Here is a 43,720-nt window from a genome sequence, read left to right as displayed (position 1 = left end):
CGTGCGGCGGGCGGCCTGCTGCTCACGGCGACGGCTGGCTGTCTGCGGCGGGCGGCCTGCTGCTCACGGCGACGGCTGGCTGTCTGTGACGGGCGGCCTGCTGCTCACGGCGACGGCTGGCTGTCTGCGGCGGGCGGCCTGCTGCTCACGGCGACGGCTGGCTGTCTGCGGCGGGCGGCCTGCTGCTCACGGCGACGGCTGGCTGTCTGTGACGGGCGGCCGACCGGTCACGGCGGCGGCCGATTCGACTGCTTGCGACGGGCGGCGGACTGGCTTCAGCGGAGCCCGACTGTCTATGACGGGCGGCCCGCTGCTCACGACCGAGCCTGGCTGCCTGCGACGGGCGGGCGACCGGTCACGGCGGCGGCCGACCGCCTGCTACGGGCGGTCGGCCGCCGATGGTGCTCAGCCCCCGCGGGAGACGTTCACTCTCCAGCCGGCTGGAAACGGGTGGTGCGTGGGTGGGAGGGCTATGCCTTGCGCAAGCGGAACGTCAGCGAGAGACCTTCGTCGGTGAAAGCGGAGCCGTACGTGTCGTCCGCCTCCCCCTGCACGAAGTCCGCCGCCAACACCTCGTCCGCGATCAACTCCGCGTTCTCGCTCAGCGCCGCGATCACCGCCGGGTCCGTCGAGACCCACCGCAAAGCGATCCGGTCGGCCACATCGAGCCCACTGTTCTTCCGCGCCTCCTGGATCAACCGGATCGCGTCACGGGCCAGCCCCGCCTGCCGCAGCTCCTCCGTGATCTCCAGATCGAGCGCGACCGTCGCACCGGAGTCGGACGCCACCGACCACCCCTCGCGCGGCGTCTCCGTGATGATCACCTCGTCCGGAGCGAGCGCGACCGTCTCACCGTCGACCTCCACCGACGCCGTACCCTCACGCAGCGCCAGCGACAGCGCCGCCGCGTCCGCGTTCGCGATGGCCTTGGCCACGTCCTGGACTCGCTTGCCGAACCGCTTGCCCAGGGCGCGGAAGTTGGCCTTCGCGGTGGTGTCCACCAGCGACCCGCCGACCTCCGACAGTGAGGCCAGGGAGCTCACGTTCAGCTCCTCGGTGATCTGCGCGTGCAGCTCGGGGTGCAGCGCGTCGAACCCGGAGATCGCCACCAGCGCACGGGACAGCGGCTGCCGCGTCTTGACGCCCGACTCCGCGCGCGTGGCCCGGCCCAGCTCCACGAGGCGCCGTACGAGAACCATCTGCTGCGACAGCTCGGGGTCGATCGCCGACAGGTCCGCCTCCGGCCAGGACGCCAGGTGCACCGACTCGGGGGCGCCCGGGGTCACCGGCACGACCAGGTCCTGCCAGACCCGCTCGGTGATGAACGGGGTCAGTGGCGCCATCAGCTTGGTCACCGTCTCGACGACCTCGTGCAGCGTGCGCAAGGCGGCCTTGTCGCCCTGCCAGAAGCGGCGCCGGGAGCGGCGGACGTACCAGTTCGACAGGTCGTCGACGAACGCCGACAGGAGCTTGCCGGCGCCCTGGGTGTCGTACGCCTCCAGGGCCTCGGTCACCTGGCCGGTCAGCGCGTGCAGTTCGGACAGTAGCCAGCGGTCCAGGACCGGGCGGTCGGCCGGGGCCGGATCGGCCTCGCTCGGCGCCCAGTTCGACGTGCGGGCGTACAGCGCCTGGAAGGCGACCGTGTTCCAGTACGTCAGCAACGTCTTGCGGACGACCTCCTGGATCGTGCCGTGGCCCACGCGGCGGGCCGCCCACGGGGAACCGCCCGCGGCCATGAACCAGCGCACCGCGTCCGCGCCGTGCTGGTCCATCAGCGGGATCGGCTGCAGGATGTTGCCCAGGTGCTTGGACATCTTGCGGCCGTCCTCGGCGAGGATGTGGCCGAGGCAGACCACGTTCTCGTACGACGACTTGTCGAAGACCAGCGTGCCGACCGCCATCAGCGTGTAGAACCAGCCGCGGGTCTGGTCGATCGCCTCGGAGATGAACTGCGCCGGGTACCGGCTCTCGAACAGCTCCTTGTTCTTGTACGGGTAGCCCCACTGCGCGAACGGCATCGAGCCCGAGTCGTACCAGGCGTCGATGACCTCCGGCACGCGCGTGGCCGTCTTCGCGCACTGCGGGCAGTCGAAGGTGACCGCGTCGATGAACGGGCGGTGCGGGTCGAGCTCGGACTGGTCGGTGCCGGTCAGCTCGGTGAGCTCCGCGCGGGATCCGACCACGGTGAGGTGGTCGTCCTCGCAGCGCCAGATCGGCAGCGGAGTGCCCCAGTAGCGGTTGCGGGACAGCGCCCAGTCGATGTTGTTGTTCAGCCAGTCGCCGTACCGGCCGTGCTTGACCGTGTCCGGGAACCAGTTGGTCTTCTCGTTCTCCTCGAGCAGCCGGTCCTTGATCGCCGTGGTGCGGATGTACCAGGACGGCTGCGCGTAGTAGAGCAGCGCGGTGTGGCAGCGCCAGCAGTGCGGGTAGCTGTGCTCGTACGGCACGTGCCGGAAGAGCAGGCCGCGGTCCTTGAGGTCCTCGGTGAGCTTTTCGTCGGCCTTCTTGAAGAAGACGCCGCCGACAAGGGGGACGTCCACCTCGAAGGTGCCGTCCGGGCGGACGGGGTTCACGACGGGCAGGCCGTACGCGCGGCAGACCTTGAGGTCGTCCTCACCGAAGGCGGGGGACTGGTGGACCAGACCGGTGCCGTCCTCGGTCGTCACGTACTCGGCGTTCACCACGTAGTGGGTGCCGCCCGGGGTCTCCGGGAACTCCACCAGCTCGAACGGACGTTGATACGTCCAGCGCTCCATCTCGGCGCCGGTGAAGGTCTGGCCGGTGGTCTCCCAGCCCTCGCCGAGCGCCTTGGCGACGAGCGGCTCGGCGACGACGAGCTTCTCCTCGCCGTTGGTCGCGACGACGTAGGTGACCTCGGGGTGCGCGGCGACCGCCGTGTTGGAGACCAGGGTCCAGGGGGTCGTCGTCCACACCAGGAGCGCGGCCTGGCCGGCGAGCGGACCGGAGGTGAGCGGGAAACGGACGTACACGGACGGGTCGACGACCGTCTCGTAGCCCTGCGCCAGCTCGTGGTCGGACAGGCCGGTGCCGCAGCGCGGGCACCAGGGGGCGACGCGGTGGTCCTGGACCAGCAGGCCCTTGTCGAAGATCTCCTTCAGCGACCACCAGACCGACTCGATGTACTCGGGGGCCATCGTGACGTAGGCGTCGTCGAGGTCGACCCAGTAGCCCATGCGGGTCGTCAGCTCGGAGAAGGCGTCCGTGTGGCGCAGCACGGACTCGCGGCACTTGGCGTTGAACTCCGCGATGCCGTACGCCTCGATGTCCTGCTTGCCGCTGAAGCCCAGCTCCTTCTCGACCGCCAGCTCCACCGGGAGCCCGTGGCAGTCCCAGCCCGCCTTGCGGCCCACGTGGTAGCCGCGCATGGTGCGGAAGCGGGGGAAGACGTCCTTGAAGACGCGGGCCTCGATGTGGTGGGCACCGGGCATGCCGTTGGCGGTGGGCGGGCCCTCGTAGAACACCCATTCGGGGCGGCCCTCGGACTGCTCCAGGCTCTTGGCGAAGATCTTCTGCTCGCGCCAGAAGTCGAGCACCGTGTGCTCGAGCGCGGGGAGGTCGACCTGGGCGGGTACCGAGCGGTACGTCGGCTCTGTCATCTGCGAGCTTCCTCCAACGGACGTGCTGCCTTCCGTCGGAGGGACGAGAGCCGTATGTGCTACGTACGCCGTGCGGCGCGCTCCCGCGGTACCACCCTCCTTGGCCCCCGGGCGCCGTGTGCGCCGGTGAGCCCCCTCATTGGGTCGCGATGCCGGGTCTACTCGCCCTGCGAGGCCCGTGGGCGGAGCCCACTGACCAGGACTTTCTGCCGACGGCTCCGGGGTGATCTTCACGTCGCGCTCGCCCCCGGGCTTTCACCGTCCCCGGGTCGCTCTGGGCTGCGTACGCCGCTACTCGTCCCCATCCATGCCTTTCGCTCCGCCCAGTGTACGGCGCCGCGGGGACAGCGGCCGACCGGATTTCGGCGACGGCGGCCGGGTGCCGGGCCGGGGTCCGGTACGGCGGCGAGATGACCCGAATGGCGACGTACGGGCGTTCGCATCCTGGGATGTCCGGCTCGGCGGATTACCTGGCGGGGAGCTGGGCACAACGCATGCAGGCTTGTGCCGCGACATGCGCGAGCCGGGCGAATCGGGCGGTGAGTCCCGTTGCCGCGGGACTCAAGTCGATTTATCGTCCCAGCACGATTCGCGAGCAAGATCACAATATGTGAAGGGGCCGCGGCCATGATGGCGAAGAAGATCGCCGTACAGCAGTCGGCGTCCAGCAGCTCCGGGGGCGCGGCCGCGGGTACCTCCGGCCGCCCGGCCAAGGATGTAGGAGGCAAGAAGAGCACCCAGGGCGGCGTGGCGGCGAATGCGACGGCGAAGACGGCGGACAAGCCGGTGAAGACGGTCCGGGCCGACGCCGCGGGGGCGACAGACGCCGCCGGAACGGCAGTGAAGAAGGCGCCGGCGTCGAAAACGGCGGCTTCTTCGAAGAAGGCGGCCGACGCGATGGGCGCCGAAAAGAAGGCGGCGGATGCGAAGGGCGCCGCGAAGAAGAGCGCGGGCGGGAAGGCGGCCGCGAAGAAGTCGGCGACGAAGAAGCCGGCGGTGAAGACGCCGGCCGCCAAGGGCGCCGAGGAAGCCGCGGTCACGAAGCGCTCCACGACGAAGGCTTCCTCGAAGAAGCCCTCAGCTGCTGAAGCCTCCCCTACGAAGGCTTCCGCCAAGAAGACCTCCGCCAAGAAGACCTCCGCGAAGAAGTCGGTCGCCGGAGAGGTTGGCTCGGGGAGCGGTGCGGGCACGAAGAGCACGGCCAAGAAAGCGGGCGCGGCGCGGGCCGCGAAGCAGACGGGAGCCACGACGGTGGTTGCTAAGAAGACTCCTGGTACGGCCACGGCGGCGCAGACCGCTGTTCCCCTGGCGCGGGTCGCCGCGGCGGTGGAACCCGGCGAGCTCGCGGTGCGCCCGGGCGAGGACCCGTGGACGCCGGAGGAGGTCGAGGAGGCGCGCGCCGAGCTGCTGTCCGAGGTGACGCGGCTGCGGACCGAGATCACGTCGTCCGAGGAGTCCATCGTGGGCCTGATGCGGGACTCCGGGGACGGCGCCGGTGACGATCAGGCAGACACCGGTACCAAGAACATCACGCGCGAGCACGAGATGGCGCTGGCCGCCAACGCGCGCGAGATGCTCGTCCAGACCGAACGGGCCCTGGAGAGGCTGGACGCGGGCACGTACGGCCTGTGCGAGAACTGCGGGAACCCCATCGGGAAGGCCCGGATGCAGGCCTTCTCGAGGGCCACCCTGTGCGTGGAGTGCAAGCAGAAACAGGAACGCCGCTACTGAGCACTTGGGTCGTCCTGGGCGTGCATTAGTCTCGTCCTCAGTCAGGCACCTAGGTTGAGGGACTCACGTGACAGAGGCGGAGCGCATCATCGGTACGCCGGACACTCCGGACGACGGCGGCGAGCAGGCGGCATCGGCCCAGGAGCCGGGCCTGTCGGGTGCGGCGGGGGCGGACGAGCGGGACGGTGCGGCCGAGCGGCCCGCGCGCGGGCGCCGGATCGCGGTGCTGTTCGCGGTGGCCGTCTTCGCGTACGCCCTCGACCTGATCAGCAAGCTGGTCGTGGTCGCGAAGCTGGAGCACCACGCCCCGATCAAGCTCGTCGGGGACTGGCTGGAGTTCAACGCCATCCGCAACCCGGGCGCGGCCTTCGGCGTCGGGCAGGCCTTCACGATCATCTTCACGGTGATCGCGGCGGCCGTGATCGTGGTGATCATCCGCCTTGCCCGCAAGCTCTACAGCCTGCCCTGGGCGGTCGCCCTCGGCCTGCTCCTCGGCGGCGCCCTCGGCAACCTCACCGACCGGATCTTCCGCTCGCCGGGGGTCTTCCAGGGCGAGGTCGTCGACTTCATCGCGCCCAAGGGCTTCGCGGTGTTCAACCTGGCGGACTCGGCGATCGTGTGCGGCGGCATCCTGATCGTGCTGCTGTCCTTCCGCGGCCTGGACCCGGACGGGACCGTCCACAAGGACTGAGACGGACCGAGGCGGTCCGAGGGCGCTGGTACGGGGCTGTCGTAGCCGTCCGGCATACTCGACGGGTGAGCACGATTCCCGAGATCCGTACCCTGCCCGTGCCGGACGGCCTGGAGGGCGAGCGCGTCGACGCCGCCATCTCCCGCATGTTCGGTTTCTCCCGCACCAAGGCGGCGGAGCTGGCCGCCGCGGGCAAGGTCCAGGTCGACGGCTCGGTGGTCGGCAAGTCAGAGCGCGTGCGCGGCGGGGCCTGGCTGGAGGTCGAGATGCCGCAGGCGCCCGCGCCGGTGCAGATCGTCGCCGAGCCGGTCGAGGGCATGGAGATCATTCACGACGACGACGACGTGGTCGTGATCGTCAAGCCGGTCGGCGTGGCCGCGCATCCGTCGCCCGGCTGGTCGGGACCGACCGTGATCGGCGGGCTCGCCGCCGCCGGGTACCGGATCTCGACCTCGGGCGCCGCCGAGCGCCAGGGCATCGTGCACCGCCTCGACGTGGGCACGTCCGGCCTGATGGTGGTCGCCAAGTCGGAGCACGCGTACACGTCGCTCAAGCGCCAGTTCAAGGAGCGCACGGTCGACAAGCGATACCACACGCTCGTCCAGGGCCACCCGGACCCGACCAGCGGCACGATCGACGCGCCCATCGGCCGCCATCCGAACCACGACTACAAGTGGGCGGTCACGGCCGACGGCAAGCCCTCCGTGACGCACTACGACCTCATCGAGGCGTTCCGCGCAGCCTCCCTGCTCGACGTGAAGCTGGAGACCGGCCGCACCCACCAGATCCGCGTCCACATGGCCGCCCACCGCCACCCGTGCGTCGGCGACCTGACCTACGGCGCCGACCCCACGCTCGCCAAGCGGCTGAGCCTGACCCGTCAGTGGCTGCACGCCGTACGGCTCGGTTTCGAGCACCCCGGGGACGGCCGCTGGGCCGAGTTCGAGAGCGAGTACCCGGAGGACCTCCGGGAGGCCCTGGACCAGGTCCGTGAGGAGACGTACGCATGACCACGCCGTACGAGGTGCGTGTCGCCGAGGACCCCGCCGACCGCGAGGCGTGCTTCGCGGTGCGCAAGGAGGTCTTCGTCGTCGAGCAGGGCGTCCCGCAGGACCTCGAGTACGACGCGTACGACGCCACGGCCGCGCACGTGCTGGCGATCCGCGCGGACGGCGTGCCGCTCGGCACCGGCCGACTGCTGTACGGCGCGGAGGCGGCCGCCGAGAAGACCGGCGGCGACCTGTCGGTGGGCTCGCTGGGGCGGCTCGCCGTGGCGCGCGAGGCACGCGGGCTCGGCGTCGGCGTCGCGCTGGTGCGGGCCATCGAGGAGGCCGCACGCGCGCGTGGGCTCGCGGCGGTCGACCTGCACGCCCAGACGCACGCCCTGGGCTTCTATGAGCGGCTTGGCTACGAGGCGTACGGCCCGGAATACCTCGAGGCGGGCATCCCGCACCAGGCGATGCGGCGCGCTCTGTAGCCGGAGGCGCTACACGGCCGGTGAGCAGGGCGGCATGGCAGGCTTGAGCCCCGCCGTGTGATCGTCGACTCCCGGAGCGCCGGCCGTGGATCAGTTGGCTCTGTTGTTCGTGTTGCTGCTCGGGGCCCTGGTGAGCGTCCCGGTCGGGGACCGGTTCGGGCTTCCGGCGCCGGTCCTGATGACCCTGCTCGGGATCGTGCTCGCGGTGCTCGACTTCGTGCCGAACGTGAACATCCCGCCCGAGCTCATCCTGCCCGCCCTGCTGCCACCGCTGCTCTACGCGGCGGTCCGGCGCACGTCCTGGCGGCAGTTCGCGGCCAACAGACGGCCCATCTTCCTGCTGGCCGTGGCCCTGGTCTTCGTCACCACCGTCACCGTGGCCTACGTCGCCGGCACGATCGTTCCCGGGCTGCCGATCGCCGCCGCCGTGGCGCTGGGTGCGCTCATCGCCCCGCCCGACCCGGTCGCCGCCACCGCCGTCGCCGGGCGGCTCGGACTGCCGCGCCGACTGGTGTCGATCCTGTCGGGCGAGGGGCTGTTCAACGACGTCACGGCGATCGTGCTGTACCACGTCGCGATCGCCGCGGTCGTCAGCGGGACATTCTCTCCCTGGCGGGCCGGGCTGGACCTCGTGCTGTCCGCGGTCGTCGCGGTCGTCGTGGGGCTCATCCTCGGCTGGGGCGCGAACAAACTGATGGACGTGCTCGGCGACGCGACGCTGCAGATCGGCCTCACGCTGCTGGTGCCGTACGCCTCGTACGTCCTCGCCGAGGAACTGCACGGCTCCGGCGTGCTCGCCGTGCTCACCACGGCGCTGTTCCTCACCGAGTACGCCACCGGCGCCGACGACGTGATGACCCGGCTCGTCGGGCACACCTTCTGGGACATCGTCGACACGCTCGTCACCGGCGTCGCGTTCGGGCTGATCGGGCTCGAACTGCACAACGCGATCCGTACGGCGGCGGGGCGGTGGGGCGAGATGCTCGGCTGGGCGGCCACGATCACGGGCGTGGTGGTGTTCGTACGCCTGCTGTGGCTGCTGCCCGCCACCTGGGTCACCAAGCGGATGCACGCCAAGCGCGGCCACGACGAGGACATCCCCATGGGCTGGCGGGAGACCGTCGTCATGTGGTGGTCCGGGATGCGCGGGGTTGCCTCGGTCGCGCTGGCGCTGGCCGTGCCGCTGCACACCGACGACGGGTCCGCGTTTCCCGACCGGGACGAGATCGTGTTCATCGCGTTCGGGGTGATCATCACGACGCTGGTGCTCCAGGGGCTGACCCTGCCATGGCTGGTGAAACTGCTGGGAGTGCGGGCCGACACCGAGCGGGAGAAGGAGTTCGAGAAGCAACTGGCGGTGCGGGCGGCGAAGGCCGCGAAGCGGCGGCTGCGGGAGATCGAGGAGGTCGAGGAGCTGCCGGAGGAGCTGTCCGAGCAGATGTTGCGGCGGGCCTTCGAGATCGGGGTGCGGATCAGTCCGGACGTCGGGGGGAAGGAGCGGCGGGAGGCGCAGCACCAGCGGTTGCGGCGGTTGCGGCGCGTGCGGCGGATTGAGGGGGAGCTGCTCAGCGCTGCGCGGCACGAGGTGCTGGCGGCGCGGAGTGAACCCGGGGCGGATCCGGAGATCGTGGACCGGGTGCTTCGGCATCTTGACGTGCGTAGTCTTCGATGATTTCCCACCCGCGCACCGCCCGTTTCTGGTTGGCCGGCAGGTGGGCGTTTCCCGTGGGGCAGCGGCGCCGTCGGCGGCTCTCCCTTGCGGGCTGCCGGATTCCGTGAGCGTTCGCGCCTTGCGCGGCACCAGTGCGGTGGCGGTCATATAAGCATGTGGCCGCTGTGGATATCCGGAGGCCCCATCGTCTTGGCGCTCGTACTCTCGGATCATGGCTCGCAACATTGTGATCAGTGGTGGCGGTACGGGGATCGGGCTTGCGGCTGCGCAGGTCTTCGCGGAGGACGGGGACCGGGTGCTGTTGCTCGGGCGACGGGCGGAGGTGCTGGAGAAAGCAGGGGTGAGCGGGGCGCTCACCTATGCCGCCGATCTCAGTGATCCGGCGGCTGTGAGAGGGGTGGCCCGGTTCGTCGCCGAGGAGTTCGGGACCGTGGACGTGCTGGTGCACGGTGCCGGGGGCAACGGGATCCTCGAGGCTCCGGCCGAGAGCGACGATCCGCTCGATGCCGTCGCGCACCAGTGGACCGTCAACTTCAGGATCAACACCCTGACCGCGGCCCTGCTCACAGAGGCACTGAAGCGGCGGCTGGCCGAACCGGGTGGGCGGGTGCTGTTCATCAGCTCCATCGCCGCCTACCGGGGCTCGGGCAGCGGGGCGTACGGCGCCGCCAAGGCCGCCCTGCATCCCTACGCCCATGATCTGGCCCGGGAGTTGGGGCCGCATGGGATCACCGTGAACGTGGTCGCGCCGGGGTACGTCGAGGACACGGAGTTCTTCGGCGACGCCATGGACGAGGCGAGGCGGGAACGGCTCATAGCCGAGACTCCGACCGGTCGTGCCGGCCGGCCCGGGGACGTCGCGGCCACCCTGCACTGGCTGGCGTCGCCGGGCGCCGGGCACATCACCTCGCAGGTCGTCCAGGTCAACGGAGGTGCGGAGCACGGCCGTTGAGGGAAGGCGAGGTCAGCCGCCGAGCGGTGGGCGGACGGCGTCCGCCGTGTTGACGCGGGGCAGGGCGTAAGGGTGCTCCTCGATCAGCCAGCGGATCATCCGCTCGCGGACGGCGACCCGGACCGTCCACACGTCGTCTGCGTCTTTCGCGGTCATCATGGCCCGTACCTGCATGGTGGTGGGGGTCGAGTCGGTGACGACCAGGCCCTGTTCGCGGCCGTCCCACGCCGGGCACTCGCGCAGGATCTCCCGCAGTTTCTCGCGCATCGCCTCGACGGGCGCGGTGTGGTCGACGTGCCAGTAGACGACACCGGTCATCTGAGCGGTGCCGCGGGACCAGTTCTCGAAGGGTTTGGAGGTGAAGTACGACACGGGCATCGTGATCCGGCGCTCGTCCCAGGTCCGTACGGTCAGGAACGTCAGGGTGATCTCCTCGACGGTGCCCCACTCGCCGTCCACCACCACCGTGTCGCCCAGTCGCACCATGTCACCGAAGGCTATCTGCAGTCCGGCGAACAGGTTGGCCAGCGTGGACTGGGCGGCGACACCGGCGACGATGCCCAGGATGCCTGCCGAGGCCAGCAGGGAGGCGCCGGCCGCGCGCATCGCCGGGAACGTCAGCAGCATCGCGGCCACGGCCACCACACCGACGACCGCGGCCACCACGCGCATGATCAGCGACACCTGTGTGCGGACGCGACGAACCCGGGCGGCGTCGCGGTGGGCGCGGGCGTAACGGGTGTACGACGTCTCGACGACCGCCGCCGCGATCTGGATCACCAGCCAGGCCACGGAGCCGATCAGCACCAGGGTCAGGATCCGGCCGACACCGACCCGGTGCTGCTCCAGCAGCGCCGCCTGGTCGTAGGAGCCTCTGAGCAGTGCCGCGCACAGCACCAGCTGGTAGGGGATCCGGGCGCGGCGCAACAGGCCCCACAGGGGAGTCTCGCGGTGGCGTCCGTCGGCCTTGCGCAGCAGCAAGTCCGTGACCCAGCCGATCAGCAGGGTGAGGACGACGGCGCCGCCGACGACGATCAACGGGCGGAGTACGTTCTCCATGCCTGAGAACGTAACGGGCACGGGGCGGCTGGCACCATGGCCTCATGAACATCATGCTCTTTCACTCGACCTATGGCCTCAGGCCCGCAGTACGGGACGCCGCGGACCGGTTGCGCGGCGCCGGGCACGAGGTGTGGACGCCGGACCTCTTCGAGGGGCGCACGTTCGAGACGGTCGAGGAGGGCATGGCCCTCAAGGAGGAGATCGGCAAGGACGAGTTGCTGAAGCGGGCTGTCCTGGCGGCGACGCCCTACTCGGAACGGGGGCTGGTGTACTCGGGGTTCTCGCTGGGCGCCTCCGTCGCGCAGACCCTGGCCCTGGGCGACGACAAGGCGCGCGGGCTGCTGCTCCTGCACGGCACGTCGGACATCGCACCGAACGTCTCCGTGGACGAGTTGCCGGTCCAGCTGCACGTGGCCGAGCCGGACCCGTTCGAGACGGACGACTGGCTGAGCGCCTGGTATCTGCAGATGGGCAGGGCGGGGGCCGACGTGGAGGTGTACCGGTACGCCGGGGCCGGCCACCTCTACACCGACCCCGGCCTGCCGGACTACGACGAGGAAGCCGCCGAGGCCACCTGGCGGGTGGCGCTCGGCTTCCTGGAGACCCTCTAGGTCGCCGGTCTCCGTTCCGGCGCCCGGAGGTTACACCGGGTCGTACGTCCGCTCGACCTTCTGCGTGCCGGTGCGGGTGCGGTACGAACGCGCCCAGGACGAGGTCGCGTCTGCCTTCGTGCGGTCGGACAGGACGTAGTAGTCCATCTGCGCGCGGTCGGCGGTGATGTCCAGGACGCCGTAGCCGTGGCGGTCCGTGTCGACCCAGTGGACGTGGCGGTTGGCGACCTGGATGACCGGGGCGGCGAGTGCGGAGACCACGCCCTCGGGGACCTTCACGATGTCGTCGAGGTTGTCGGAGGTCACCGAGGCCACCACGAACTCCGTGGCGGCCGAGGCCGACAGCGGGTAGGTCCCGGCGTCCACCGGCACGTCGTTGGCCCACGCCATGTGGATGTCGCCGGTCAGGAACACCGTGTTGCGGATGGCGTTCGAGCGCAGATGGGCCAGGAGCTCACGGCGGTCGTCGGTGTAGCCGTCCCACTGGTCGGTGTTGATGGCCAGGCCCTCCTGCGGCAGGCCGAGCAGCTTGGCCAGTGGCTTGAGCAGGTCGGCGGAGAGGGAGCCGATGGCGAACGGCGAGATCATCACCGAGTTGCCGACGAGGCGCCAGGTGGTGTCGGACGCCTTCAACCCGGCCTTCAGCCAGTCGAGTTGGGCGCGACCGGTGATCGTACGGTTCGGGTCGTCCACCGAACCGCTGCCCGTGGACACCTGCTGCGAGCGGAAGGAGCGCAGGTCGAGCAGGGACAGATCGGCCAGCTTGCCGAAGCGCAGCCGGCGGTAGGTGGTGCCCGCGATCGCGGGGCGCACCGGCATCCACTCGAAGTAGGCCTGCTTGGCGGCGGCCTGACGGGCAGTCCAGGCGCCCTCCGTGCCCTCGGTGTGGTTCTCGGCGCCGCCCGACCACGTGTCGTTGGCGAACTCGTGGTCGTCCCAGATCGCGACGACGGGCGCCTTGGCGTGCAGGGCCTGTAGATCCGCGTCGGTCTTGTACTTGCCGTGCCGGGTGCGGTAGTCGGCGAGCGTGAGGATCTCGTGGGTGGGCGCGTGCTGCCGTACGACGGTGCCGCGGGTGCCGTAGTCGCCGGTGCCGTACTCGTAGATGTAGTCGCCGAGGTGCAGCCAGGCGTCGAGGTCGTTGCGGGCCGCGAGGTGGCGGTACGCGGAGAAGTAACCGGCCTCCCAGTTGGCGCAGGACACGACGCCGAAGCGCAGGCCGGACACGGCCGCGTCCGCCGCCGGCGCGGTGCGGGTGCGCGCCACCGGGGAGTTGGTGCCTCCGGCCGAGAAGCGGAACCAGTAGTCGGTGGCCGGCTGCAGGCCGCGGATGTCGGCCTTGACCGTGTGGTCGGAGGCGGCCTTCGCGGTGGTGGACCCCGTGGCGACGACGTTCGTCAGCGCCTTGTCCTTCGCGACGACCCAGCTCACCTCGGTGTCGGGGCCGAGCCCGGAACCGGGTATGGCCTCGGCGGTGGGGGTCACGCGGGTCCACAACAGGACGCCGTCGGGCAGCGGGTCGCCGGAGGCGACACCGTGCAGGAAGGCGGGGACCTGGTCGGCGGCGCGCGCCGGGAGCGCGGCGGCCAGCGGTCCGGCCAGGACAGCGGTCGCCGCCGCGGCCTTGACGACCGTACGGCGGCGAGGCGAGGGGGAGTTGGTGCCCTCAGCGGGTCTGTATCGACTGGTCACGGACGATCAGGTTACTGACCGGTACGAACAAGAGCGGGCGAACTCGTAAAGTTCGCCCGCTCTTCATTCGGCGGTCGCTCCGCGACCGGTGGTTCAGGCCTTGAGGGCCGCGTCCACCACGGAGTTGAAGTCCGCGACTGTCATCGGCGGGTTCTGGCTGCCGGGCGTGGTGAGGATCTTGCCGTCCATCACGAAGCTCGGAGTGCCCGTCACGCCGTCCTTGTTGGTGTCGAAGGTCTTCGACATGGCCAGCGCCCAGGCGTCGTAGGTGCCGTTCTTCACGGCGTCCTCGAACTTGGCGTTGCCCTTCAGCGCCGGGACGGTGTCCGCGACCTTGATGAGGTAGTCGTCGCTCTTGAACTTGTCGTCCGTCTCCTCGGGGTGGTACTTCGTCGAGTACAGCGCGGTCTTGTACTCGAGGAACGCCTCGGGGCTGACGTTCAGCGCGGCGCCCATGGCGCTCATCGCGTTCTTGGAGCCCTCGCCGCGCGAGCCGATCTGGCCCTTGCCCAGCGAGTCGCCGTCGAGGAACGTGCCGCCGATGTACTGGATCTTGAATTTGCCGTCGTCGATGTCCTTCTTGACGGTCGAACCGACGGTTTGCTCGAACTGGGCGCAGATCGGGCAGCGCGGGTCCTCGTAGACCTTGAGGGTCTTCTTCGCGGTGTCCTTGCCGATGACCACGGTGGTGCCGTCGGTGCCCGTGGTGTTGGCCGGCGCGACGACCTTGTCGTCCTTCACGCCCGCCCAGTAGCTGGGCTTGTTGGACTGGACGACGGCGTAGCCTATGCCGCCCGCGGCGGCCAGGACGGCCACGACCGACGCGGCCACGACGACCTGCCGCTTGACCTTGGCGCGCTTGGCCTGCTTCTCGCGTTCCAGGCGCAGCCGCTCCCGGGCCGCAGTCTTCTCCGCCTGGCTGTTCCGCTTGCTCATAGTGGTGATCTCCATGTGGGACGCGCACATGTCGTACGCGGGATACGTGTGGGGGACGGGTCGTGCTCAGATGCTGTGCGGAGCGACGGATGTCGCTCAGGCGAGAGCGGCCGAGCGCGGCGGTCCACGCCGTCCCAGGGAGTGCACGAGGATCAGGTCACGGGCGGCGGCCGTACGCGGCGCCGGGCGCGGCAGCCGGCGTACCGGAGTCAGGTGTACCGGAGTCAGGCGTACCGCCACCGCGGCCGCGGCCACCAGCAGCGGGCGGAAGGTGGTCGCGGCGACGGCCCGCAGCAGCTGGGCCAGCGCCCGCTCGCCGCGGCGCAGCCAGCCGGCCGCGAGGAGGCCCACGCCGACATGGGCGGCGAGCAGCAGCCAGGCGGCGGCCGGGTCGGCGTGCGCCAGCAGGTCCGAGGTGCGGTCGTGGCCGCCGGTCACCTGGGCCAGCGGGGTGCCCACGGCGCCGCCCCGGCACAGCAGGTCGAGACCGACCGCGCGCAGGGGACCCGCGATCGGGCCGCCCGCCCGGCCGTAACAGGCGTGCTGGCCGGTGGTGAACACCGTGTCGGCGGCCAGTTCGAGCGGGACGAGCAGGGCCGCGATGCGGCCGAAGCCGCGCTCGCGGCCCGCCAGCGCGTACGCCGCGGCGAAGACGGCGAGGGCGACCGCGGCCACGGTCGGCAGCGGCAGCGGGGCCCGGGACAGCAGCACGTGCGACGCGGTGCCGATCGTCACGACCACGGCCGTGAACAGCGCCGCGCGCACGGCTCTGAGCGGGGTCCCGGATATGTCCATAGCGCTGGAGAGTCTGTCACGTACTCAGGTAAGAGACCCCTAAAGGGTGCCTGTGAGTCCGTGCGGTTACAGGCCCGGAATCCTGCCGTTGCGGAACAGGTCGACGAAGATCTGGTGGTCCGCACGCGCGCGGGCGCCGTAGCTGTGCGCGAAGTCCGTCAGCAGGCCGGCGAAGCCGTCCTCGTCGGCCGCGATCGCCGCGTCGATGGCCCGCTCGGTGGAGAACGGCACAAGGGACTCGCCGGAGGTGTCGTCCGCGGCCGCGTGCATGGTGGCGGTGGCCCGGCCCAGGTCGGCGACGACGGCCGCGATCTCCTCCGGGTCGTCGATGTCGCCCCAGTCCAGGTCCACGGCGTATGGCGAGACCTCGGCGACTAGCTGGCCCGTGCCGTCCAGCTCGGTCCAGCCCAGCCACGGGTCCGCGTGCGCCTGGAGGGCGCGCTGGGAGATCACCGTGCGGTGGCCCTCGTGCTGGAAGTAGTCGCGGATCGCCGGGTCCGTGATGTGCCGGGAGACGGCCGGGGTCTGGGCCTGCTTGATGTAGATCACGACGTCGTTCTCGAGGGCGTCGCTGTGGCCCTCCAGGAGGATGTTGTACGACGGCAGGCCGGCCGAACCGATGCCGATGCCGCGGCGGCCCACGACGTCCTTCACGCGGTATGAGTCCGGGCGGGCCAGGGAGGTCTCCGGGAGCGTCTCCAGATAGCCGTCGAAGGCCGCGAGGACCTTGTAGCGGGTGGCCGCGTCCAGCTCGATGGAACCGCCGCCCGGCGCGAAGCGGCGCTCGAAGTCGCGGATCTCGGTCATCGAGTCGAGCAGCCCGAACCGGGTCAGCGAGCGCGCGTCGCGCAGCGCGTCCAGGAGCGGGCCCTGGGCGGTGTCCAGGGTGAAGGGCGGCACCTCGTCGCGCTTGGCGCCGGTCGCGAGGGCGTGGATCCGCTCGCGGTACGCGCCCCCGTACACCTTCACCAGCTCGGTGATCTGTTCGTCGCCGAGCGCCTTCGCGTACCCGATGAGGGCGATGGAGGCGGAGAAGCGCTTGAGGTCCCAGGTGAACGGGCCGACGTACGCCTCGTCGAAGTCGTTGACGTTGAAGATCAGCCGGCCGTTGGAGTCCATGTACGTGCCGAAGTTCTCCGCGTGCAGGTCGCCGTGGATCCACACGCGCGAGGTGCGCTCGTCGAGGTACGGACCGCCGCGCTTCTCGCTCTCGAGGTCGTGGTAGAAGAGGCCCGCCGTGCCCCGGTAGAAGGCGAAGGCCGAGGCCGCCATCTTGCGGAACTTCACGCGGAACGCGGCTGGGTCGGCGGCCAGGAGCTCGCCGAAGGCGGTGTCGAAGACGGCGAGGATCTCCTCGCCGCGCTGCTCGTCGCTGAGCTGGGGAACCGACATCGCGTAGTGCCTCCTGGTGCGTGACGTGTACGACAGTGTTTCTGCCGTGCCCAACGCACGAAGGTACGCGTGAGTGCCCGCCGAGTGTCAGTCCCGAGGCATAGGATTCGTGCCTGTCCCCCAGACCGTCCGCAGCCGGTCGGAAGATCGTCGACGCCCGTTTCCCTCGGAGGCCGAAACCGTGTCAAAGCCGCCCTTCACGCACCTGCACGTCCACACCCAGTACTCGCTGCTGGACGGTGCCGCGCGGCTCAAGGACATGTTCAACGCCTGCAACGAGATGGGCATGACGCACATCGCCATGTCCGACCACGGCAACCTGCACGGGGCGTACGACTTCTTCCATACCGCGAAGAAGGCCGGAATCACCCCGATCATCGGCATCGAGGCGTACATTGCGCCCGAGTCACGGCGCAACAAGCGCAAGATCCAGTGGGGCCAGCCGCACCAGAAGCGGGACGACATCTCCGGTTCCGGTGGTTACACCCACGCGACGATGTGGGCGGCGAACAAGACGGGCCTGCACAACCTCTTCAAGCTCTCCTCAGACGCTTACGCCGAGGGCTGGCTGCAGAAGTGGCCCCGGATGGACAAGGAGTCCATCTCCCAGTGGTCCGAGGGGATCATCGCCTCCACGGGCTGCCCCTCCGGCGAGCTGCAGACCCGGCTGCGCCTCGGCCAGTTCGACGAGGCGCTGAAGGCGGCCGCCGACTACCAGGACATCTTCGGCAAGGACCGCTACTTCCTGGAGCTGATGGACCACGGCATCGACATCGAGCACCGGGTCCGTGAGGACCTGCTCCGGGTCGGCAAGAAGCTCGGTATCCCGCCGCTGGTCACGAACGACTCGCACTACACGTACGCGCACGAGGCGACCGCGCACGACGCCCTCATGTGCATCCAGACCGGCAAGAACCTCTCCGACACGAACCGCCTCAAGTTCGACGGCACCGGCTACTACCTGAAGTCCACGGACGAGATGTACGCCATCGACGCCTCGGACGCCTGGCAGGAGGGCTGCGCCAACACGCTCCTCGTCGCCGAGATGGTCGACACCACCGGCATGTTCGAGGCGAAGAACCTGATGCCGAAGTTCGACATCCCCGAGGGCTTCACCGAGGTCACCTGGTTCAAGGAGGAGGTGCGCCGCGGCATGGAGCGCCGCTTCCCCGGCGGCGTCCCGGACGACCGCCAGAAGCAGGCCGAGTACGAGATGGACGTCATCATCCAGATGGGGTTCCCGGGCTACTTCCTCGTCGTCGCCGACTTCATCATGTGGGCCAAGAACAACGGCATCGCGGTCGGCCCCGGCCGAGGCTCCGCGGCCGGCTCGATCGTCGCGTACGCCATGGGCATCACCGACCTCGACCCCATCCCGCACGGCCTGATCTTCGAGCGGTTCCTCAACCCCGAGCGCGTCTCCATGCCCGACGTCGACATCGACTTCGACGAGCGCAGGCGCGTCGAGGTCATCAGGTACGTGACGGAGAAGTACGGCGCGGACAAGGTCGCCATGATCGGCACCTACGGCAAGATCAAGGCCAAGAACGCGATCAAGGACTCCGCGCGCGTGCTGGGTTACCCGTACGCCATGGGCGACCGGCTCACCAAGGCGATGCCCGCCGACGTCCTCGGCAAGGGCATCGACCTCGACGGCATCACCAACCCCTCGCACCCCCGCTACGGCGAGGCAGGCGAGATCCGCGGGATGTACGAGAACGAACCGGATGTGAAGAAGGTCATCGACACCGCCAAGGGCGTCGAGGGCCTGGTTCGGCAGATGGGCGTGCACGCCGCCGGCGTGATCATGTCCAGCGAGCCCATCGTCGACCACGCCCCGATCTGGGTGCGGCACACCGACGGCGTGACCATCACGCAGTGGGACTACCCGAGCTGTGAGTCGCTCGGCCTGCTGAAGATGGACTTCCTCGGCCTGCGCAACCTGACGATCATGGACGACGCCGTCAAGATGGTGAAGTCCAACAAGGGCCTCGACATCGATCTGCTGAGCCTCCCGCTCGACGATCCGACGACCTTCGAACTGCTCCAGCGCGGCGACACCCTTGGCGTCTTCCAGTTCGACGGCGGCCCCATGCGTTCGCTGCTGCGCCTGATGAAGCCCGACAACTTCGAAGACATCTCCGCCGTCTCCGCGCTCTACCGTCCCGGCCCGATGGGCATGGACTCGCACACGAACTACGCGCTCCGCAAGAACAAGCTCCAGGAGATCACGCCGATCCACAAGGAGTTGGAGGAGCCTCTGGAAGAGGTCCTGGCCGTCACCTACGGCCTGATCGTCTACCAGGAGCAGGTGCAGAAGGCCGCCCAGATCATCGCCGGCTACTCGCTCGGCGAGGCCGACATCCTGCGCCGCGTCATGGGCAAGAAGAAGCCCGACGAACTGGCCAAGAACTTCACCATCTTCCAGGCCGGCGCCCAGAAGAACGGCTACAGCGACCAGGCCATCCAGGCTCTGTGGGACGTTCTGGTCCCCTTCGCCGGCTACGCGTTCAACAAGGCGCACTCCGCGGCGTACGGCCTGGTGTCGTACTGGACGGCCTACCTCAAGGCGAACTACCCGGCCGAGTACATGGCCGCGCTCCTGACCTCGGTCAAGGACGACAAGGACAAGTCGGCGATCTATCTCAACGAGTGCCGCCGCATGGGCATCAAGGTGCTCCCGCCGAACGTCAACGAGTCGGTGCACAACTTCGCCGCCCAGGGCGACGACGTGATCCTCTTCGGGCTCGAAGCCGTCCGTAACGTCGGCACGAACGTGGTCGAGTCGATCATCAAGTCCCGCAAGGCCAAGGGGAAGTACGCCTCGTTCCCCGACTACCTCGACAAGGTCGAGGCGGTCGCCTGCAACAAGCGCACCACGGAGTCCCTGATCAAGGCCGGGGCCTTCGACACCATGGGCCACACCCGCAAGGGCCTCACCGCGCAGTACGAGCCGATGATCGACAACGTGGTCGCGGTCAAGCGCAAGGAGGCCGAGGGGCAGTTCGACCTCTTCGGCGGCATGGGCGAGGAGCAGAGCAGCGAACCCGGCTTCGGACTGGACGTGGAGTTCACGACCGACGAGTGGGACAAGACCTATCTCCTCGCCCAGGAGCGGGAGATGCTCGGTCTGTACGTCTCCGACCACCCGCTCTTCGGCCTGGAGCACGTGTTGTCCGACAAGGCCGACGCGGGTATCGCCCAGCTCACCGGCGGCGAGCACGCGGACGGCGCGGTCGTGACCATCGGCGGCATCATCTCGGGCCTGCAGCGCAAGATGACCAAGCAGGGCAATGCCTGGGCGATCGCCACGGTGGAGGACCTCGCGGGCTCCATCGAGTGCATGTTCTTCCCGGCGACGTACCAGCTCGTGTCGACCCAACTCGTCGAGGACGCCGTGGTGTTCGTCAAGGGCCGCCTCGACAAGCGCGAGGACGTGCCGCGTCTGGTCGCCATGGAGCTGATGGTCCCCGACCTGTCCAACGCGGGCACCAACGCGCCCGTGATCCTCACCATCCCGGCCACGCGGGTCACTCCGCCGATGGTCAGCCGCCTAGGCGAGATCCTCAGTCATCACAAGGGCGACAGCGAGGTCCGTATCAAGCTCCAGGGCCCGCGCAAGACCACGGTGCTCCGCCTCGACCGCCACCGCGTGAAGCCGGACCCGGCCCTGTTCGGCGATTTGAAGGTACTGCTCGGCCCGTCCTGCCTGGCGGGCTGAGAGACAGCGCCAAGGGGCGCACCCTTTGCGGGTGCGCCCCTTGTATGTGCCTGGGCTTGTTCAGTTGTGGCCGAAGCTCTTCTTCTGCTTACGGGCAACATCGGCAGGGCTGCCCTGGATGTGCGCCGCGGGAGACTCGTGGGACTCCGTCGACGTCCGCTGCGCCTGCTGCTGTGCCTGCTCGGCCTGCGAGGCGCGGTTCTGCGGGCCGCCCTGCTTGCGGTTCTTGTTCTTGGCCATGGTGATCTGCCTCCTGTGGGGGATCTAGGGGCCAGGGCCGCCATCAGATTCACATAGGCTGACAGGAGACGCATTTCGGATAATTACCGTGTGTGACAGGGTATGTCGGGGAGCGGCGGCCCGAAACGCCACGCCGAAGATCGAGTTCGGGCCGTTAACCCCCGCGTGGTCGGGCAGACTCGAAGGACAGCCTGAAGCAATCCTCCCGGGAAGAGGGTGAGTCGCGTGGACCGCTGCATCGTCCTGGTGGACGCTGGGTATCTGCTGGGAGCCGCCGCCAGCCTCCTCGCCGGCGATTCCTCCCGCTCCCGCATCACCGTGGACCACACCGCGCTCATCCAGGGGTTGCGCGAGCTCGCCGAGGCCGACACGGAGCGGCCGCTGCTGCGCATCTACTGGTTCGACGGCGCACCCGACCGCGTCCCCCAGCCCGAGCATCGCCGGCTGCGCGTGATGCCCCGGGTCACCGTCCGGCTCGGCGCCCTGACCCGCAGCGACGGACGCTGGGCCCAGAAGGGCGTGGACGCGGCGATGCACGCCGAGCTCACTGAACTCGCCCGCAACCGCGCCTGCTCAGACGTCGTCCTCGTCACCGGCGACGGCGATCTGCTGCCCGGCATGATGGCGGCCAAGGAGCACGGTGTCGCCGTCCACCTGTGGGCCGTACAGGCCGCTGACGGGGACTACAACCAGTCCGAGGACCTGGTCGCCGAGGCCGACGAACGGCGCGTCCTCGACCGCGCGTGGATCACGAAGGCCGTACGCGCGAAGGAACTCGGCGGGATCTGCGCGCCTCCGCCCGCGCCCCGGCCCGAGATCGCCGCGATCCTCTCGGCGCCGCTGCCCGACTCCGCGCTCGCCGCGGCTGCCGAGCGGCCCGCCGAGGAGGTCGAGCACACGCCCGCGGCCGCCGCGTCCGAGAACGGGACCCAGGAGCGGGTGCCCGCGCCCAAGGGCGTGCCCACCCCCAAGGACCTCGCCGCGCTGCGTGCCCCCGGCGCGCATGCGGCCCAGCCCCCGGCGAACGCGACCCTGCGCTGGTCCTCGGACAAGGGCTGGGTCGACCGGCCGGGCGTCGCCGCCGAGTCCCCCGACATCGCCTCCATGCCGACGCTGGCCCAGGTGACCACGGCCGAGCAGCGGTGGGCGGACCGGGAGGAGGACATCACGACGGTCGGCGGCGACCCGTACGAGGTGGGACAGGTCTTCGCCCGACGCTGGATGGCCCGGCTCGGCGACCAGAGCCATCTGCAGAAGCTCTCCGGCATGTACCCGCGCATCCCGCACCGCATCGACGGCGAGCTGCTCAGATACGCCGCCCGCTTCGGGCTCCTCGCCCACAAGGACGACCAGATCGACGAGCACGACCGCTACGCCATCCGGGCGGGGTTCTGGCGGGAGATCGACGTGCGGACCGCGGCGGAGCACGCCCCCGCCGGTGAGTGAGCCCCACCGGAGGACCCAAGGGCGAGCGGGGGTCCCGGACCCCGTAGGCTCGTCCTTTGTGAGTACGCGCGCGGGACAGGCACTTCGGCATCAGGGTGACGTCGTGTGCGCCGTGCGCGGGCTGACCAAGACCTACCCGGCCGTGCGCGCGCGGCGCGGGGTACTGCCGGCGCCCGAGGTGCGGGCCACCGACGAGGTCGAGCTGGATGTACGGCGCGGGGAGATCTTCGGGCTGCTCGGGCCGAACGGCGCCGGCAAGTCCACCCTCGTACGGCAGCTCACCGGGCTGCTGCGGCCGGACCACGGCAGCGTCGAGATCCTCGGCCACGACATCGTGCGGCATCCCGAGCGGGCCTCCCGGATCCTCGCCTACCTCGGCCAGGAGTCCACCGCCCTCGACGAACTGACCGTGTCCCTCGCCGCCGAGACCACCGGACGGCTGCGCGGCCTGGAGGTACGGCAGGCGCGGGCCGAGCGGGACGCCGTACTCGACGAACTTGGCCTCACACCGATAGCCGGGCGCGCGCTGAAGAAACTGTCCGGCGGACAGCGGCGGCTGGCCTGCTTCGCCGCGGCCCTCGTGGGGGAGCGACCGCTGCTCGTGCTCGACGAGCCGACCACCGGCATGGATCCGGTGGCCCGGCGCGCGGTGTGGGCGGCCGTCGACCGGCGGCGGGCGGAACACGGTACGACCGTGCTGCTGGTCACCCACAACGTCATCGAGGCCGAGACGGTCCTCGACCGCGTCGCTGTCCTCGACCAGGGCCGGGTCATCGCCTGCGACACGCCCGCCGGGCTCAAGGAGCGGGTGGCCGACGAGGTGCGGGTCGAGCTGGTGTGGCGGGAGCGGGCGCCGCTGGAGGTGCCCGAGGTCGCCGTGCTGCGGGAGCGGGCGCTCGAGTCCGGTCGCCGCTGGACGCTGCGGCTCGCGCCCGAGGAGGCCCGCGCGGTCGTCGCCACGGTGACCGGCGGGGCCGCGTTCGCCGCCCTGGACGACTTCACACTGGCCACGCCCAGTCTGGAGGACGTGTACCTGGCACTGGGCGGGGCGGCGCGGCAGGGGCTGGTGAAGGCATGAGCACCATCGGCGTGAGCGCGGGGGCCGTCGTGTCCGTATGGTCGGTACGGGACGGCTCTACTGCCGTAGGGAAGAGGAGCAGCGCCACGTGAGTGTCGTACCCGTCGAGGTTGCGCCGGGCGGTGCCCTGGCCGTGGAGGACACGGTCCGGGGCGCGGCCGTGCTCGCGCCGCGCGCGCGGCTGTGGCCGTCGCTGGTGGCCGTCTACCGGGCGCAGCTGTCCCGGGCCCGGGTGGCGCGGATCCCCCTGCTGTTCGTCGCGACCTTCCAGTCTGTCGGCATCATGATCATGATGCGCGGGGTGGTGGACACCCGCGGCGAGGCCCAGTCCGTGGTGGCCGGGTCGTCGGTCGTGGTCGTCGCCTACGTCGCCCTGAACCTGCTTGCCCAGTACTTCGGGCAGCTGCGGGCCAGCGGCGGGCTCGACCACTACGCGACACTGCCGGTGCCGCCCGCGGCGGTGGTGCTGGGGGCGGCGGGAGCGTACGCCTCCTTCACCGTGCCCGGGACGCTGGTGACGGCCGTCTTCGGGTGTGTGCTGTTCGGGCTGCCCCTCGGCAACCTGTGGATCCTCCTCGCGGTGATCCCGCTCGCCGGCGCCGCGCTCTCCGGACTCGGCGCGGCCTTCGGACTGCTCGCCCCGCGCCCGGAACTGGCCACGCTGCTCGGGCAGTTGGGCATGTCGGCGGCGCTGCTGCTCGGTGTACTGCCGCCCGACCGGATGCCCGAGCTGGTGCGCCTGGCGCGGGACCTGCTGCCGTCGACCTACGGCGTCGAGGCGTACGCGCGGACCTTCGGCGCGCATCCCGACTGGGCATTCGTCGCCGCTGACCTGGGTGTGTGCGCCGGGGTCGGGGTGCTGTCGCTGGCCGTGGCGACGTGGGCGTACCGCCGGGCTGCCGTCCGATGACGCGCCACACAGGCCGACCTGGCACGATGTCAGGGTGACCGCACCGTTGACACCGCCTCCGCCGCCGCACGACCAGTCCCCGCACCAGGCCTGGCAGGTGCCGCCGCCTGCGGTCGGGGGCGAGTACGAACAGGACGGTCCCGGGATGAAGACCGAAGTGCGGGAGGCCGCCGTGATCACGGCGGCGGTGGCGCTCGGCGGGGTGCTGCTCGGGCTGCTGTGGGTGTGGCTGGCACCGCACGTTCCGCTGGTCGGGGACCAGGTGGACAAGGGCTGGGTCGTCTACCTCAAGGACACCGAGGGGGAGCAGGCGATCGGGGTGGACGGAACGTTTGCTCTGCTGGCCCTGGCCTTCGGTGCGGTCAGCGCGGCTGTCGTCTTCCTGCTGCGGCGGCGCGGTGGTGTGCCGCTGGTGGTGGGGCTGGGCCTCGGCGGGCTGCTGGGCTCGCTGCTGGCGTGGCGGCTCGGGGTGTGGCTCGGGCCGCCGCAGGACGTGATCGCCCACGCGAAGTCGGTCGGCAAGGGCGTGACGTTCTCGGCGCCGCTGAAGCTGGGGGCGTGGGGCGCACTGCTGGCCTGGCCGCTGGGCGCGCTGCTGGTCCACCTGGGGCTCACGGCGCTGTTCGGCCCCCGGGACCCGGAGCCGTATGGGGACGGCCCTTACGGGGTGCCTCCGGCGTAGGGCGGCTGGACTGCGGTGCGGTCTCTGGGGCTGCCGCCCCCAGACCCCCGCTTCGGCCTGAACGTCCTCGTCCTCAAACGCCGGACGGGCTGAGTCGGCCTACGCAGGCCTCCTGCCGTGGTTGGCGTGCCCCTTCTTGACGCGCCACTTGCGTTTCCTCGTTTTCTTCGACATGCCCCTTGTCATTAACCGAGGAACGCACGCATGTCGAGAGGTCACGCACGGCCGATCGGGGCGAGGACCGCGTTTGTGAGCGTCGCCAGGGTCGTGGGGGAGAGTTCCACCTCCAAGCCGCGGCGGCCCGCCGAGACGCAGATCGTGGTGTGGGACGAGGCCGAGTCGTCGAGGACCGTGGGGAGTTTTTTGCGCTGGCCCAGGGGGGAGATGCCGCCTCGGACATAGCCCGTCGTGCGTTCCGCCAGCGCCGGGTCGGCCATCGCCGCTCGCTTGCCGCCCACCGCCGACGCCAGGGCCTTGAGGTCCAGGGTGCCCGCGACCGGGACCACCGCCACCGTCAGCGCGCCGTCGACGTCCGCAACCAGCGTCTTGAACACCCGGTCCGGCGAGACGCCCATCGCCTCGGCCGCCTCCTCGCCGTAGGAGGGGTGGGCGGGGTCGTGCTCGTACGCGTGGACCGTGTAGTCCACGCCCGCCGCCGTCAGGGCCACCGTCGCCGGCGTGCCTCCCGGCTGCTGCTTCTTCGACTTCTTCGCCACGTGGATGTTCCGGTCTCAGTTGAGGCTCGTCGGGCCGCGCGTCAGTTCCGACGCCGGCAAGGACGGCAGGTTACGGATGATCGCCGTCTCCGCGCGAAGGAGTTTCAGCTCGTCCCGCAGGCGCGACGCGGTGTCGGGGGCCTGCAGCAGACGCTGCTTCGTCGGGACGTCCAGCATCATCGCCGCGGCCACGAGGTAGGAGACCACCGACGGTTCGTCGGGGAGGTCCGACCCCGTCGACAGGGAGCGCTCACGAGCTCCGGCCAGCCGCTTCTGGTACTGGCGGAACGCCCGCAGCACCCCCTCGGCCAGCGCGCCCGCCTCGTCGCCCGGATCCTCAGGCAGCTCCTCCAGCTCCGCCGTCAGGAACGGACCCGACGCGTCCACCGACAGCAGCCGCACCCGGGTCGTACCGGTCGCCAGCACCTCGAAGGTGCCGCCTGCCCGCTCCCGGATCGTCGCGGCGTCGGCGATACAGCCCACCCCGTGGAACGCCCGTACGGGGTCGGCGCCGAAGCCCGCCGCCGGGCCGCGCTCGGGCTGGGCCGTGGGGTCCGGCATGCCCGGTGCGGTCGGCGCCACCTCGTGGCCGTCGCGGATGGCCACGACGGCGAACCGGCGCGGTTCGTCCTCGGGGGACTTCAGCAGTTCGCGCATCATGGCGCGATAGCGCTCCTCGAAGATGTTCAGAGGGAGCACCAACCCCGGGAAGAGCACCGAGTTCAGCGGGAAGAGGGGGAGACGGGCGGTGGTCACGGCGTCACAGCCTAATGGTCACCGGCGGGAACATGTCCGCCGTCCTCGTTCCGTGGACGTCTCGGGGACGGGATCAGTCCGGGATCCGGCGCCGCCGCGAGCTCCTCGCGCAGTCGCAGGAAGTGGCCCAGTGGATCGTCGGACTCCCGGTCCCAGGGGAAGGACGTGACGTACGGGCCGATCAGGCGCAGCTGTTCGAGCGCGTCGCTTCGGCGGCCCAGGGACACCAGGACGTACGCCAGCAGGTTGCGCACCTCGGCCGGCCACGGGTCCGCGAACGGGAAACGCGCGGACAGCGCGATCGCCCGGTCGGCCGCCGCGTCCAGCCGCCACGCGGCCACGTCGGTGCCCCGGGCCAGACCGGCGAAGGCCGCGCGGACCGGGAGCGCCTGGACCAGCGCGCCGGGCGGTGCGTCCTGGGCGGCCGACTCGGCGAAGTCGAAGCACTCGTTGTGGGAGCCGCGCGAGGTCGCGGACAGATGGCGCAGGGCAGCCACATGGCAGCCGTAGTGGTGGGGGGAGCGGCGCACCGCCTCCGCCCACAGGCGTTCGAACTCCGGGTGGCCCGCGCCGGTGCCGCGCGCGTGGTCCAGCGCGATGCGCCAGGGGACCGGGTCGCGAGGGTCGGCATCGGCCGCGGCGGTGATCAGCGGGCGCGTCCCGGCGAGCAGTTCGGCGCGGGCCGGGGACGCCCAGCCGCGGTCCAGGGCGAGCTGGGCGAGCAGCAGGAGGACGCCGGGGTCGTCGGGCGCGGCCTCGCGCCACTCCTCGACCCAGTCGGGGCGGGAGCGGGCGAAGACGGCGAGCCGCAGCAGATACCGGTCGCGGTCCTCCCACTCGGCGGCGTCGCGGGTGGTGGCCAGCAGCTTGGCGGCGGGCTCGTACTCCCCGCGGCCGGCCGCGACCAGCGCCGGTGAGAGGCGCTCGTCGGGCGCGTCGAGCAGTACCTCGTCGTCGGCCGGCCATCCGGCGGGGCGCGAGGGGAGTCGTGTCCTCCGTAGGGAACGGAGCAGCGCGCGCAACAGAGCCATGGTGTCGACCATTGAAAGACCGCAGGTCGGGGACGCGCCAGAGGGTCGGGGCAACTTGTGGAAGGTTGTACGGTCGATGGTCAAAGGGGGGTAAAAGGTGACTGTTCCTCAACTGTCGGCACCTGTCAGGCGCCTGTCAGGCATACCCGAGACTCAAGCCCCTCCCACCGCTCTACCCCCGCCGCAGCAGCCGCGTGGCCCCCGCCGCCACCGTCGTCGCCAGGATCCAGCCCAGCAGGATCAGCGCCGCGGCCAGCCACTGCCAGCCGCCGCGCAGCTGCCACTGGTCCACCTGGCCCAGATCGATGACCGGCAGCAGCAGGTCGAGCGCGAACAGGGCTGGGCTCCACGTCTGATGCCCGCCAGGGTTCACCGGCGGATGGTCCGCGTGCGCGAAGGCGAGGGCGCTCGCCGCCCACAGCACCGCCATCCACACCGCGGCCCTACCTGGCCGGTAGCCGTAGGCGACCGTCCAGTCCTGCGCGTACCCCCACAGCTTCGCGGCCAGCGGCAGCGTCTCGCGGCGCCGGCGCTGCTTGGCGAGCAGCACCTCGCGCGCGTCCTCGTCCTCCCCGGCACCGCGCAGCACGGTGGCCAGCCGCTCGTACGGCTCCGGGTTGTACTCGGGGGTGGCCGCCGCCACCCACTCCAGGCGCCGGTTCAGCGGGAACGGCCCCTGCGGCACCAGGCTCTCGTACGCGAAACCACCCATGTGCAGATTGCCCGGCTCCGGCCAACTCCCCGCCCGGTCCACGAGGTTGGCGACCCGCGCGCCCGACAGCACCACTTTGCCGCGCTGCGGCCGCTCCCCGAGGAATCGCAGCTCGGGTGTCTGCACCCGGCGCAGCGACAGCTCCTGGTCGTCGGTGAAGATGAACCGCGCCCGCTCCAGGTCGACCGAGTCCCCGAACCGTCCGTCGTCCAGTCGCACCCCGCCCTCGCACTCGAAGCGCTGGATGCGCGTCCCGCGCGCGGGCGTCGTGCCGCTCAGCAGTGGGCTGCCCACCCCGGCCGGGCTCAGGTAAAGGGTGCGCTCGACGGTCAGCTGGGGCGCGTTCAGGGCGAGCCGGGTGTACGGGTTGACCAGCCGCGCGCCGCGCAGGCTCAGCGAGACACCGACCTTGGCGCTGCGCAGACTCAGCTCGCCGTGCGACTCCAGCATCTCGGCCTGCAGGTCCTGGCCGACGGTCATGCCGTCCCCGGCTATCGAGCGGCCGGTGCGGTCCCGGTACACGATCGCCTGGTTGAGCATCAGGTCCGTGCCGATGTGCGCGTCGGTCAGCCGGATCCCGTTGTGGAAGCGGCAGCGCGGCAGATGCAGATCGCCCTCGGTGTGCACCCGGGCGGCCTCCAGGCGCGGCACCGAGCAGTTCACCAGCCGTGCGGTTGTGAACCGGGCCTCCGGCAGCAGGACGTCGCGTTCGAAGCGGCAGTCCTTCATCTCGACATACGGCGTGATCGTGCCGCCCGCCAGGTCCAGGGTGCCGCTGATCTGCACGCCGACCAGCTTCAGCGAGGCCACCCGGCCCGAGAGCGGGTGCGGTCCGTCGAGCAGCAGCCAGCACACTATCCGGGCCCGCACCGTCCGCTCGGGCACCCAGGGGTGCCCGCCGTGCGGATCGTCGACGACGGCGTCCCCGCTGCTCAGGTCGTACACACTGCCGTTGCGGAAGGCCTGCCACATCCCGGCCTCGGCCGCGGTCAGGTCGTCCGGCAGGTCCCCGGTACGGATGCCGGCCCCCTCGGTCACTGCTCTTCCTTCTTCCTCAGTTCCCACGTTCGTACGAACGGCATGCCCGCTGCGTGACGCCCGGAACACTGGACGTGAGGGGGATCTTCCGGTTTCCGGCCACGTTCTGTATCAGCCATTGATACGTGCGAACGACGCCCGACCCCGGTCTGAGAGAATTGAGCCTGTGATCTCCCGAATCGATCTGCGCGGCGACGCCCTCCCCGAGGGCCCCGCCCTGCGCGACTTGCTGCCCCGAGCCGACTTCGACGTTCAGGCCGCCCTCGAGAAGGTGCGTCCGATCTGCGAGGCCGTGCATCATCGTGGCGACGCGGCGCTGATCGACTTCGCGGAGAAGTTCGACGGGGTACGGCTGGAATCCGTACGCGTCCCGGCCCAGGCGCTCACCGACGCCCTGGAGGCACTCGACCCCGCCGTCCGCGCGGCCCTGGAGGAGTCCATCCACCGCGCCCGCCTGGTCCACCGCGAGCAGCGCCGTACGACGCACACCACCCAGGTGGTGCCCGGCGGGTCGGTCACCGAGAAGTGGGTGCCGGTCGAGCGGGTCGGCCTGTACGCACCCGGCGGACGCTCGGTCTACCCGTCCTCCGTGATCATGAACGCGGTGCCCGCGCAGGAGGCCGGCGTCGAGTCGATCGCGCTCGCCTCCCCGCCCCAGGCCGACTTCGGCGGCCTGCCCCACCCGACGATCCTCGCCGCCTGCGCCCTGCTCGGCGTCGACGAGGTGTACGCGGCGGGCGGCGCCACCGCGGTCGCGATGTTCGCGTACGGCACCGAGTCCTGCGCCCCCGCGAACATGGTCACCGGCCCTGGCAACATCTGGGTCGCCGCCGCCAAGCGGTATTTCACCGGCCGGATCGGCATCGACACGGAGGCCGGTCCCACCGAGATCGCGATCCTCGCGGACGAGAGTGCCGACCCGGTGCACGTCGCCTCCGACCTGATCAGCCAGGCCGAGCACGACCCGCTCGCGGCGGCCGTGCTGGTCACCGACTCAGTCGAACTGGCCGACGCGGTGGCGAAGGAGCTGGAGCCGCAGGTCGCGGCCACCAAGCACGTCGACGACCGGATCGTCCCGGCGCTCAAGGGCAAGCAGTCCGCGGTCGTGCTGGTTGACGGCGTCGAGGAGGGCCTCCGTGTGGTCGACGCGTACGGCGCCGAGCACCTGGAGATCCAGACGGCGGACGCGGCGGCCGTGGCCGACCGCGTCAGGAACGCGGGCGCGATCTTCATCGGCCCGTGGGCCCCGGTCTCCCTCGGCGACTACGCGGCCGGATCCAACCACGTCCTGCCCACCGGCGGTTGCGCCTGCCACTCCTCCGGCCTGTCTGTCCAGTCCTTCCTGCGCGGCATCCACATCGTCGACTACACGAAGGACGCGCTGGCCGAAGTCGCCCATCACGTGGTGACCCTTGCGGAGGCGGAGGACCTGCCCGCGCACGGCGCGGCGGTCAAGGCGAGGTTCGGCTGGAAGGTGCCCGAGAGCAAGTGAGCGACATCAGGATCGACGATCTCCCCGTACGGGACGAGCTGCGCGGCAAGTCCCCCTACGGCGCGCCCCAGTTGGACGTCCCCGTGCGGCTGAACACGAACGAGAACCCCTACCCGCTGCCCGAACCCCTCGTCGAGCGGATCGCGGAGCGGGTGCGCGAGGCCGCCCGGAACCTGAACCGCTACCCCGACCGGGACGCGATCCAGCTGCGGACCGAGCTGGCCAAGTACCTGACGAGGACCGGCCATCACCCCCTCGGCCTGGAGAACGTCTGGGCCGCCAACGGCTCCAACGAGGTCATCCAGCAGCTGCTGCAGACCTTCGGCGGTCCCGGCCGCAGCGCCATCGGCTTCGAGCCGTCGTACTCGATGCACTCCCTCATCGCACGCGGCACGGGCACCCACTGGATCTCCGGGACGCGCAGCGAGGACTTCACCATCGACGTCGAGGCAGCGGTGCGGGCCGTCGCCGAGCACCGCCCGGACGTCGTCTTCATCACCACCCCCAACAACCCCACGGGCAACGCGGTTCCGCCCGCCACGGTCCTCGCGCTGTACGAGGCCGCACAGGCGGCCAAGCCGTCGATGGTGATCGTGGACGAGGCCTACATCGAGTTCAGCCACGGCGACTCGCTGCTGCCCCTCCTCGACGGCCGGCCGAATCTCGTCGTGTCGCGGACCATGTCGAAGGCGTTCGGCGCGGCGGGCCTGCGCCTCGGCTACCTCGCCGCACACCCGGCGGTCGTGGACGCCGTACAGCTCGTACGGCTGCCGTACCACCTCTCGGCGGTCACCCAGGCGACCGCGCTGGCCGCCCTGGAGCACACCGACACGCTGCTGAAGTACGTCGAGCAGCTGAAGGCGGAGCGCGACCGGCTCGTCGCCGAGCTGCGGTCCATCGGCTACGACGTGACCGAATCCGACGCGAACTTCGTGCAGTTCGGCCGGTTCGAGGACGCGCACACCGCCTGGCAGAGGATCCTCGACCGGGGCGTCCTGGTCCGGGACCTCGGCGTACCGGGGTGGCTGCGGGTGTCCGCCGGAACCCCCGACGAGAACGACGCGTTCCTGGACGCCGTACGTGACCTGCTGTGTTTTGTGGGGGACACCCCCACACCCCCGAAGGAGTTGGACGCATGAGCCGCGTCGGGCGCGTGGAGCGCGCCACCAAGGAGACCTCGGTCCTGGTCGAGATCGATCTCGACGGCACCGGGAGGACCGACATCGCGACCGGCGTCGGCTTCTACGACCACATGCTCGACCAGCTCGGCCGGCACGGTCTGTTCGACCTGACCGTGAAGACCGACGGCGACCTGCACATCGACTCCCACCACACCATCGAGGACACCGCCCTCGCGCTCGGAGCCGCCTTCAAGCAGGCGCTCGGCGACAAGGTGGGGATTTATCGATTCGGCAACTGTACGGTCCCGCTCGACGAGTCCCTCGCCCAGGTCACGGTGGACCTGTCCGGCCGGCCGTACCTGGTGCACACCGAGCCCGAGAACATGGCGCCGATGATCGGCGAGTACGACACGACGATGACCCGGCACATCCTGGAGTCCTTCGTCGCCCAGGCGCAGATCGCGCTGCACGTGCACGTGCCCTACGGGCGCAACGCGCACCACATCGTGGAGTGCCAGTTCAAGGCGCTCGCGCGGGCGCTCAGGTACGCAAGCGAGCGGGACCCGCGCGCGACGGGCATCCTTCCCTCCACGAAGGGTGCGCTGTAAAGCCATGAACGGACTCTCCACCATCCTGATCGTCGTCGGCCTCTTCTTCGTCGGCGGCATCGTCTCCTTCGTCAAGCAGCAGATGCCGAGGAGTCTCATCGTGCTGCTGTCGATCGCGGCGGCATTTTGTCTCGTCGCCGGCGTCCTGCGGCTGGAGGTGTGGAATTGAGCGCTGCTTCGAAGAAGGTCGTCGTCTTCGACTACGGCTTCGGCAACGTCCGTTCCGCCGAGCGTGCCCTCGCGCGCGCGGGGGCCGACGTCGAGCTGACCCGCGACTTCGACAGGGCCATGAACGCGGACGGCCTGCTGGTGCCGGGCGTCGGCGCCTTCGCCGCCTGCATGAAGGGTCTGCGCGAGGCCCGCGGCGACTGGATCGTCGACCGCCGGCTCTCCGGCGGGCGCCCGGTGATGGGCATCTGCGTCGGAATGCAGATCCTGTTCGCGCGGGGCATCGAGCACGGCGTCGAGACCGAGGGCCTCGACGAGTGGCCCGGCTCGGTCGAGCCGCTGGAGGCCGAGGTCGTGCCCCACATGGGCTGGAACACCGTCGAGGCGGCGCCCGGCTCCGAGCTGTTCGCCGGCCTGGACGCCGACGCCCGCTTCTACTTCGTGCACTCCTACGCCGTCCACGACTGGGCCCTGGAGACGAACAACCCGCTACTACGCACCCCCATGGTGACCTGGTCGACGCACGGCAAGCCCTTCGTGGCCGCCGTGGAGAACGGCGCCCTGTGGGCCACCCAGTTCCACCCCGAGAAGTCCGGCGACGCCGGAGCCCAGCTCCTCACCAACTGGATCGGAACCCTGTAGACCATGGCCAAGCTCGAACTCCTCCCCGCCGTCGACGTCCGCGACGGCCAGGCCGTTCGCCTCGTGCACGGCGAGTCCGGGACCGAGACGTCGTACGGCTCCCCCCTGGAGGCCGCCCTCGCGTGGCAGCGCTCCGGTGCCGAGTGGCTCCACCTGGTCGACCTGGACGCCGCGTTCGGCACGGGTGACAACCGCGACCTGATCGCCGAGGTCACCAAGGCCATGGACATCAAGGTGGAGCTGTCCGGCGGCATCCGCGACGACGCCTCGCTCGCCGCCGCGCTCGCCACGGGCTGCACGCGCGTCAACCTCGGCACGGCCGCCCTGGAGACCCCGGAGTGGGTCGCCAAGATCATCGCCGAGCACGGCGACAAGATCGCGGTCGGTCTCGACGTGCGCGGCACCACGCTGCGCGGCCGTGGCTGGACCCGCGACGGCGGTGACCTCTACGAGACGCTGGAGCGGCTCGACAAGGAGGGCTGCGAGCGGTACGTCGTCACCGACATCGCCAAGGACGGCACCCTGCAGGGCCCCAACCTGGAGCTCCTGAAGAACGTCTGCGCGGCCACGGACCGCCCGGTCGTCGCCTCCGGCGGGGTCTCCTCGCTGGACGACCTGCGGGCGATCGCCGACCTCGTGCCCCTCGGTGTCGAGGGCTCCATCGTCGGCAAGGCCCTGTACGCGAAGGCGTTCACCCTGGAAGAGGCCCTGGAGGCGGTGTCCCGGTGAGCGACGTACGACGTGTGTCCACAGGGGCGCCCTGGGAGGAGCAGTTCGGCTACTCCCGCGCGGTGGAGCTGCCGAACGGACTGGTGCTGGTCGCCGGCTGCACGTCCGTGGTGGACGGCCAGATCAGCGGGGGCGGCCCGTACGAGCAGGCGGTCAACTCCTTCAACGTCGCGCTGTCGGCGCTGGCGCAGGTGGGGCTCGGCCGCGACGATGTCGTACGGACGCGCATGTACATCACGCACGCCCGGGACGTGGACGAGGTCGGACGGGCGCACAAGGAGCTGTTCGACACCGTCCGGCCCGCCGCAACCATGATCATCGTCTCCGGTTTCGTGGATCCCGGCCTGGTCGTCGAGATCGAGGTGGAGGCGTTCCGAGGAGTGTCCGCATGAGCCTGGCCGTACGAGTCATCCCCTGCCTGGACGTGGACAACGGCCGGGTCGTCAAGGGTGTCAACTTCCAGAACCTGCGCGACGCGGGCGATCCCGTCGAGATGGCCAAGGTGTACGACGCCGAGGGCGCCGACGAGTTGACGTTCCTCGACATCACCGCGTCCTCGGGCAACCGGGAGACGACGTACGAGGTGGTGCGCCGCACCGCCGAGCAGGTCTTCATCCCGCTGACGGTCGGCGGCGGCGTGCGTACGGCCGAGGACGTCGACAAGCTGCTGCGGGCGGGCGCGGACAAAGTGGGCGTCAACACGGCGGCGATCGCGCGCCCGGACCTGATCCGGGAGATCGCGGAGCGCTTCGGGCGGCAGGTGCTGGTGCTGTCGGTGGACGCGCGCCGTACGCCGTCCGGCAGCTTCGAGGTGACGACCCACGGCGGCCGTCGCGGCACGGGCATCGACGCGGTGGAGTGGGCACACCGGGCGGCCGATCTCGGCGCCGGCGAGATCCTGCTGAACTCCATGGACGCGGACGGCACGAAGGACGGCTACGACCTGGAGATGATCGCGGCGGTCCGCAAGCACGTGACGGTCCCGGTCATCGCCTCCGGCGGCGCGGGCACCCTGTCCCACTTCCCCCCGGCCATCGCGGCGGGCGCGGACGCGGTGCTGGCGGCGTCGGTGTTCCACTTCGGCGATCTGCGGATCGGCGAGGTGAAGCAGGTACTGCGGGAGGCGGGGCACCCCGTGCGGTGAAGCCGCGCTGAGCTTCGGCGGCCACAGGCAGATACGGCAGATACGAAAGAGAGGTTGCACAAAATCTATTGTGCAACTTTTCTTTCGTATCTAGCCTGAGGGCATGCCGAGCAACGAGAACCGTCGGATCACGGACGTCGGGACGCTGAAGGCCCTCGCGCATCCCTTGCGGGCGAACCTGTACCGGCTGCTGTGTGTCGAGCGCGTCGCCACGGCATCGCGGCTCGCCGAGCATGTGGACGAGGCCGTGTCCCTGGTCAGCTACCACCTGCGCAAGCTCGCCGAGCACGGGCTGATCGAGGAGGCGGAGCCGCAGACCGGGGACGGGCGGGAACGCTGGTGGCAGCCCGCCTCGGACGGGGTGAGCATCCGCGACGAGGACTTTCGTGGCGAACCCGGCAAGGCCGCGGCTCATCTGGCGGCGACCCGCCTCTTCCACGACCAGCGCACCGATCACTACCGGCGCTTCATGGACGAACGCCCCACCTGGGGGGCCGAGTGGAACACCGCGTCGGTGGACAACGAGTCCTGGATGCGGCTGACCCCTGCGGAACTCACGGCGCTGAGGTCGGAGTTGGAGGCTGTCCTGCGCACCTACGACGAGCGGGGCCGGGCCGCCGAAGCCGCGGGTGAGACCGAAGGGCGTGAACACGTCGCGCTCTACATGTACGGATTCCCGTTCCGTGTCTGAGAGGACCGAGAACCCCGTGGCCGCCACGCTCGTCGCCTCTGTCGCCGTCATCCCCGCTCACCGCGACCCCAACGTCCTGCGCTGGCTCGGGGCCTTCGCCTCCTCCATGGTCGGGGACAGCGTCTACTACATCGCCCTCTCCTGGGCCGCCGTGCAGACCGGGACGCCCTCGCAGGCCGGTGTCGTGATGTCGGTCAGTGCGCTGCCGCGGGCCCTGCTCATGCTGGGCGGGGGAGTGATCGCCGACCGGCTGGGGCCCCGGCGGGTCGTCATCGGGAGCGATGCCGTGCGGTGCGCCGCCGTACTCGCCGTCGCCGCGCTGCTGTTCCTCACCAGCCCCGGGCTGTGGCCGCTCGCCCTGCTGGCGCTGGTCTTCGGCACCGTCGACGCCGTGTTCATGCCCGCGGTGGGCGCCCTCCCGGCACGCATCACCGGCACCGACCAGTTGGCCCGCGTCCAGGGCATGCGGGGCCTCGCGATCCGCTTCGCGAGCGTCGTCGGCGCCCCGCTCGGCGGCCTCGGCGTGGCCCTCGGTGGCGCGGCGGCCGCGTTCGCCCTCGCCGGGCTGCTCATCGCGGTGTCGGTGCCGTTGCTGGTCTCCGTACGGGTCCGGGAACCGGCCACGAGAGACGACGTCAGCAGCCGTGCCACCTCCTGGGGCGATCTCGCCGCCGGGCTGCGCTACATCCGCCGCCACCGTGTCCTCGGCCCCCTGATGCTCGCCATCGCCCTCGGCGACCTCGGCTTCGTCGGGCCGCTCAACGTCGGGCTGACCCTGCTCGCCGACCGGCGCGGCTGGGGCGCCTCCGGGATGGGCTGGGTGCTCGCCGGATTCGGGGTGGGCGCGGGCGCCGCCTCACTGGTGCTGACCGTCCGGGGGCGGCTGCCGCGCGCGGGGCTGGTCGCCGGGTACGCCATCCTCGCCGGCTCCGTCGCCATCGGCGCCCTCGCCTACGTCCCGGCCCTCGTCGGCGCCGTCGGCGCGGCCCTGCTCATCGGGCTGCTCGCCGGGCTGAGCGGCGCGATGTGTGCCGCCCTGCTCCAGACCCACACCGACCCCGCCTACCTGGGCCGCGTCACCTCCGTGGCCAGCCTGGTCAGCCTCGGGTTCGCCCCGCTGAGCATGCCGTTCGCGGCCGCCGCGATCGGGGCCTGGGGCACGGGCCCGGTGTTCGTCGTCAGCGCGGTGGTCTGCGGGCTCGGCGGGGTGGTCGCCCTGTGCGTCCCCGGCCTGCGCCGCGCGGAGCTGCCCCGCTGAGGCCGCTCAGCCCTTCGGCTGCGTCAGCTGCACCAGATTGCCGAGCGAGTCGTCCAGTACGGCCGCGAGCACCGGCCCCTGGTCCTGCGGGGCATGGGTGAAGCGCACGCCGAGGTCGCGCAGCCGCTCGTACTCCCCCGGCAGGTCGTCCACGGAGAAGACGATGGACGGCAGCCCGGCCTCGTACAGCGCCGTGCGGTACGACTCCGCGATGGGGCTCTGGCCGGGCTCCAGCAGCAGCTGAAGATCCGGCTGGGCCCCGTTCGGCGCCCCCACGGTGACGAACAGGTTGCCGTCGCCCAGGTCCACACGGATGCGCGTCTCGAAGCCGAGGACGTCCGTGTAGAAGGCATGGGCCCGCGCCACGTCGTCGACGTACACACCCGTCATCGCGACCTTGATCATGAGCGCCTCTCAGTCCCGAGTCAGATGCCCAGTTGCTTCGACTCCTGCAGCTTGGCGATCGCGTTCTCGTCGCCGTCCAGCTCGACCTTCGCCGTGTTCTGCCGGCCGAACGCGAACAGCAGCAGCTCCGAGGGCTCGCCCGTGACCGTCACCACGGGCGCGCCCCGATGGGCCACCGCCGTCTGCCCGTCCGGGCGGCGCAGCACCACCCCCGTCGGCACGCCCCGCCCCAGTAGCCGGGCGGTGCGCTCCAGACGCGACCACAGGGCGTCCTGGAAGACGGGGTCGAGCTCGCGCGGCGTCCAGTCCGGCTGGGCGCGGCGGACGTCCTCCGTGTGGACGTAGAACTCGACGATGTTGGCTGCCTCGTCGAGCTGCTTGAGCTGGAAGGGTGAGAAGCGCGGCGGGCCGGTACGGATCAGCTGGATCAGCTCCTCGTACGGCTTCGCGGCGTACTCGTCCATCACCTTCTCCAGGCGTGGGGCGAGTGGCTTGATCAGGGTGCCACCGGCCGCGTCGGGGCGGCGTTCGCGCACCACCACGTGCGCTGCGAGGTCACGGGTCTGCCAGCCCTCGCAGAGGGTCGGGGCGTCGGGGCCGGTGGTTTCCAAGAGGTCGGCGAGCAGAAGCCGTTCACGCTTGGCGAAGGTCGACATACCGTCAGCCTACGACCACGCTGTGGACACCGCACCGGCCCTGTCCCCGCGGCGCGGCACAATGGCACCTATGACCAGCGTGCCCCCGCCCAGCAGCCTCGACCCCGAGATCGCCGCCCGCCTCAAGCGCAGCGCCGACGGACTCGTCCCCGCGATCGCCCAGCAGTACGACACCGGAGAGGTGCTCATGCTCGGCTGGATGGACGACGAGGCGCTGCATCGCACCCTGACCACCGGCCGCTGCACCTACTGGTCGCGCAGCCGCCAGGAGTACTGGGTCAAGGGCGACACCTCCGGCCACGTCCAGTGGGTCAAGTCCGTCGCCCTCGACTGCGACGCCGACACCGTGCTGGTCCAGGTCGACCAGGTCGGCGCCGCCTGCCACACCGGCGCGCGCACCTGCTTCGACGCGGACGTGCTGGTGAAGGACGCCGGTTCGGGCGTACCGGCCGTGGATCAGTAAGGTCGGCCGCCATGGACCTCGAGACGTTCCGCAAACTCGCCACCGACCGCCGCGTCATCCCGGTCACCCGCAAGCTCCTCGCTGACGGCGACACCCCGGTCGCGCTCTACCGCAAACTGGCCGCCGAGCGCCCCGGCACCTTCCTTCTCGAGTCCGCGGAGAACGGCCGCACGGCGTTTCAATGGTCTCGCTACTCCTTCGTCGGCGTCCGCTCCGCCGCCACCCTCACCGTGCGTGACGGCCAGGCCCACTGGCTCGGTACCCCGCCCGTCGGCGTCCCGGTCGAGGGCGACCCCCTCGCGGCCCTGCGCACCACCATCGAGGCCCTGCACACCCCGCACCAGGACGGCCTGCCCCCGTTCACCGGCGGCATGGTCGGCTACCTCGGCTACGACATCGTCCGCCGCCTGGAGAAGATCGGCCCCGGCGAGCGCGACGACCTGAAGCTCCCCGAGCTGACCATGCTCCTCACCAGCGACCTCGCCGTCATGGACCACTGGGAGGGCTCGGTCCTGCTGATCGCCAACGCGATCAACCACAACGACCTCGACACCGGCGTCGACGAGGCCCACGCCGACGCCGTGGCCCGCCTCGACGCCATGGAGGCCGACCTCGCCCGCCCGGTCGCCCAGCCCCCGGCGGTCCTGCCGCCATCCGAACTGCCCGAGTACACCGCGCTGTGGGGCGGCCCCGACTTCCAAGCCGCCGTCGAGGACATCAAGGAGCGCATCCGCGCCGGCGAGGCCTTCCAGGTCGTCCCCTCGCAGCGCTTCGAAACCCCGTGCACGGCAAGCGCGTTGGACGTCTACCGGGTCCTCAGGGCCACCAATCCGTCGCCGTACATGTACCTGTTCCGCTTCGACGGCTTCGACGTCGTCGGATCCAGCCCGGAAGCGTTGGTCAAGGTCGAGGACGGGCGGGCCATGGTTCACCCCATCGCCGGCACCCGGCCCCGCGGCGCCACCCCGCAGGAGGACCAGGCCCTCGCCGAGGAACTGCTCGCAGACCCCAAGGAGCGCGCCGAGCACCTGATGCTCGTCGACCTCGGCCGCAACGACCTCGGACGGGTCTGTGAGCCCGGCTCCGTCGAGGTCGTCGACTTCATGTCCGTCGAGCGCTACTCGCATGTCATGCACATCGTCTCGACCGTCACCGGCCAGGTCGCCGGGGGCCGTACCGCCTTCGACGTCCTCACGGCGTGCTTCCCGGCGGGCACCCTCTCCGGCGCCCCCAAGCCCCGCGCGATGCAGATCATCGACGAGCTCGAACCGTCCCGGCGCGGGCTGTACGGCGGCTGCGTCGGCTACCTCGACTTCGCCGGCGACTCCGACACGGCCATCGCCATCCGTACGGCCCTCCTGCGCGACGGCACCGCCTACGTCCAGGCCGGCGCCGGCATCGTCGCCGACTCCGACCCGGTCGCCGAGGACCAGGAATGCCGCAACAAGGCGGCTGCGGTCCTGCGCGCGGTGTACACGGCGAACCGTCTTTGAAGGGCCTGAGTCGAACCCCGGGTGACGGTTCGCCCGGGGTTCAGGCGATAGTGGACTACGTGACAGCCGTACCTCACCCCCGTTACGAAGCCGCTGGACCCGCGCGGGCCGGCCGCCGGAGTCTCGCCGTGGCCCTGCTGTGCGGCGCGCTCGGCGCGGCCGTGGCGCTGCTGGCCACCCGGCAGCGTTGGTCGGAGGGCACCACGACGGTGGCCGGCGGCGCCTTCCCGCTGACCGCCAGTGGCAGCGACGTCACAGGCGTGCCCGCGGCCCTCGCCATAGTGGGCCTCGCCGCGCTCGTCGCCGTCTTCGCCGTCCGCCGGGCCGGCCGGTTCGCGGTCGCCGCGCTCCTCGCGCTCTCCGGCGCGGGCACGGTCGCCGCGGCCCTCAGCGGCGCCTCCGACGGCTCCGCGCTCGACGAGAAGGCCGCCGAGGCCACCGGCGACTCCTCCGCGACCGTGGCCGCGCTCACCCATACGGGCTGGCCCTATGTCGCGGCCGCCGGCGGCGTCCTGCTCCTGCTCGCCGGGCTCCTCGCCCTGCGCTATGGCAGGCTGTGGCCCGCCATGTCCGGCCGCTACGAGCGCGGCACCGCACGCCCGCGCCGCGCCGCCGCGCCGGTCGACCCCGACCGGCCCGAGGACCTCTGGAAGGCCCTGGACCGCGGCGAGGACCCGACCGGGGCGTAGGTTCCGGGGCCGTCCTGCCCGGGACTGACGTCCCGATGTGGCGAAACAGACGTCCCTCAAGAGCGACCCCAGCCCACGGCGGGCGCACGCGTACGGGACAATGGACGGTGATGAGCGTCCGGCTCACACACGCACACAGCAACGAGGAGCAAGCAATGGCGGGCAGCAGCCACGGTCACACCCCGGCCGCCTGGACCGGTGTCATCATCGCCTTCATCGGTTTCTGCGTCGCGGGCGCCTTCATGGTGATGGCACAGCCGCTCGGTTTCTGGGCCGGTATGGTGATCATCGTCCTCGGCGGTGTCGTCGGCGCCATCATGCGCTCCGTGGGCCTCGGCCAGCCGAAGGACGCCCACGCGGTGCCCCAGCCGAAGCAGACGGTCGCGGTGACGCCCGAGCCGGCCGCCGCCAAGAGCTGACCCCGCCGTAGGGCGTCCTCGTACGTCCTCGTGTAGGGGCGGCCCCCGCGCCGAGCGTGCCAGGGCCGCCCCTCTCGCGCGTCCGCGGCCCGCGAAGGGCACAATGCGAGACGTGAACACCGACAGTCAGCACGTCGTACCGCGCGTGAGCCCGCTGGGCCGACTGGCCGTCCCGGCCGGGATCCTCACCGCCGTCGCCGGGGCCTTCGCCTACGTCGGGACCGTCGACCCGTACGAACCCGGTCACTACCCGGTGTGCCCCCTCTACCGCCTGACAGGCCTGTACTGCCCCGGCTGCGGCGGACTGCGCAGCGCGCACGCCTTCATCCACGGCGACTTCACGGCCGCACTCCAGGCCAATGCCCTGGCCGTGGCCGCCTACCTCGGCTTTGCCGTCCTGTGGACTGTCTGGGTCGTCCGCGCGGCCCGCGGCCGGCCGCTGCGGTTCACGCTCGGGACGGCCCAGCTGTGGAGCCTCGGCGCGTTGCTGCTGGTCTTCACCCTTGTCCGGAACCTGCCGTTCGGTGGCTGGCTGCATCCTTGATCAACTCCTGGCTGTCCAGGTAGTGGGACCGGCGTCAACCGGATGTGAGGCATGCGCCGTCCTCCGGATACCATCGCAGTGACCATGGGTTTTAAAACCCGGTAGGAACAACCGCCCGGAAGGGGGCCGCTCGCGTGAGTGTGCTCGACGAGATCATCGACGGAGTCCGTGCCGACCTCGCGGAGCGGCAGGCGCGCGTCAGCCTCGACGAGCTCAAGGAGCGCGCCGCGAAGGCGCCCGCAGCCAAGGACGGCGTGGCCGCACTGCGCGGCGAGGGCGTCAAAGTGATCTGCGAGGTCAAGCGCTCCAGCCCGTCCAAGGGTGCGCTCGCCGCGATCGCCGACCCGGCCGGCCTCGCGGCCGACTACGAGGCGGGCGGCGCGGCCGTCATCTCCGTCCTCACCGAACAGCGCCGCTTCGGCGGCTCGCTCGCCGACCTGGAGGCGGTCCGGGCCCGCGTGGACATCCCGGTCCTGCGCAAGGACTTCATCGTCACGTCGTACCAGTTGTGGGAGGCCCGGGCGTACGGCGCCGACCTCGCGCTGCTGATCGTCGCCGCCCTCGACCAGTCGGCCCTGGAGTCGTTGATCGAGCGCGCCGTGTCCATCGGCCTCACCCCGCTCGTCGAGGTCCACGACGAGGACGAGGTCGAGCGCGCGGTCGACGCGGGCGCCAAGGTCATCGGCATCAACGCGCGCAACCTGAAGACGCTGGAGGTCGACCGCGGCACCTTCGAGCGCGTCGCGCCCGAGGTCCCGGAGGGCATCGTCAAGGTCGCCGAGTCCGGCGTTCGGGGCCCGCACGACCTCATCGCCTACGCCAACGCGGGCGCCGACGCGGTCCTGGTCGGCGAGTCCCTGGTCACCGGCCGCGACCCCAAGGCGGCGGTCTCCGACCTGGTGGCGGCGGGCGAACACCCCGCACTCCGGCACGGCCGCAGCTGAACTCCCGCTAGGCTTGCCCCCGATGACTCCGACGACCCCCCTGACGACCACGGACCGGTACGCCCGCCTCGCGCGCGGCTGCCGCCCCCGGGGCTGCCGCGCACCCGCCCGCCGGGTCCACGGCCGCAGGGTGCGGTACGTCATCGGAGACGAACCGGGCCAGGTAAACGGACGGCGATGGCAGCGCCCCTTCAGGGGCGCGGGGAACTGCGCGAGCAACCACAGCCGGCCGGCAGCCGACTGACAAATCCCCGCCCCCACGGCGAACAGTGTCTTTTCACACGCACTCACCGTGAGGTATCCGCATGCCCAGCGAGTTCTTCTACCCCGACCCGGAGGGTCAAGTCCCGAGTCCCGAAGGCTACTTCGGGGCGTTCGGCGGCAAGTTCATCCCGGAGGCCCTCGTCGCCGCCGTGGACGAGGTCGCCGTCGAGTACGACAAGGCGAAGCACGACCCCGAGTTCGCGCGCGAGCTCGACGATCTGCTGCTGAACTACACCGGCCGCCCCAGTGCCCTCACCGAGGTGCCGCGGTTCGGTGAACACGCCGGTGGCGCCCGGGTGTTCCTCAAGCGCGAGGACCTGAACCACACCGGCTCGCACAAGATCAACAACGTGCTCGGCCAGGCCCTGCTCACCAAGCGCATGGGCAAGACCCGCGTCATCGCCGAGACCGGTGCCGGCCAGCACGGCGTCGCGACCGCCACCGCCTGCGCGCTGTTCGGCCTCGACTGCACCATCTACATGGGCGAGATCGACACCGAGCGGCAGGCCCTCAACGTGGCCCGTATGCGCATGCTCGGCGCCGAGGTCGTCGCCGTGAAGTCCGGCAGTCGGACCCTGAAGGACGCCATCAACGAGGCCTTCCGGGACTGGGTCGCCAACGTCGACCACACCCACTACCTGTTCGGCACCGTCGCCGGTCCGCACCCCTTCCCGGCCATGGTGCGCGACTTCCACCGCGTCATCGGCGTCGAGGCCCGCCGCCAGCTCCTCGAGCGCGCCGGACGGCTGCCCGACGCCGCGATCGCCTGCGTCGGCGGCGGCTCCAACGCCATCGGCCTCTTCCACGCCTTCATCCCCGACGAGGGCGTCCGCCTCATCGGCTGCGAGCCGGCCGGTCACGGCGTCGAGACCGGCGAGCACGCGGCGACCCTGACCGCCGGCGAGCCCGGCATCCTGCACGGCTCCCGGTCCTACGTCCTGCAGGACGACGAGGGCCAGATCACCGAGCCGTACTCGATCTCGGCCGGTCTGGACTACCCGGGCATCGGGCCCGAGCACTCCTACCTCAAGG

The 43,720-nt window shown here is 70.8% G+C and carries 43 protein-coding genes (1 of these 43 running past the window's edge); 30 read left to right on the top strand and 13 right to left on the bottom strand.

The genetic code is table 11. From position 1 onward, the window contains the following. Nucleotides 1-470 precede the first annotated feature (470 nt). Nucleotides 471-3,617, bottom strand: coding sequence for an isoleucine--tRNA ligase (gene ileS, locus ACFYXB_RS12070; RefSeq protein WP_389580673.1), 3,147 nt, complete (start codon nt 3,615-3,617; stop codon nt 471-473). A 627-nt stretch (nt 3,618-4,244) separates the two neighbouring features. Here ileS and ACFYXB_RS12065 point away from each other — a divergent pair. From ACFYXB_RS12065 to ACFYXB_RS12040, 6 genes are all read left to right on the top strand, one after another. After that, a complete protein-coding gene (locus ACFYXB_RS12065; protein ID WP_389580670.1) occupies nt 4,245-5,348 on the top strand; it encodes a TraR/DksA C4-type zinc finger protein in 1,104 nt (367 codons plus the stop codon). Nucleotides 5,349-5,415: 67 nt separating this feature from the next. Beyond that, nucleotides 5,416-6,039 (top strand): signal peptidase II, encoded by a 624-nt coding sequence (gene lspA / locus ACFYXB_RS12060; protein WP_389580667.1) that lies wholly within the window; start codon nt 5,416-5,418, stop codon nt 6,037-6,039. 65 nt (nt 6,040-6,104) lie between these two features. After that, a complete protein-coding gene (locus ACFYXB_RS12055; RefSeq protein ID WP_389580664.1) occupies nt 6,105-7,049 on the top strand; it encodes an RluA family pseudouridine synthase in 945 nt (314 codons plus the stop codon). Beyond that, a complete protein-coding gene (locus tag ACFYXB_RS12050; protein WP_389580661.1) occupies nt 7,046-7,516 on the top strand; it encodes a GNAT family N-acetyltransferase in 471 nt (156 codons plus the stop codon). The genes ACFYXB_RS12055 and ACFYXB_RS12050 overlap by 4 nt, the downstream gene beginning before the upstream one ends. An 85-nt stretch (nt 7,517-7,601) precedes the next feature. Then, nucleotides 7,602-9,188, top strand: coding sequence for a Na+/H+ antiporter (locus ACFYXB_RS12045; RefSeq protein ID WP_389580658.1), 1,587 nt, complete (start codon nt 7,602-7,604; stop codon nt 9,186-9,188). 211 nt (nt 9,189-9,399) lie between these two features. Beyond that, a complete protein-coding gene (locus ACFYXB_RS12040; protein ID WP_351345128.1) occupies nt 9,400-10,140 on the top strand; it encodes an SDR family oxidoreductase in 741 nt (246 codons plus the stop codon). Nucleotides 10,141-10,152: 12 nt separating this feature from the next. On the opposite strand, the gene ACFYXB_RS12035 is transcribed toward ACFYXB_RS12040, so the two are convergent. Then, a complete protein-coding gene (locus ACFYXB_RS12035) occupies nt 10,153-11,199 on the bottom strand; it encodes a mechanosensitive ion channel family protein (protein ID WP_389580654.1) in 1,047 nt (348 codons plus the stop codon). 44 nt (nt 11,200-11,243) lie between these two features. On the opposite strand from ACFYXB_RS12035, the gene ACFYXB_RS12030 reads away from it, so the two are divergent. Beyond that, nucleotides 11,244-11,813 (top strand): dienelactone hydrolase family protein, encoded by a 570-nt coding sequence (locus ACFYXB_RS12030; RefSeq protein ID WP_389580651.1) that lies wholly within the window; start codon nt 11,244-11,246, stop codon nt 11,811-11,813. Between the two features lie 30 nt (nt 11,814-11,843). On the opposite strand, the gene ACFYXB_RS12025 is transcribed toward ACFYXB_RS12030, so the two are convergent. The 4 genes from ACFYXB_RS12025 to ACFYXB_RS12010 all read right to left on the bottom strand — a co-directional run bounded on the left by ACFYXB_RS12025 (nt 11,844) and on the right by ACFYXB_RS12010 (nt 16,628). Beyond that, nucleotides 11,844-13,505: an alkaline phosphatase D family protein gene (locus ACFYXB_RS12025; protein ID WP_389580648.1), complete on the bottom strand. Its 1,662-nt coding sequence runs from the start codon at nt 13,503-13,505 to the stop codon at nt 11,844-11,846. Between the two features lie 93 nt (nt 13,506-13,598). Then, a complete protein-coding gene (locus ACFYXB_RS12020) occupies nt 13,599-14,441 on the bottom strand; it encodes a thioredoxin domain-containing protein (protein WP_351345139.1) in 843 nt (280 codons plus the stop codon). A 96-nt stretch (nt 14,442-14,537) separates the two neighbouring features. After that, nucleotides 14,538-15,236, bottom strand: coding sequence for a hypothetical protein (locus ACFYXB_RS12015; RefSeq protein ID WP_389580645.1), 699 nt, complete (start codon nt 15,234-15,236; stop codon nt 14,538-14,540). A gap of 66 nt (nt 15,237-15,302) precedes the next feature. Beyond that, nucleotides 15,303-16,628 carry a DUF2252 domain-containing protein gene (locus ACFYXB_RS12010; RefSeq protein ID WP_389580641.1) on the bottom strand — a complete coding sequence of 442 codons (1,326 nt, stop codon included), beginning with the start codon at nt 16,626-16,628 and terminating at the stop codon, nt 15,303-15,305. 181 nt (nt 16,629-16,809) lie between these two features. Here ACFYXB_RS12010 and dnaE point away from each other — a divergent pair, with 181 nt between their 5' ends. Beyond that, on the top strand, nt 16,810-20,349 hold the full coding sequence (gene dnaE, locus ACFYXB_RS12005) for a DNA polymerase III subunit alpha (protein WP_389580639.1): 3,540 nt from the start codon (nt 16,810-16,812) through the stop codon (nt 20,347-20,349). 60 nt (nt 20,350-20,409) lie between these two features. On the opposite strand, the gene ACFYXB_RS12000 is transcribed toward dnaE, so the two are convergent. Further along, on the bottom strand, nt 20,410-20,589 hold the full coding sequence (locus ACFYXB_RS12000; protein WP_351345151.1) for a hypothetical protein: 180 nt from the start codon (nt 20,587-20,589) through the stop codon (nt 20,410-20,412). Nucleotides 20,590-20,814: 225 nt separating this feature from the next. Here ACFYXB_RS12000 and ACFYXB_RS11995 point away from each other — a divergent pair, with 225 nt between their 5' ends. The 4 genes from ACFYXB_RS11995 to ACFYXB_RS11980 all read left to right on the top strand — a co-directional run bounded on the left by ACFYXB_RS11995 (nt 20,815) and on the right by ACFYXB_RS11980 (nt 24,705). Next, nucleotides 20,815-22,035: an NYN domain-containing protein gene (locus ACFYXB_RS11995; protein ID WP_389580636.1), complete on the top strand. Its 1,221-nt coding sequence runs from the start codon at nt 20,815-20,817 to the stop codon at nt 22,033-22,035. Between the two features lie 58 nt (nt 22,036-22,093). Next, entirely contained in the window at nt 22,094-23,113 is a 1,020-nt protein-coding gene (locus ACFYXB_RS11990) for an ABC transporter ATP-binding protein (protein ID WP_351345157.1), read from the top strand. 88 nt (nt 23,114-23,201) lie between these two features. Then, nucleotides 23,202-24,023 carry an ABC transporter permease gene (locus ACFYXB_RS11985; RefSeq protein ID WP_351345160.1) on the top strand — a complete coding sequence of 274 codons (822 nt, stop codon included), beginning with the start codon at nt 23,202-23,204 and terminating at the stop codon, nt 24,021-24,023. 34 nt (nt 24,024-24,057) lie between these two features. Further along, nucleotides 24,058-24,705, top strand: a complete 648-nt coding sequence (locus tag ACFYXB_RS11980; RefSeq protein ID WP_389580632.1) for an AAA family ATPase — start codon at nt 24,058-24,060, stop codon at nt 24,703-24,705. 215 nt (nt 24,706-24,920) lie between these two features. Here the strand turns inward: ACFYXB_RS11980 and ybaK are convergent, their stop codons facing one another. From ybaK to ACFYXB_RS11960, 4 genes are all read right to left on the bottom strand, one after another. Then, a complete protein-coding gene (gene ybaK / locus ACFYXB_RS11975; RefSeq protein ID WP_388496777.1) occupies nt 24,921-25,421 on the bottom strand; it encodes a Cys-tRNA(Pro) deacylase in 501 nt (166 codons plus the stop codon). Nucleotides 25,422-25,436: 15 nt separating this feature from the next. Next, nucleotides 25,437-26,177, bottom strand: coding sequence for an LON peptidase substrate-binding domain-containing protein (locus ACFYXB_RS11970; protein ID WP_389580629.1), 741 nt, complete (start codon nt 26,175-26,177; stop codon nt 25,437-25,439). 11 nt (nt 26,178-26,188) lie between these two features. Beyond that, on the bottom strand, nt 26,189-27,220 hold the full coding sequence (locus ACFYXB_RS11965) for a hypothetical protein (RefSeq protein WP_388496773.1): 1,032 nt from the start codon (nt 27,218-27,220) through the stop codon (nt 26,189-26,191). 160 nt (nt 27,221-27,380) lie between these two features. Continuing rightward, the gene (locus tag ACFYXB_RS11960) at nt 27,381-28,958 is read right to left on the bottom strand and encodes an oxidoreductase (protein ID WP_389580626.1); all 1,578 of its coding nucleotides are present in this window, start codon (nt 28,956-28,958) and stop codon (nt 27,381-27,383) included. 166 nt (nt 28,959-29,124) lie between these two features. Between ACFYXB_RS11960 and hisD the strand changes: the two genes are divergently transcribed. From hisD to ACFYXB_RS11910, 10 genes are all read left to right on the top strand, one after another. Further along, nucleotides 29,125-30,450: a histidinol dehydrogenase gene (gene hisD, locus ACFYXB_RS11955; protein ID WP_389580624.1), complete on the top strand. Its 1,326-nt coding sequence runs from the start codon at nt 29,125-29,127 to the stop codon at nt 30,448-30,450. Continuing rightward, nucleotides 30,447-31,589, top strand: coding sequence for a histidinol-phosphate transaminase (locus ACFYXB_RS11950; protein WP_389580621.1), 1,143 nt, complete (start codon nt 30,447-30,449; stop codon nt 31,587-31,589). The genes hisD and ACFYXB_RS11950 overlap by 4 nt, the downstream gene beginning before the upstream one ends. Continuing rightward, nucleotides 31,586-32,179: an imidazoleglycerol-phosphate dehydratase HisB gene (gene hisB, locus ACFYXB_RS11945; protein ID WP_389580618.1), complete on the top strand. Its 594-nt coding sequence runs from the start codon at nt 31,586-31,588 to the stop codon at nt 32,177-32,179. The genes ACFYXB_RS11950 and hisB overlap by 4 nt, the downstream gene beginning before the upstream one ends. Nucleotides 32,180-32,183: 4 nt before the next feature. After that, complete coding sequence (locus tag ACFYXB_RS11940; protein ID WP_351345186.1) at nt 32,184-32,348, top strand: hypothetical protein; 165 nt, start codon at nt 32,184-32,186, stop codon at nt 32,346-32,348. Continuing rightward, nucleotides 32,345-32,989 (top strand): imidazole glycerol phosphate synthase subunit HisH, encoded by a 645-nt coding sequence (gene hisH / locus ACFYXB_RS11935; RefSeq protein ID WP_389580614.1) that lies wholly within the window; start codon nt 32,345-32,347, stop codon nt 32,987-32,989. The genes ACFYXB_RS11940 and hisH overlap by 4 nt, the downstream gene beginning before the upstream one ends. 3 nt (nt 32,990-32,992) lie before the next feature. After that, nucleotides 32,993-33,718 carry a bifunctional 1-(5-phosphoribosyl)-5-((5-phosphoribosylamino)methylideneamino)imidazole-4-carboxamide isomerase/phosphoribosylanthranilate isomerase PriA gene (priA, locus tag ACFYXB_RS11930; protein WP_351345192.1) on the top strand — a complete coding sequence of 242 codons (726 nt, stop codon included), beginning with the start codon at nt 32,993-32,995 and terminating at the stop codon, nt 33,716-33,718. After that, the gene (locus ACFYXB_RS11925) at nt 33,715-34,110 is read left to right on the top strand and encodes a RidA family protein (protein WP_389580611.1); all 396 of its coding nucleotides are present in this window, start codon (nt 33,715-33,717) and stop codon (nt 34,108-34,110) included. The genes priA and ACFYXB_RS11925 overlap by 4 nt, the downstream gene beginning before the upstream one ends. After that, on the top strand, nt 34,107-34,862 hold the full coding sequence (gene hisF, locus ACFYXB_RS11920) for an imidazole glycerol phosphate synthase subunit HisF (protein ID WP_389580608.1): 756 nt from the start codon (nt 34,107-34,109) through the stop codon (nt 34,860-34,862). The genes ACFYXB_RS11925 and hisF overlap by 4 nt, the downstream gene beginning before the upstream one ends. A 103-nt stretch (nt 34,863-34,965) precedes the next feature. Continuing rightward, nucleotides 34,966-35,553 (top strand): ArsR/SmtB family transcription factor, encoded by a 588-nt coding sequence (locus ACFYXB_RS11915; protein ID WP_389580606.1) that lies wholly within the window; start codon nt 34,966-34,968, stop codon nt 35,551-35,553. Nucleotides 35,554-35,569: 16 nt separating this feature from the next. Next, nucleotides 35,570-36,811: an MFS transporter gene (locus ACFYXB_RS11910; RefSeq protein ID WP_389580929.1), complete on the top strand. Its 1,242-nt coding sequence runs from the start codon at nt 35,570-35,572 to the stop codon at nt 36,809-36,811. 6 nt (nt 36,812-36,817) lie between these two features. Here the strand turns inward: ACFYXB_RS11910 and ACFYXB_RS11905 are convergent, their stop codons facing one another. Further along, nucleotides 36,818-37,216: a VOC family protein gene (locus ACFYXB_RS11905; protein WP_389580604.1), complete on the bottom strand. Its 399-nt coding sequence runs from the start codon at nt 37,214-37,216 to the stop codon at nt 36,818-36,820. A 20-nt stretch (nt 37,217-37,236) separates the two neighbouring features. Further along, nucleotides 37,237-37,872, bottom strand: a complete 636-nt coding sequence (locus ACFYXB_RS11900) for a TIGR03085 family metal-binding protein (RefSeq protein ID WP_389580601.1) — start codon at nt 37,870-37,872, stop codon at nt 37,237-37,239. A 70-nt stretch (nt 37,873-37,942) separates the two neighbouring features. Between ACFYXB_RS11900 and hisI the strand changes: the two genes are divergently transcribed. The 8 genes from hisI to trpB all read left to right on the top strand — a co-directional run. Then, on the top strand, nt 37,943-38,335 hold the full coding sequence (gene hisI / locus ACFYXB_RS11895; RefSeq protein WP_389580598.1) for a phosphoribosyl-AMP cyclohydrolase: 393 nt from the start codon (nt 37,943-37,945) through the stop codon (nt 38,333-38,335). Between the two features lie 11 nt (nt 38,336-38,346). Continuing rightward, nucleotides 38,347-39,828, top strand: coding sequence for an anthranilate synthase component I (locus ACFYXB_RS11890; protein WP_389580595.1), 1,482 nt, complete (start codon nt 38,347-38,349; stop codon nt 39,826-39,828). 50 nt (nt 39,829-39,878) lie between these two features. After that, a complete protein-coding gene (locus ACFYXB_RS11885; protein WP_388496759.1) occupies nt 39,879-40,517 on the top strand; it encodes a TIGR02234 family membrane protein in 639 nt (212 codons plus the stop codon). Nucleotides 40,518-40,672: 155 nt separating this feature from the next. Continuing rightward, nucleotides 40,673-40,936 (top strand): HGxxPAAW family protein, encoded by a 264-nt coding sequence (locus ACFYXB_RS11880; RefSeq protein WP_389580592.1) that lies wholly within the window; start codon nt 40,673-40,675, stop codon nt 40,934-40,936. 103 nt (nt 40,937-41,039) lie between these two features. Beyond that, nucleotides 41,040-41,480 (top strand): DUF2752 domain-containing protein, encoded by a 441-nt coding sequence (locus ACFYXB_RS11875; RefSeq protein ID WP_351345224.1) that lies wholly within the window; start codon nt 41,040-41,042, stop codon nt 41,478-41,480. Nucleotides 41,481-41,614: 134 nt separating this feature from the next. Then, nucleotides 41,615-42,424, top strand: coding sequence for an indole-3-glycerol phosphate synthase TrpC (gene trpC, locus ACFYXB_RS11870; RefSeq protein ID WP_351345227.1), 810 nt, complete (start codon nt 41,615-41,617; stop codon nt 42,422-42,424). 22 nt (nt 42,425-42,446) lie between these two features. After that, nucleotides 42,447-42,668 carry a tryptophan biosynthesis modulator TrpM gene (gene trpM, locus ACFYXB_RS11865; RefSeq protein WP_388496756.1) on the top strand — a complete coding sequence of 74 codons (222 nt, stop codon included), beginning with the start codon at nt 42,447-42,449 and terminating at the stop codon, nt 42,666-42,668. Nucleotides 42,669-42,729: 61 nt separating this feature from the next. Beyond that, nucleotides 42,730-43,720: the 5' portion of a tryptophan synthase subunit beta gene (gene trpB / locus ACFYXB_RS11860; RefSeq protein WP_351345230.1), read on the top strand. Its footprint extends 299 nt past the window's final position; the window shows 991 of its 1,290 coding nt (coding positions 1-991); the start codon lies at nt 42,730-42,732; its stop codon lies beyond the right edge, outside the window.

Source organism: Streptomyces sp. NPDC002619 (genome assembly GCF_042889305.1).
GTDB lineage: Bacteria > Actinomycetota > Actinomycetes > Streptomycetales > Streptomycetaceae > Streptomyces.
This window is presented reverse-complemented; position numbering and strand designations above follow the sequence as displayed.

Bases quoted from the DNA above. Each gene is read 5' to 3' on its own strand.
- ACFYXB_RS11875 (WP_351345224.1), top strand. From the start codon at position 41,040: ATGCGAGACGTGAACACCGACAGTCAGCACGTCGTACCGCGCGTGAGC.
- hisB (WP_389580618.1), top strand. From the start codon at position 31,586: ATGAGCCGCGTCGGGCGCGTGGAGCGCGCCACCAAGGAGACCTCGGTC.
- ACFYXB_RS12015 (WP_389580645.1), bottom strand. From the start codon at position 15,236: ATGGACATATCCGGGACCCCGCTCAGAGCCGTGCGCGCGGCGCTGTTC.
- ACFYXB_RS11880 (WP_389580592.1), top strand. From the start codon at position 40,673: ATGGCGGGCAGCAGCCACGGTCACACCCCGGCCGCCTGGACCGGTGTC.
- ACFYXB_RS12065 (WP_389580670.1), top strand. From the start codon at position 4,245: ATGATGGCGAAGAAGATCGCCGTACAGCAGTCGGCGTCCAGCAGCTCC.
- ACFYXB_RS11905 (WP_389580604.1), bottom strand. From the start codon at position 37,216: ATGATCAAGGTCGCGATGACGGGTGTGTACGTCGACGACGTGGCGCGG.
- ACFYXB_RS12030 (WP_389580651.1), top strand. From the start codon at position 11,244: ATGAACATCATGCTCTTTCACTCGACCTATGGCCTCAGGCCCGCAGTA.
- priA (WP_351345192.1), top strand. From the start codon at position 32,993: ATGGCCAAGCTCGAACTCCTCCCCGCCGTCGACGTCCGCGACGGCCAG.
- trpM (WP_388496756.1), top strand. From the start codon at position 42,447: ATGACTCCGACGACCCCCCTGACGACCACGGACCGGTACGCCCGCCTC.
- ileS (WP_389580673.1), bottom strand. From the start codon at position 3,617: ATGACAGAGCCGACGTACCGCTCGGTACCCGCCCAGGTCGACCTCCCC.
- ACFYXB_RS12020 (WP_351345139.1), bottom strand. From the start codon at position 14,441: ATGAGCAAGCGGAACAGCCAGGCGGAGAAGACTGCGGCCCGGGAGCGG.
- ACFYXB_RS11900 (WP_389580601.1), bottom strand. From the start codon at position 37,872: ATGTCGACCTTCGCCAAGCGTGAACGGCTTCTGCTCGCCGACCTCTTG.
- ACFYXB_RS11890 (WP_389580595.1), top strand. From the start codon at position 38,347: ATGGACCTCGAGACGTTCCGCAAACTCGCCACCGACCGCCGCGTCATC.
- hisF (WP_389580608.1), top strand. From the start codon at position 34,107: ATGAGCCTGGCCGTACGAGTCATCCCCTGCCTGGACGTGGACAACGGC.
- ACFYXB_RS12000 (WP_351345151.1), bottom strand. From the start codon at position 20,589: ATGGCCAAGAACAAGAACCGCAAGCAGGGCGGCCCGCAGAACCGCGCC.
- ACFYXB_RS11915 (WP_389580606.1), top strand. From the start codon at position 34,966: ATGCCGAGCAACGAGAACCGTCGGATCACGGACGTCGGGACGCTGAAG.
- ACFYXB_RS12010 (WP_389580641.1), bottom strand. From the start codon at position 16,628: ATGTCGGTTCCCCAGCTCAGCGACGAGCAGCGCGGCGAGGAGATCCTC.
- ACFYXB_RS12040 (WP_351345128.1), top strand. From the start codon at position 9,400: ATGGCTCGCAACATTGTGATCAGTGGTGGCGGTACGGGGATCGGGCTT.
- ACFYXB_RS12050 (WP_389580661.1), top strand. From the start codon at position 7,046: ATGACCACGCCGTACGAGGTGCGTGTCGCCGAGGACCCCGCCGACCGC.
- ACFYXB_RS12035 (WP_389580654.1), bottom strand. From the start codon at position 11,199: ATGGAGAACGTACTCCGCCCGTTGATCGTCGTCGGCGGCGCCGTCGTC.
- hisI (WP_389580598.1), top strand. From the start codon at position 37,943: ATGACCAGCGTGCCCCCGCCCAGCAGCCTCGACCCCGAGATCGCCGCC.
- ACFYXB_RS11965 (WP_388496773.1), bottom strand. From the start codon at position 27,220: ATGGTCGACACCATGGCTCTGTTGCGCGCGCTGCTCCGTTCCCTACGG.
- ACFYXB_RS11940 (WP_351345186.1), top strand. From the start codon at position 32,184: ATGAACGGACTCTCCACCATCCTGATCGTCGTCGGCCTCTTCTTCGTC.